Raw genomic sequence first — 57,671 nt, 5'->3', positions numbered from 1 at the left:
ATATACTCTGGATTATGTTGTCCGTCACCATCAACCTGAATAGCGATATCATAATTGTGCATCTGCGCAAATTTATAGCCTGTTTGCACAGCCCCACCAATTCCAAGATTGCATGGAAGGTTAATAACCTTCACATTGAACTGGTCACAAACTTTTGACGTATTATCAGTAGAGCAATCGTTAATAACTAGAACGTCAACGTTTTTATAATCCAAACATAAAACCTGAAGTAACCTTGCTATATTTTTCTCTTCATTATACGCAGGTATGATCAAAATTACCTTCAAAGTTTATGGCCTCCTACTATCGAATAAATATATATACCGCTCGACGGATCAAAGTATATCTCATTAAAGTTTTTATAATCGATTAGTTGCTTGGAGGACAGTATATATGGCACACCAATTTTTTTCCAAATCATTTGTATTGAGTTCTATGTTGAAAGAATCGGGACTCATTAATTGGAAAGAAATAGGCTCATTTGTAAAACTCACTTTTACATGTGCGTATCGATTATATACATCCGTATACTCGCCAATTACATCCATTTCCCTCCATTGGTTTAGGTCAGGTGAAAAATGAACGCTATTAAAAGTTTTTGCACCTAATGACATACTGACCATTTACAAGACTATCTAATGCGATCCATTTAGCTTGCTCATCCTTCCGGATGATCTCTGTTATCTTTCTAGCAATAGGTCTGTCAAAGATATCACCCGTACCAGAGGATATTGGATTAACCCCAACACCTGATATAAAAATCAGAGCAGCCATACAAACCACAAAAGTTTTTTTTTTCATCCCTATTAGTATTATGAAATTCATAAATATAAAAAAAGTTGGATAAATAAATCCCCCTAAGTAGGACTTAAAATATTAATAGTATCTACTGTATATCAGACCAATTGACATTAAATTTAATACAACCATTAACAATCCAGCTGAATAGTAAACGTAATTTTTAAATCTTTCAGGGAAAATGTATCTAAAACCAAATAAAAGTATTAAATTAAATGGGACTAGTGAGGTTAAAATGTATCTTCCTTGTAGCATGAAATTATGATATTCAGCGAAATAAACAATTTCCACTATATAAAGGAACGCTAAGTTCCCGATCACAAATATCAAGCTGAATAAAACATATTTGTAATTTTCTTTTTTACGAATAATCCCGTAAATCGAACCAATAATTCCAATAACCATTGCTAGTGCAATGATTGTATAGATCAATTTCGGATAAAACTCTGTATCTAGCCAACCGAATTTTGCCCAATACATTTTTACCCAAACATCAAAAAATCTCTCTCTGCCAGCTTCATTAAACATAGCATTTTGGAAATACCATGCTAATCCGTGTGTTGGATCTCCTTCAGGCTGAAAAGCAACCCCACCAGTAAATGATCCATACTGGATATAACTAAAGATCATCCATGGTAAGTACACAAAGAACATCGGAACAGCAACGAATGAAGCTGATTTCAGTGCATATGTCCATCCATATTTTATGATAAAAACTATGAGGGCAATCAATAATATTATACCGCAAACATATACCATATGAGCTTTTATGATTAAACCAAAGCCCGCTAGTATTCCTCCTATGATTAAACTCGTTTTTTTACTTTGCACAGTAACTATGTGCAACAACCAGTATAGAAGAGCAATAGTTGCAACGTCCATCATTATGTCGTTATTAACAGCTGCTCCAACCATAGAGAACATAGGCTGCATCCCCGTCATGATCGCCAGTATAATAGCCAGGAAATTAGACTTAGGTTCAATTCTTTTTCCTATAAAATAAGCTAATGTAACGGCTACCAAACCAAGAATGACTGATAGTATTCTCACAGCATATAACCGGAATAAAATTGATGCTCCATAACCTAACTTATATACTAGAGAAGCGAAAAAATAATATCCAGGTGGATAACCTGCAGCAAGGTTACTTCCTGATGCAGTTCGCATTTCTGGATTGCTATTTTCCGGAGTATATAGCAACTCATAGATATTTGGGTTAGTACTGAATTTAACATCTGAATTAAACGCAATATCGTTCATTTTAACTGCCATAGTAAATAAATTCAGTTCATGAGAGTAAGACTGATCACTTGCTTGAATCGGTACTTTATTTTCTTCTCCCATGTACTGTACGTAAGCAAAATGAACATGCTCATCAGGATTTTGCAGTGGCGGTATAATATATACCCAAACGATTCCTTTTACCAACATAACAAATAAGACGATCCACAGTGACAGATATTTCTTAAACAAGTAAAGTCCTCCTTTGCACCTCCTAAATGTTACACGATTTTTCTAAATGGGACAATGATAAGATGTTAGTATCACATTCAACATTTATTCAAATAAAAAGCTGTCATTTGGACGACTTTTATTTTATTCTTCTAGTGTTGCAATTACCTCATTAACTAACTGAAGCTTTTCTGTATATCCAGCAAGTTGAGATTCGTATTTAACCAAATTCTCTTTTGAAGCATCAACATCAGCCAAGAGAGTCGATTCTCAATTAAAAATGCAGCTTCTGTAATCCTTTTCTCTAAGCGCCCAATCTGCAAGTCCTCAAACATTTCTTTTACGCCCGCATTCATCTAAAGCGGTTCAGCCTTTTTTGAGAAAGAATCCAAGGTTGCAATTTGTTTATTTGCCCAAATACAGCCCGGAACTTAATCCTGTAGAAGGTCTGTGGAAGTGGCTCAAGCAGGATGTCGTGAACAATGTATTTTTCCAGATGTTCTACGTCATCCGCTCTCATGTAACGAAATTTATAAATCACATCAACCGTTATCCTCAAGTCATTATTGATCGGCTTCTACTTCAGGTATAATTTTTTTCAGTTCACACTATATAATAGAAAAGTCCTCTTTCACTCTGCTCAAATTTGGATTGTAATAAGGGTCATTGTCGAGAATATATGCCCATTTCTCTCTCATAAAGTCCATTTCACTCTTGAATCGCCTTTGCTTTTCAGGGGTATCCTCATATCCTCTACTTTTGGATTCATAATGATACAATTGCACTTGTGGTAGCCAAATATTACGATAGCCTTCCTTATAAACCTTCAAGCAAAAATCCACGTCATTAAACGCAACTTGGAGATTTTCCTCAAGTCCACCTACTTCCTGGTAAATCTCCTTTTTAATCATCAAGCAAGCCGCAGTGACGGCCGTATAATTGCTAATCATCTTCAACCGGCTAAAATATCCGTTCTCAGATGCCCTAAAATGTTTATGGCTGTGGCCTGCTACTCCACCAATACCGAGCACAACGCCAGCATGTTGTATCGTATTATCAGGATAGTAAAGACATGCACCTACTGCTCCAATTTCCGGTCTCAATGCCTGACTTGCCATTTCAGTCAGCCAGTTAGGAGTAATCACTTCGACATCATTATTCAGCAGAAGGATTAGTTCTCCACGTGTTTGTTTCACACCAAAATTATTAATTTTAGAATAATTAAAGGGAATGTCATATTCACAGTATCGAAAACGATTTGGTTGTGCCTCAACCCATTTTTTGTAGACTTCAAAGGTATCTAAAGTATCGCTACCGTTGTCCACTACCAGCACTTCATAGTTAGAATAGGTAGTCTTGTTAAAAATAGAATCCAGGCATTTATCTAATACATCAGCTAGATTTTTATTAGGAATTACAATTGATACAAACGGTTCTTTTTCTAATTTATAGTTCACTCGGTAAAGGTTAGGGATTCCTTCAACTCCTTCTACCCACCCGTTAACCTTTCTTCTACTCAATGCATCTTCTAAGGCTTTCATACCAGAGATATGAGTATAGCTTTTGGAAGAACCCTGAAATGCTGTGGACTCAGCAATTGTTCTCCAGTGGTACAAGATTTTGGGAATATGATAAATCTTTTCAGTCAGTTCGCTAACCCTCAATACAAGATCGTAATCCTGACTTCCTTCATACCCTTTTCTAAAGCCACCTACTTGGTCTATCAGACTTTTGCGGTATATACTGAAATGACAGGTGTACATTTGGGATAGCAAAAGATCTGGAGACCAATCCGGCTTGAAATACGGAGAGTGGCGGACACCTTCTTCACTGATTTTATCTTCGTCACTATAGACTATGTCAGCTTCGGGGTGTTGATTAAGAAGCTTAGCATTTTCATACAAGGCATTGATAGTAAGTTCATCATCATGATCTAGCAGACCTATGTATTCCCCTGTCGCTACATCTAGTGCTGAATTTGATGACTCTGATATATGCCCATTTTTATCACGAAAAACCACCTTGATTCGACTGTCTTTTTGCGCGTATTCGTTCAATACCTTTTTGATATGCGGTTTGTCGGAAGCATCATCGGCGATGCAAAGTTCCCAGTTAGGATAAAGTTGGTTTAAAACCGAATCAATACATAGACGGAGCCACTTTTCTTCAACATTATAGACAGGAACAATAATTGATATAAGAGGCTTGTATGCCATTCGCTCGATTTCATCTTTAATTCTTTTGATATCAATAGATGTCAGCGCTTGATTTGCAATCCAGCTTTCATAGCTCCCTGTAGATCCAATGGCATGATGGCCGGTATAGGCTTTAAACTTAGACCAAGTAGCCTTAAGGCCACTTGTCCGCAAAGTTTGAAAACCTTTCTTCAACAGCTGAAGAGTTACTTGATTTGTTAGTCCTTTTTGGTGAATGATTTTCCAGGCAAAACCAAGGACCATTTTAATTCGTGTCGTTTTTTTCAACTGTACATTCGTAAACATGAACTCTGCTTCATCTTCACCCGGATCAATTCTCAAATTTTGAGTTCCCGGAGGAATATAAACCGTAACTTCACGTTTCACAAACCCCTTCGGAATAGAAGAAAAAGTAAGGCTTTCTGACTCAGAAAATCCGTTCCCCTGATCCCAGTACATCTTAAGAGGGATAACGGACTTTGATTCAGATTCCCATTTAATCTTGTTCCAACCTGGAAAATACCTTCCAGTTACCAAGAAAGATGGATCGTTTCCAGTCGAGATCCATTTCTCGTTTTTCATTTCTAAATGTGAAATAGGCTTTAGCCTTGCTCTTGTTTTAATTCCGAGTAATCCTGCTAAAGCAGGTTCAATCCGATTCTTCATCATACTTCTGATGCTCAAAACCAGTCCCCCTAAACCATCATTTCCCAACTAATTTTTTAATCAGTTTAGCTATTCTCCAGAATTTGGAGTTCTCAACATCCTGAAGTTGTTGGTGAGCTTTACTTAATTCTGATTTCAAAGTTTCATATTCACGATTCCGGTCCTCTAATGCCTGCTTAACTTCCATAATCGATTGCTCGATCTGTTGAATTTCCTGCTGATGCAACTGCTCATTTTTTTGCTTGTTTAGTTCAGATTGATGAAGTTGATCGTTAAGATTGCGAATTTCATCCATCCTATTATTGGACTCAAACGATATTTGCTTGTTGTTTTCTTGCAGTCGGCAAACTCCAAGAAACGCCTTCTCAACTTCCAAAATCAGCTTTCGTTCATCTTTTGTTAACGATGTAACGTCAAAACTAATCGAATCAATTGAAACAGGTGTCGAAAAGTTTAATATGAGAAAAGGATCGTCGTTTGAAAATCCATATATACCGTCAAAAGAGTATATATAATTCCCATCCTCGAAGTACTCTTCAACCAGCTCTCCTTGTTGATTTCGAATTGTTATATTATCAAATTTAAATATACCCTTTCGATCAGAAGGGTCAATTCGTATAGACTTAATCGGTTCCACTCTACTATCGTTCCACAAAAACTTATTAATAGGCCTATTTTCGTCTATATCAATTTTAAAGCTTTCTTCCTCATTGAACCCTTTACCGCTATCTGTAAATACTTGAATTTTATCTTGTACACTTTTATCCTGTACTTCTGTCTCAACAGATTTTTTATTAACAAGCATCGTCGCCAAAGAAAAGAATGTTGCCTTAAATCTTTGCAATTCTTCAAGATGTCTTGGCGCCATGTTAATCCGACTTCTCTTTTCAATAAGCTCCGACATTCCACGATCTTTGCTGCAAATATAAATTTTCCGGTAAGACTCTTCAGCATAATCTTCAGCAAAAATATATGCATTGTAAAAGCGATCTAGCTCCATACGATAGTACTGCAACTCTGGAAAACAGGCTGCCACAAAATGAATCTCCATCATACTTTCCCAGATTGGTAGGCTGCCATGAGAAAGAACTCGATAATTCACCCCCAATTTATCCAAAAACATTTCGAGATCCTTTTGTACAGGAAGTCCATTTTCAAAATGTTCAGCCAACCAGCGATAATCTTCTTGAACCAAAGATTTATATACAGCATTCGTTCTGCGTTCTGCTTTACTCACTGATGGAGAAGCAAAAGGAGCCGTAATTACATAAAATTCGCTGCTAACTCGATGTATTTCACTAATAAAGTCATCCCGTTTATCACGTGGAATATGCTCGAATACATCCAAAGCTACAACTATATCAAAATAACCATTTGAAAATTCCATTTGAGTTGCGTCTCCAAGGATGTAATCCGAATGTTTTTGCAGATCGGCCGGCAGTTCGATATCCAAATACTTAATTGAATCTTGAGGAAGAAACTTTTCTAAATTACGGTGTTCGTTAGCGCCTACTTCAAGTATTGTAAATTGTTCGTTTGCTTTTCTCATACTCTCTATTGCATCCGCTACATTTTTATATCGCTGATACTGATCGAACGCTACATTGTCATAATGTTGATCGGATAAAGGACTATTCATTTAACCACGTCCCATTCATGATTGATATAGACCAAACCTTCAGAAAAATACTTATTGGCAATCTTAAATGAAAGTATATTTTCCCGATAATTGAGACAAACGATTCCTTCGTTATTAAAAATCCCTACATCTATGGAATAAGCCCCCCCAAGCAATGGAAGCTTTGGAATAACGTATTTCACTCGATGCTTTCCTCTCTTTGTAGGAATTGAAACCTTCTCAAGGAATGTGTTTGGACCAAAAATATAGTCACGATTTGGAGTATAAATAGCAACACCCAGGAGCAAATCGGGAATTTCAGGCTCGTATACATCATAGTCAATCTCGACTTCGAGCCTTTCATGTGTTCTAAAATTCTCCTTATTTATATGAGCCTCTGTTATATAAGCCAAAATATCCGGATTCTCTGGCAAAACAAGCTCCTCTATCGACTGATTCTCTTGAATATCTAAAGTCACATTTCGCTTTTCAACATGGTCTTCTGTATAGTTTTTCATAAAATCTTCATAGTGATCGACGACTTCACTTGCATCACCAATAGCTTCAACTACCCCATCCTTAATCCAAACCGCTTTATTACAAAACCTCTTTACTTGCTCCACTGCATGCGATACAAAAAGAATAGTTGTCCCTTTTGATTTTAGTTCCTTCATCTTATCGATACATTTTGTTTGAAACCTGATATCTCCTACGGCCAGCGCCTCATCTACAATCAGAATATCTGGATCCACATTAATGGAAACGGCAAAAGCAAGTCTCGCGAACATTCCACTTGAATATACCTTGACCGGTTGATCGATAAAAGTACCAATATCAGCGAACTCAATAATCGCTGCTATTCTCGGCTCCATTTCTCCCCTCGAATATCCCATCATAAGTCCATTCAGATAAATGTTTTCTCTGCCTGTATATTCGGGATTAAAACCGGCGCCAAGCTCAAGTATTGCTGCAATCTTCCCATTAACTTGAATGTTCCCGCTGGTTGGTGATAATACACCTGTAATCATCTTCAATAAGGTCGATTTACCCGATCCATTTTTCCCCAATATGCCAAGTGCATCACCTTTTTCAACCGAAAAGGTGACCCCATTCAGGGCAGAGAAATCATGATGATATTTTTTTTTAGTTATAGATAAAGCTTCTTTCAGTCGATCTGCCGGTTTATCATAAAGCTTATACATTTTAACTAATTGTTGAATTTCAATTATAGGCTCCATCATTTCACTCCTAGAGCACATCAGAAAAGTGTGATTTTAATTTTTTGAACGTGACAACTCCTAGTGTTAATACACTAAAACAGAATAACCAAAAATAAAGCATTTCATAGGGTCTCTCATAGAATATTACATGGTCAATTAATGAATCCCTGAACCCTTGAACAATATAAAACATTGGATTGAGTTTAAAAATAAACGCCCAGAAATCATTCAACATAGTAACAGGCCATCCAATAGGCGTGAACCAAAAACCCATTTGTAAGACAATGCCAATAATTTGATTTAAATCCTTAAAGAATAGAACAAGCGAAGCAGACAGTAATGACATGGAAAAGACTAAAAATATCGTACATATTAAATAGTAGAGTATTTGAACTGTATATACTGTTGGATAATATCCATAAACACCATAGACAATAAAAATAAACAGAATAAAAAATAAATGAACAAAAAGTGCAGAACCTATTTTTACAAAAGGTAACAACTCAATACGAAAAACTACCTTTTTAACTAGATAACTGTACTCGATAAATGCATTAGTCGCACCAGAAAAAGCTTCCGAAAAAAAGAACCATGGAATAATTCCAGCTATAAACCAAAGTATAAAAGGTACCTCTGCTACATCACCACTTCTTAAACCCACTTGAAAAACAAACCAGTAAGTTACGATTGTCAATAATGGAGTAATAAATCCCCATACTACACCAAGATAAGAAGATGCAAATTTTGTTTTAAAATCATTTTTCGCCAGATTGAGCGCTAAATTTCTACTTTGATATATGGGCTTAATCAATTCTAAACTCTTTTTCAAGTGTCGCACTATAAAAGCCGTCAACACGGCTATTAATACACTACCTAATAAATTCCCAACTATATGAAGTGTACTGAATCCCTCAAAAATAGTAGAAGCTATAGGAGTAAAATTAAATGCAATATACGGGTCGCCCCCTATAGATTCAATGTGCAAACTTTGATTTTGATTTTGTGCAATCTTGACTTCATTGGTTTTAATATTTAAATCTTCTGCCTTTACAGGTTGCGTAGATATGGCTTTAGCTTGCACATTACGAATAGATATGTCGGCTTTTTGCGTCCCGAGATCAATCCGAACTTTTAATGTGTTATTTGGAAGTTCATAACTCATTTTTTTCCATTGACCAGGTTTATCATAAATTAAATGTTTGGACTGTGCCTCGTTCCATTCACCACCCTCTGCAACTGTTAGAAAGAATACTTGATAGTCGTCTTCGTTGGGCGCATTTACTTCAAAACTTAAAGAAACCCTTGCCGAATCTTTTTGGTAATTATCAATCAAATGAAATGAACCAACAAAAGCGATAACTGCAACAAATAATAAAACTATTCGTTTAAACAAAGACATTAAAAAGCTCCTTAACATTAGAGTACTCTATCTTTTTTTCATAAATTTATTAATCTATAGCTATTCTACTTTGGCCTATCCCCTTATGTTATGCTAAAATATTGTCGTATCTACAAGAAAAGGAGAATCACACCTTGTCGAATCCAGTATACGGGAAATCTAATAAGACGTCGAGGAAAGCAAATAGCACCTCGACTACGCCACTGCTATGGACATTGACCATAGGACTCATCTTATTTTTACTCTGGTCCTCTTTCCAAGTTGCGTTATTTAATGGGCAATTGCTCCAATACGAGGGCCCCATTTATTGGGCAGTAGTAATTTCAACCCTCCTATTCGTTATTTGGGCAGCTGCCTCTTTCAAGCACATTAAACTAGAAACACAGCAAGATTGGCTTAAAATCGCGGTGATATTACTGCCACTCACCTACGTATTGTCACTCGTAAGTGCAGCATCAAAATATCTGGCAGTTAACATGATCCTTATCCAATGTATTTATGCCATGATCTTTGTAATGACTATGTACCTACTCAAAAACAACAAAACCAATCATATCATACAATCTTCCTTAATAGGAATTGCATATGTAATTGTCGGATTTGGATTGCTAAATTGGTTGGGTGCATTTAGTTTTGCGGGCAAGCTAGTCGGGTGGTTCTCATCTGGTGTCGTGAATGGCGTCTATAATCAAGCCATCTGGAACGATTCAAACGGCCCACGACTTGCATCGGTATTTCAGTATCCTAATACATACGCTGCATTCCTGATGGCATTTCTGTTCATTACCATTTTCAGTATGATCCGTTCCAAAAAAGTGTACACGCAATTACTGCATGGCTTCATGCTTGTGCCAATTATCTTGTCGCTACTGCTCACGCTTTCCCGTACGGGTCTTGTCATGCTCCCAATTGTCTTTATCATCCTGTTATTACTATTGAAACCTGCTAAGCAAATTCTGTGGTTTATCTATTGTGGAATAGCTGCAATTGGGACATTGATTGTGTTGAATCCAATAAATACAGCAGGACTTGAATTGCAACAACAATTCTCCAACTCTCTCGCAGCTAAAGGTTGGATGTATCTAATTGCAGCATCCATAATCGTAGCTATCGTGTGTTGGGTTATCCAGCGTTGGATCGCACCACGACTGGAGATCAGACTTCAATCCTGGTCAGCTCGAAAAGGCTCCAGTTTATGGATTCCACTAGGGTCTGTTATTCTAACAGTCATTGTTGCCGTGCTTCTACTAGGTACGAGTGTGCGGAACATTTTGCCAGACAGTATTAGTACGCGACTTGAAAATATCAATTTCCAACAGCACAGTGTGCTCGAGCGGATTACGTTTTATAAAGATGCTACAAAACTATTTGCAGACTACCCAATCATTGGTGCGGGTGGTGGAGCATGGACCACCTTGTATGAAAAGTATCAGAACAATCCTTATGTCAGTGCCCAAGCACACAACTTCTTCATGCAATACCTCGTTGAGGTTGGAATCGTTGGATTCGTTATCTTTATGGCATTTATACTCTTTGTTTTCTATCAATATGTACGTGCTTATTTAAGAAGGAGGGAGGAAGAACGGGAGTCTCATTTTGTGTACTTCATCCTGTCCATGTCCATTCTGGTACTGAGTATCCTTGATTTCAATATGAGTTATGTCTTTATTGGAATTCTTGTTTTCCTTGGTCTCGGCGGTATGGCAGCTGCGATGGACCCTAAGCCGATGCGTCAATTGAAGCTTAGTGACTCTACAGCACGTGGAATCTACAGTGCGATTGCCGGATTAGCTGTAATTATCCTGCTCATTATATCTGTTCGCTTCCTGCAAGCTAACCATTACGCTTACGAGGCAAAAGAGGTAGCTCAAACTAGTCAGGACTTCCAGGAGATCAAAGCGCCACTCGATAAAGATCTGTCGATTCGCAGCACACATACAGATTCGTTGCTAATGCTTTCCTCCCTTTATCAACAGGGCTATCAGCAAACCCAGGACGATCAGTTCTATACAGCTTCTGTACAATTGCTCCAAAGCGGTCTCAAAGCAGAGCCATTTAATAAGAGCATGGTTAAGCAACTCATGAATCTATACGAACTGAAGGGCGATAGTGACCAAGCTTACGCTCTTCAAAAAGAGTATGCTACCAACTACATCTGGGATATGGATTGGTACGAGACGCTGATCAGCCGTTCGTTCGATCTTGGGTATCAGGCACTTGGACAAGGCGATACAGCTAAGAAGGAATCCTACTTCACTTCGGGTTTGGATGCTTACCAACATGTTGTTGATGGAGTAGAACATCTGAAAACTCTACCTGAAGGCCAGCTTCAAGGGAACCCATTCGAGCTCACCCCGACAATGATCCTGAACGCTGGTAAAATGAAATATATGTCAAACGATTCCGCCGGAGCTGCTACTGTTCTTAAGGGTGGAATTGCAGAGGATCTGTCGGATGCTACCAACCGTGAAATTGCTCGTTGGTACCTTGCTGCTCTGACTAAGGATGGACAACAGGATCAAGCGGTATATGATAAGTTGATTGCTGTTGCACCTAACGAAGCAGACGAGATTAAACAGATTGCTGAACTGAACTTCTAATTGATAAAGTGCAACTAAAGGTCCTATTAATATTAATTTCACATCAAAAAAGGTTTGCCCTATCAAGGGCAACCTTTTTTTTGATCTATTCCATAGAAAATTCACTAGTTTGACGCCACGATCTTCTTTAAATAGTCTAGCAGATCAGCCCTAAGATCCTGGCGCTGAAGGGCATAATGAATCGTCGTTTCAATAAAGCCTAGCTTCTCCCCGACGTCATGACGCAGGCCGTCAAAATGATAGGCAAGAATCTGCCGCTGGTCGTTCAGACGGGATAAGGCATCCGTTAACTGAATCTCTCCTCCGACACCGGCAGACTGCTGACCAAGAATATCAAAAATATCTGGAGTAAGAATATAACGTCCCATGATGGCAAGATTCGAAGGCGCGTCTTCCGTCTTTGGTTTCTCGATTAAACGACTTGCACGAAATACACGATCATCCGTTTGAGAAACTAGCTCTCCGTCCACAATTCCGTAACGAGATACTTCGCTCCAATCGACCGGTTGTACCCCAACGATCGGGGATTGCAGCTCGTCATAGACTTCGATCATTTGCCCCAGACAAGGATCTTCCGATTCCACAATGTCATCCCCGAGAAGGACAGCAAACGGTTCGTTACCAATGAACTTACGGGCGCACCATATAGCGTGGCCAAGGCCCTTGGGTTCCTTTTGACGGATATAATGAATATCTGCCATCTCGGAGGGTTTGCGGACTTCATTGAGCAAATCCCACTTCTGTTTACCTGCCAGATTCTGCTCCAGTTCGAATGAATAGTCGAAGTGATCCTCGATGGCCCGCTTCCCTTTACCTGTAACGATAATGATATCTTCAATACCTGAAGCCACCGCTTCTTCGATAATGTACTGAATAGTCGGCTTGTCAACGATGGGCAGCATTTCCTTCGGCATGGCCTTGGTTGCAGGCAGAAACCGGGTACCCAGCCCGGCAGCCGGAATGATTGCTTTGCGGATACGCAGCTAAACCCACTCCTTTGCTAGATAGAATCATATTTTAATATATTTAATGATTAGAAGCTCCAATAGATTGGACTTCATTATACCATCAACAGCTCCCGAATATCCTGCTCAGATAAGGTCGTTGATCCCCCATCTCCCGGTTCGATCACTTCCGCAATCAGATCCTTCTTCCGCTGCTGCAGTTCCAGTATCTTCTCTTCGATCGTGCCTTCCGTAATCAAACGGATAACCTGGACCACTTGCTTCTGCCCCATCCGATGGGCGCGTCCAATCGCTTGTTCCTCAACCGCAGGGTTCCACCACAGATCATATAATATTACGGTATCTGCACCCGTTAAGTTCAGCCCGGTACCACCAGCTTTCATCGAGATCAGGAACAGCTCGCCTTCCCCCTCGTTGAATCTGCGGCACCTGTCGACACGGCTCTGAGACGGTGTCTGGCCATCCAGATAAAACAGATTCCTTCCCTTCGCGGCCAGCGTCTGCCGAATCAGGTTGAGCATACTTGCAAATTGGGAGAAGATCAGAATCCGTTTGCCTGCAGCGAGACAATCCTGGACCGTCTCCAGCAGCTGCTCCATCTTGCCGGAGTCTCCCTGATAGCCTTCCACAAAGAGGGCAGGGTGACAGCACAGCTGGCGTAAGCGGGTGATGCCGGCGAGTATTTTGATCCGATTCTTCTGGAAACCGTTCTCCTCCATATCCTTGGAGGTCTCATCCTGAAGCTGTGAGAGATAGGCGGCATACAGTTTCTTCTGTTCCACAGTTAGCTCGGAACGCTGCACCGTCTCAATACGATCCGGCAGCTCTTCCAGCACGTCCTTCTTCAGGCGGCGGAGAATGAACGGACGGACCATCCGGGCAATGCGTTCAGGAGGCAGATCGCGGAATCTGCGATAGCTTGGGAACAAGCCCGGAAATACCGCTTCGAAGATGGACCACAGCTCATCCAGCGAGTTCTCAACAGGCGTTCCTGTAAGCGCAAAACGGCGAGGCGCTTGGATCTGTTTAACCGCCTGGGCCGTCTGTGAGGAGGCATTCTTGATAGCCTGAGCCTCGTCCAGAATAAGCGTGTGAAACGTTCTGCCCAGATAGGTGTCCAGATCCCGACGCAGCAGCGGATAGGATGTTACAATTACATCCGCCTGATCCATGCCTGCCAACATGGTGGCTCGTTCTTCTTTTTGTCCTGCAGCGATAAGAACGCGTAAATGCGGGGCAAAACGCGCAAACTCATTGGCCCAGTTATAGGTCAACGATGCGGGCGCAACCACAAGCACGGGAGGATGGGCTGCCTGGCTTCGGATGGTTAATCCATCCTGTAATGTTCCCGATGCATCATAATTTCCACCTAACCCCACCACAGACGTCTCATTCCATGGCAATCCGGTTACAGGATCAATCCCTGGATGAGCAGCCTCTGAAGCGCCCTCTCCAAATATTCGGTTCTTCCCATGACGATCTGGTCCCCCAACATCTCCGTTTAAAACTGGCTTTTCTTTCAGCTCTGCCGTAATATAGGCGATACTTTGCAATGTTTTGCCGAGTCCCATATCATCGGCCAGAATACCGCCAAAACGATAAAAGGCGAGTGTACGCAGCCACTGATATCCACTGGTCTGATAATCCCGCAGCACGGGAGCGAGCGCATTCGGCAGTGCAAAATCCATCCGCTCGGGATCACGAAGATCATCCAAGAAGCGCTTGAGGGAACCGCCCCATTTCACATGTCCGGAAACCTCATCTCGGCCTGGAAGCTGCAGCGCTCGAACAGCCGGCAGCCGAATATGGCTGCCTTTGATATCGCCAGCTCCCAGTCCCAGCGAATCCGCCATGTGGGCAAAGCTGTCTGCTCCTTCATTTTCAAGCGAGAGAAAGACACCGCTGCGCAAGCGGAAATAAGGTTTCTTTTCCACAATGCTGCGCATGATTTCCTGAAGTTCCTGCTCGTTCACGCCTTCGATTTCAAATGAAATCTCCAGCCAGTCCAATCCTTTCCCCAGATCTGCCCGAACTTTGGGAGGTGTCGGATAGGATTGCATCATGGCCTTCACCGCATTTGGCACATAGATGTCCACCTGATGCTCCAATTCAGGCACCAAATGATACATCACATCATAGATCGCGTCTTCACGTTCACTCGCCCACACGCTGCCTTCACGTTCCAGGAAGGATCGATCAAGTCGGTCAATCAGATTCCGCTCGGCATGGCGGTCACGCACCAAAATAACCTTTTTCTCTTCCTCATCGATCAAATACTCAGCCAGCGGGTTAATGACCATCACACCATAATCAAACTCCAGACGCGCAGTGATTCGCTCCCGGTAAAAATCAATATAGAGCTTCGGCGCGAGCTCCGGCTCTGCAATTCGTTCTCTCACCTGGGCGTCGATCGATAGATGTCCAAGCGTACGCAGTTCCGGTACCACATGCTGTACAAACTCATCGACTTGCTGAGACGAAATATCGATGCTTTCCTTGATCCCATACGAGGTGAGCGCTCTGCTCAAATCCTCCAGACTTCGCATCTGCGTCGGCTCCAACATGTGCAGTTGCCCTTCCACCACGGCAGCATCATAGGCAGGTAGAAGAATCAGCTCACGTAAACCAGAGATCTCGAGCTGGTATCCTTCGTTCGCCCCCTGAGCAATCCGGTAAAACAGAGGCAGCGCACCCTCTCCCAACGTGAGCGGTCCGTTTGCGAGTCCCGTACCTTCCATCCGGCTATCGGCATGAAGCAGCAATTCCAGCAGCGGTTTCCACACTAGCGGAGCAATCAATATATCCCGGCCATCCGAAGCGCCCAAATAACCGGAGATCGATTCACGATACGCTTCCTCACTCTGTCTCATTCGAATCAGCATGGACAGAATCGCCTGATCCTGAGGGCTGAAATAATGCATCGAAGGGTCATAGAAAAATAATTTGGTAAACGACATCGGCTCGCCCTTCTCGACGCAGTTCAGGAATTGCTTCACCTTTTGCACCACGTACAGCCGCTTGCTTCCGACCTTGAGTTCCAGCGCGAGCTTGGCTCCCCCTTTATGAACCTGTACAAGCTTGCATATAAACTGAACCTGCAGCTCTTCCCGCAGCGAGGAGCGGGTTACGGGCGCTGTATATTTGCGTTCACTCGCATGCAGAGGGCTGCGTTCCTTGGCAAACATGGACAGAATCTGGTCAGCTGTACGATATGAAGGTTTGTCTGCCGAGCGTCCCCAGCCAGGGGCAGAACTTGGACGACCTGCCTGAGCAAAATGGGGAATCGGTTGCTGATCCGCATCAGCACGGGGATTAAACTCGGAAGCCAAGGATACATCCTTTTGTGCAAAAGCGTGCGAAGACGTACTCGTGTTAGACTCCGTATACGGTTTTGAATTTGATATTTCGTGCCTCTCCGGGCTGTCATTCCTAGCCGAGTCTATGATTGAAGAAGAGTTCGGACGCTCCCAATCTTTCTCTTCCACCAGCGTACCTACTCTGGAGTTGGAGCCTATACCAGAGCTAGGAGAATTTCCTGAGGAAGGTTTGGATGATGTCTGAGATCTACCCGCAGCGTTAAGCTCCTGCTGCTCACCCCATTCGTGAATCGCCAGCAGAACTGCAGCGACATGTTTGCAATAGTCATAATAACGGCCGTCACCTGGACAACTGCATTCCGCTGCAATCTCCCCTTTCTCGTCCAAATCCACCTTCACCTGATATCGCTCCGTACCACGCACCAGTGCTTCATAATGACGCTGATCATCACTGACAACCAGATTGGTCACCCTGCCGGATTGGTTATAGGCTTCCCCTCGTTTGAATGCCGTGACCCCGCACAGCAATTTGATATCCATCATGGTGAATGGCGCCACGTGTTTCGCCTCCTTATGCGTTCTGACGGTTAAGAGTAACTCTCAATCCACCTGTCCCTTTTACAGAAAAAACCCCAAGAGCTCCGTAACGCAGAGTTTGGGGTTGCTTCATGCCTTGTTGCTAGTTGCTTGCTTTTATGCTTGCCGTCCTAATCGTTGTAACCTACGATCCGTTTATTTCACCAATTGACCACGCGTAACGCCCAGTTGGTTGGTTGCTTTCAATGTTTTCCACACTTGTGTACCGCTGATCTCGCCGCGAAGTGCACGGTTGTACAGGTCAATAACTTCCATAACCTGCTCCGGTGTCTCTTCCAGGAACTCCACACGGTAACGGGATACACCCAGGTCCATAAAGTTGGTCAGATACTCGGCACCCGACTGTTCCACTGCGTTATAAACGGTATTGCGGCAGCCTTCATCCACACGTACCGGGTGGGACATGCCAATCCGGTCCTGCAGGGAAGCACGCTGTTCTTCACAAGGGCGTCCACAGTTCGTATAGTCCGTTCCTTCACTCATAAACGTACAGTATACGCAGTGCTCCGTATGGAACATCGGCAGATGCTGATGAATAACCACTTCAGTCTGGCTTGTACGGGAATTACCCAGCAGATCGACCATTTGTTGAATGTTCAGGTCATAGGATGGTGTGATCCAGTCACATCCTGCTTCCAGGAACAGTTCAACAGCCTTATGGTTGGCGATGTTCAATGAGAAGTCACCAATCAGTTCCGGATGAACCGCATCCGGGTTCTCCATCCGGTGGCGCAGGTAGAAGTACAGCGCACCTGTATTACGTACCAGCACAGCGTCCGGCTTCAGACGCAGGATGTTGTTGTGGTATCCGTTCTCGCCAGGCATATGAATGCGCGGCGTTGCCAAGGCAATCTTGCGGCCAGCAGCGTGTACGGCTTCCACGGCTGCCGGGAACTGCTTGATAAATTCGAAGTCGGCGTAGATCATGCCGACACCTGCTTCCAGCGCTGCCTCTACTTGAGGCAGGCTGCGGCAGAGCGCGGTCAGCTCCGCTTGACCGCGAGTCACTGGCGATGCCGGTTTAACCGCATCGCCGTAAACCTCTACCGCCCGTTTCACGTAGACGGGCGGTTTAGGGCGCTCGCCCGCGAGCTGTTCCACCGCCTGACGGCGAATGTTATTCAGCTCGCGCATCGGGATGATGACGTCACCGTGCAGGTTGACGTCCAGTTCCTCCAGCTGGAACACCGTTCCGCCCAGACGTCCGAATTGCTCCTCGAGCAATTCATAAGTCATCGGACGCTTCTGGGCAATATCCAGTTCCATCTCGGAATCGATCCGGACGGTCGTGCCTTTCTGCACGTCTGTCCACCAAGTGCTAAGCGGCTGCCCTGGGCTGCCGATCACTTTTACTTTTACCGGGAATACACGGTACGGTTTCTCGGTTTCAAAGCTTTGACGCAGACGTTTGTCCAGCGCAGGGTCATTCGTTTTCCATACTTTGTCGCCAACCTTCACGCGGCGCAGGTCCACGTCACTGCGGCCTGGCACGATGTCCACGATCCAGCCTTCACCAGCCTCGCCTTCGATTTTCACGCCTTTGCGACGCACATCATATACGCGTCCGCCTTCTTCCTTCTGCGTTGGGTCTCCGGCGTCGAATACAATGCCGTCTCCACGTTTAACAGGTGCATCCAGCTTGAGGACCACGCCATCACGCAGGACTTGATCCACGCGACCAAGGTAGACACCACGGCTTTTCGGGAACGTACCGTCAACCAGCTGTTTGTTGTTTGTACCGTCCAGGAAACCATGTGTGAATCCTCGGGAGAAGCTTTGCTGCAACTCACGAATTTCTTCCTTGCTTGGTGGCGTATTGTCGCCGTCGAAGTAACGGTCGATCGCTTTGCGATATTTGCTGACCACGTTCGCCACGTATTCAGGCGTTTTGAGACGTCCTTCGATTTTGAAAGAAGTTACGCCTGCCTCGATCAGTTCCGGCATCAGGTCAATTGCAGCCAGATCCTTCGGAGACAGCAGATATGCAACGTCACCCATCGGCTTATGCTCTCCGTCGATCATCAAGTCATATGGCAAACGGCAAGCCTGTGCACATTCCCCACGGTTCGCAGAACGTCCACCCCACATCTCGGAGGTCAGACATTGTCCCGAATACGACACACACAGCGCACCATGCACGAAAACTTCCATCGGAAGCTTCGCCTGTTCCCCAATCTTCTGAATCTGCTTCAGATTGTTCTCCCGTCCAAGAACGACACGCTCCATATTAAATGGCTTCGTAAATTCAACCGCTTCCGGTGATGTAATCGTCATTTGAGTGGAACCGTGAATCGGGAAATCCGGTGAGATCTCGCGAATCAGTTTGACCAAGCCCAAATCCTGTACAATCACGGCGTCCACGCCTGCATCGACACATGCGTCAATCAGTTCCTTCGCATCCGTCAATTCATTTTCAAAAATCAATATATTAAAGGTCAAAAACCCTTTTACGCCATAACTGTGCAAAAACGCCATAATCTCCGGCAGCTCTTCCATGCGGAAATTGTTCGCGCGTGCCCGTGCATTAAACTTTTCGACTCCGAAGAAAATCGCATCCGCGCCATTGGCTACCGCCGAACGCATACAATCCCAGTCACCTGCGGGTGCCAGAAGCTCGACGTCTTCTCTTCGTAATGTTGCTGTTTTCATGTAGATCCTCCCCATAACCGGCCGTAGCCGGATTTCATCCCTGTATCCTCATACGCTTAGCTTGTACCTTCATTCTGTACGTCTTCATTGTCACTGTATCGCTATATCTATACATTATGTCTGTATTGCCTGATTCCCAAGCCTACAGTCATCTTTATTTATCAGATCAGCAGTCATAACTCCTGAACTAATATATTGTACCACTTCTGCACTCACTCTTCTACGCTTTCCTGAAAAAACCGTTTACCATTTTCATTTCCACCTCTTGACTTATAATTTTACACTCTACCACTCCGATTGCAGTACCATCTTCCGATCGCTGTTATCCCCGGATTTTTTTGATTCCCTTTACGAAAGGGGAAAATCCCGTGATAAAGGCGAACGCTCCGCTTCTTCAGATTGGTTCTGCACTCTTCGTTCTGTGTAATATTGGATTCATTTTGAAATAGAAAAACCGGAAGGTCTTTGACCTTCCGGCATCAACTTCTTTATTTCGTAAAAGTAAATGAATTCACCGCTTTTTCCAGCGCTGCAGTCTGAACATCGGTTTTATTGGCATCATTCAGCCCCGTCGTAATCGTATACGTCGTTCCATTCTGTTCAAAAACAATTTGCTGCCCGGTATACGGCACACCATTGTCCAGTTCATGATACGTAAAGGAAAACGCTGGCACGCCTGCAATGGTCATCTCTCCACTGTTCAGCAGCTTGAAGTTTTTCCGCGTTTTCGCAGCTTCCTCATAGGCCTCTCTCAGTTGACTGACGGTCATTTCAACCGATTGCTCTTCAGTCACGTTGATGGAGAATTGTCCACCTGTGAACGTATAAACGACCGGAGAATACTCAAATCTGTCATTATACGCCGTCCAGTAGCGCGGAATATCCACACTGTACTGGTACCGTTTGGACGTGCGTGTTACCGTCTTCGTTTTATCCGTCAAATACGGATCTTCATCCAGCTGACCGAAGTTATCAGATACCGTATCAAAATCAATCACAACGCTCTTCATGATCCGCTCAAACCATTCCCGATCCTGAGTCTGCTCTTCAGGGAATGTGTACTCCGCGTAATAGCGATAACCGTTTTTCTGCAAAAGAACATCGAACTCCGTCTGCCATCCATCACCGAAGTTATACCGGAACTCATTCACCTCCGCCGTTTCGCCAGAAACATCTATGGTATACGAACGAATCGGTTCATAACTTTCGGGTGTGAACGTTTCCCGCATCCATTTGTCCAGTTGGCCGCTCCAGTCTTTTACGGTAGCCCCAGTTGGCGCTGAGGTCACGCGTAATTGCAGAAACGCTCCATCTTTGGACTCATAAGTCATCTGTGTATTATCCATGGACCAGCCAGCTGGGACATTCAGTTCGATGCCGTAGTCGTCATTCCATCCGGAACGCATGCCATTATCTACGGTGGATAGATCCTTAATGGTCCGATCCGACTGAACATAAGTAGGCTGGAATGAGTTGAGGAGCGCGGCACGTTTGTTCAGATCCTTGTAGTTCAGTGCATCATAATCCGCCAGGTAAACGTCATATTGACGCCCATCATTAATGTACTGCCGCATCTCCCATAACATGCCATCCACATCTTTTACTACAATCCGAGCATAAGGCGTCTTGCCTTTGGAAACCGATTCCCGGTCCAGCACCGTATCTCCCGACTGCTTCGCCTCCTGAACCAACTGCTGCAGCATGTCGTCCGAATCCAGCGCCACATCCTGATCACTGACGTACACTTCGAGATAATAGCTGCTGTCCGCGGAGCCAAAAGTCATCATGCGTTCCTGCTCACCCGTCTGTAAGACCATCAGATCTGCCGGGTAATTAATGGACCAGCCGTAATAACTGTTGCCGATTCTTGTTTTGCCTGCATCGAGGTTAATACCGTCCTCATCCTCATCCACGGAATCATCGGTCTGCAATAACCGGATGACTACTTCCCCCGAACTGCTTGGAGCGATTGTTGCTCCAATGCCCGCAGCTACCGCACGAAGTGGAACCATCAGCACCCCATTCACCATTTTGGGAGCAGTGCCCATCTCTTTTTTGACTCCGTCCACCCAGCCAATGGAACTGCCAATGGTTAAGGTAACGGTATGGGGACCTTCCTTGATTTTGACGACATCATTTTTCTCCAGCCGAATTTCGCTGCCAAACGCCTTTTTGAACACACCCACGGGTACCATCGTCACGCCCTTGACCTTATACGGTTTGGCGATAGCCTGCTTGCTGCCGTTAATGTAGGCACTTGAGCTTCCCGCTTGAATCCGCAGTTCACTCGTTGTATACTCGGCTGCCCATACAGGCATAACAGCACCGATGGTCAGCATCCCGGTCAACACCCCTGTGCTGAGCACACGTAAAAATGACTTCTTCATTCCGTTTATTCGTCCTCTCTGATTCCGGGTCGCTCACCGGGCTTTATTGTTCTTCCTCTACCGGAAACAGCTCATCTTCCACGTCCTGAATATCCGCGCGATCCGCAAGTACCAAAGTACGTGTGACGATATCTCCGTTGGTCTGCATCAACAGCTTCACCTTTTGCCCTGGGGTATACTTCTTGAGTAGTTCATTAATATCTACTACGGAAGAAACACGCGTGCCCGCTACGCTGTATAAGACGTCCCCATCCTTAATCTTGGCTTTCTTCGCTTCATTGGACAGTACGCCCGTGACCGTTAATGGATCGTCCGTAGGCAGACCCACAATCGCAGACCAGCTCTCTTCCAGCTGCAGACCGAGACTTGCGCGTTTGATTTTGCCGTATTCAAAAAACTGATTGATGATATATTGAACGGTATCCACAGGAATCGAGAATCCCATATTCTCCACACCCACCGCTGAAAATTTCATTGAATTAATGCCGACGACCTCCCCCTTGAGGTTAACCAGAGGTCCCCCGCTGTTCCCCGGATTAATGGCTGTGTCTGTCTGAATCAAGCGATAGGTTGCTTCAACCCCGCGGTTCAGACCACTAATGACACCTACCGTTGCCGAATTTCGCAGAGAAAAGGAAATGGGTGTTCCAATAGCGATAACCGTCTCACCGACCGAGGTCTGGGAAGCTTTGGCGAATGTCGCCGGTTTGAGCGATTTGGCATTAATTTTGATCAGAGCCAGATCACTCAGAGGATCACTATATGTTTTTGTAATTTTATATGTATTGCCATCGGTCGTCACGACAACGGCATTGCTTAATCCATCCACCACATGTGCGTTGGTCACGATCCAGCCATTGGAGCGTATAATGACGCCTGTGCCATGAGCCAAGTTATAACGGTCCGTTGTGATTCCTTCTTGTCCCTCGTCCGCTTTGCCGATGATGCCAACTACGGATGGCGACACCTTCTCAATCACTTTAGGAACAGCTTCATTGCCCTTGTACTGATAGGTTCCGGTTTTGGCATCATATTTTCCGTCTCCACCAATGGCCTTAACCAAGTCAGCAGCACTAACATACACTTGTCCATCGACTACTTTTGCTTTCATGCCAGCTGTCGACTCCGCCGCTCCAGCCGTAGCCACAGCACTCAACGAGAGTACAGCAGCCATGCACATCGCCATGCACTTTTTCCCCAACGATCTCATCTTTTCACCTAACCCTCTCCATATATCCTCCGTTATGCAACCATCCTACCATCCAAATCTATGGATTTCATTCTCTATCATCTGCTATATCGGTATCCTCCAATTTAACATACATATTCTTCCTGTACAAATGTTTTCAGTCCTACTTTTACTTGTACAATGTTTGCTTCGCACGTTGCCCACCAACACAAAAAACACCCTCCGCTATTTCTCTGGAAAGTGTTTTGTCTGTTCCCTTTGCTATTTTCAAACGCCTTAGAAGGATCTCCCTAACTGAACCAGTTCTTAATCATCGCATAATCCGTCATAAGAAAGACAAGCAAACTAACCACTGCAAATCCGATTGCAAACAGATTTTTCTTCGGTGCTCGAAGCAGGCGAACCACGCCAATAAAAATAATGATCGTAAATAAGAGGACAAAAATATCAAATGCATTAAAATTGGATGTACTCGCCGTGGCAGCTTCCGCAAACAGCATGGATAGACAGACCTCCTCACCATAGTTGAACAGCTAACGTATACCCTAATATCTTCCTCTATGTTATCTGTACCCCGCTAGTAATGCAAGCCCTATCATCCAGAAAAATGAAAAAAATCCAGTTCGGACTTTGATCCCTGTAAACACTTTCAATCACATCACCATAATGCTCACTACGGTGGCATAATTAAATGACCCCTCTTTTCGGAAGAGCAGGGCATTCATCGGAAAATCAATGCCTCGCCCTTCAACAAAAAGAAGGGTCATTGAATATAAATATGATCTACCCTGATCTGCCATGAGCAGGTTGTCAGGATATACATCATGGTTTCCATACATTCATACTGCCTACTCTGTCAATTGCAGCGTCTTGCTTCGTTCCGTGTCGCGTTCCAATACTGGTTTCAGGTACTTGCCTGTATAAGAGGCTTCCACCTTAATAATATCCTCCGGCGTACCCGTCGCAACGATGGTTCCGCCACCACTACCACCTTCAGGACCCAGATCCACGATATAATCGGCTGTTTTGATAACGTCCAGGTTATGCTCAATCACCAAAACCGATTCACCCGAATCCACCAGACGATGAAGTACATTCAGCAAACGGTCGATATCATCGACATGAAGACCCGTTGTAGGCTCGTCCAGAATATAAATGGTTTTGCCTGTACTGCGGCGATACAGCTCGGAAGCAAGCTTCACACGCTGCGCTTCACCACCGGACAATGTCGTTGCAGGTTGACCCAAGTTAATATAGCCTAGGCCTACATCAAGCAGTGTCTGCAATTTGCGATGAATTTTTGGAATGTTCTCGAAGAAATGCGTGGCATCCTCAACGGTCATTTCGAGTACATCGGCAATATTTTTGTTTTTATATTTCACTTCAAGCGTTTCCCGGTTGTACCGTTTGCCTTTGCAGACTTCACAAGGGACATAGACATCGGGCAGGAAGTGCATTTCAATCTTGATAATTCCATCCCCGCGGCAAGCCTCACAGCGTCCGCCTTTGATGTTGAAGCTGAACCGGCCTTTTTTATAACCACGCACTTTCGCTTCATTCGTCTGGGCAAACAGATCACGGATATCATCAAAGACACCTGTGTACGTAGCCGGGTTGGAACGCGGTGTGCGGCCGATTGGCGATTGGTCAATATCGATGACCTTATCGATATGTTCCAGACCCCGGATCTCTTTGTGCTGTCCAGGACGCACACGTGCACGGTTCAGATCACGCGCGAGTGTTTTGTACAGAATTTCATTAATCAGTGTTGATTTACCTGAGCCGGATACACCCGTGACTGCCGTAAATACACCTACCGGAATTTTCACATTCAGGTTCTTCAGGTTATTCTCCTTGGCACCCCGCACTTCCAGCCAGCGGTCTCCCACACTGCGGCGTTCAGTCCGTACAGGAATAAACTTGCGTCCACTCAGGTACTGGCCTGTCAACGAATTTTCGTCATTCATAATCTCTTCCGGCGTACCCTGTGACATGATGGTACCACCGTGAATTCCCGCACCTGGACCGATGTCGATAATATAGTCGGCTGCCAGCATCGTATCTTCATCATGCTCAACGACGATCAGGGTGTTACCGATATCCCGCATGTGAGCAAGTGTCGAGATCAAACGGTCATTATCCCGTTGATGCAGACCGATACTCGGCTCGTCGAGAATGTACAGCACGCCCATCAGGCTGGAACCGATCTGCGTAGCCAGACGAATACGCTGAGCTTCACCACCGGACAGCGTTCCGGCAGCCCGGCTCAGGGTCAGGTAATCGAGACCGACATTCACCAGGAAGCCGAGACGGCTATTGATTTCTTTCAGAATCAGTTTGGCAATAGCTTGTTCCTTCTCGCTAAGCTGCAGCGATTCGAAGAATCGACCTGCTTCCCCGATGGACAGGCTGGTCACATACGCCATGTTGTGATCGTTGATGGTAACGGCCAAGCTTTCCCGTTTCAATCGGTGTCCTTTGCAGGTACCACAAGGCTTCGCACTCATGTAACCTTCAATAAACTCCCGAATCCCTTCGGATGCCGTCTCCCGATAACGGCGTTCCAGGTTGTTAACGATCCCTTCAAAGGTAACCATGGCTTCCTTACGTTGTCCAAAATCATTCTCATACCGGAAACGGACTTTCTCCGAACCTGTACCCATCAACAACTTGTTCATCTGATCAGCTGGAAGATCCTCAACTGGTACATCCTGTGGAATGTTGAAATGTTCGCATACCGATTTCAGGAACTGCGGATAATAAGTGGACGTTCCGCCTGTCCAGGCATCAAATGCGCCTTCCTCAATCGTTTTGCTGCGATCGGGAACGAGCAAATCTGGGTCTACGATCATTTTTACACCCAGTCCATCACAATCCGGGCAGGCTCCGAACGGACTGTTGAAGGAAAACATCCGTGGCGCCAGCTCTTCAATACTGAATCCGCACACCGGGCAGGCAAAATTCGAACTGAAGCGCAGCTCTTCTTCCCCCATAATATCAACCAGCAGCTGTCCTCCGGACAGATTCAGTGCCGTTTCAATGGAATCGGCCAGACGGGCCTGTACATCTTCCTTGACTACGATCCTGTCGACCACCACTTCGATGGTATGCTTTTTATTTTTCTCTAACTGGATATCTTCAGATAAATCACGCAGTTCCCCGTTTACCCGCACACGGACGAAGCCCTGCTTGGATACATCGGCAAACACACTTTTGTGCTCGCCCTTACGGCCGGAGACAATCGGTGCCAGAATCTGCAACCGGGTACGTTCCGGGTACTGCATCACGCGGTCTACCATCTGTTCTACGGTCTGGGAAGTGATCTCCACCCCATGATCCGGGCAATGTGGATGCCCTACACGTGCAAATAACAGACGCAGATAGTCATAGATTTCCGTAACCGTTCCTACCGTGGAACGAGGGTTGCGGCTTGTTGTTTTTTGGTCTATGGAAATGGCCGGTGACAGACCCTCGATTGAATCGACATCCGGTTTCTCCATTTGCCCGAGAAACTGACGTGCGTAAGCAGATAATGATTCCACATAACGCCGCTGTCCTTCGGCATAAATCGTGTCAAAAGCCAGCGAGGACTTGCCTGAGCCACTCAGACCGGTCAGTACGACAAAACGGTCGCGCGGGATGGTGATATCAATGTTCTTTAGGTTGTGCGCTCGCGCACCTTTAATGACAATGTTCTCGCTCGCCAATGTGTATCCATCCTCTCAATGTTGTGATTCCAACCTAATCTAACCCTTTTTTAAGGCTTTTCGATCCCACCCAAACCCTCCCTTCCAAGGGAGGGCCCCAAAGGGCGCAGCCCTCTGGACACCCGAAACAGGCGGTGCTTGGTGAGGGGTCGGGTCTTGCTATGTGAAGGTTTGTCGTGTGCCCGCAGCTTCTTCTAAGATCCCGGCCTGCTGCCGGTCTCTTAGAAGGCTGCTCTACTGCGAGAGGACGCTCACGGCTCCGCCTCGTTCGCGGTAGGTCGCCATTGCCTTTGGCTCGGCTTCCCTTAACATCGGAACGCTCACGGCTTCACCTCGCTCGCGATAGGTCGCCATTGCCTTTGGCTCGGCTCCCCTTGAACACCGGGACGCTCACGGCTTCGCCTCGCTCGCGGTAAGTCGCCATTGCCCTCGGCTCGGCTCCGCTTAACACCGGGGCGCTCACAGCTTCGCCTCGTTCGTGGTAGGTCGCCATTGCCCTTGGCTCGGCTCCCGAGTACACGACTTCCAAATACTTTCCCTATAAACCTTTTAACCAATTTCAACTTTTCTACCAGTATAGACCTGATTCCAGTTTTTCAACATGTCTAATTATCGGTCAATGATTGCTGGTTCTTTACTCAACAAGAGAACGGCCGTCTGGCCGTTCTCTTGTTGCATATCTATTTATCAATTTACTCTGCGCGTAACTCCAACAAGGCATCGCGAAGTTCAGCAGCACGCTCAAACTGCAGGTTCTTGGCGGCATCTTTCATCTCCGCCTCAAGACGCTGAATAAGCGACTGGCGCTCCTTCTTCGACATCTTCTCGGCAGCGCCTGTAAGATACTCGTTTTTGGATTCGGCAACCTTGGTAGCCTCAATCACATCACGCACTTTTTTGCGAATCGTCTGTGGAGTAATTCCATGCTTCTCGTTATATGCAATTTGAATCTCACGACGGCGTTCCGTTTCCTTCATCGCTTTGTCCATCGAATCGGTCACTTTATCGCCGTACAAAATAACTCGGCCATCGCTGTTCCGCGCGGCCCGACCGATCGTTTGGATCAGTGAACGTTCAGAGCGAAGGAATCCTTCCTTGTCGGCATCCAAAATCGCAACAAGCGAAACTTCCGGCAAGTCCAAACCTTCTCTTAGCAAGTTGATCCCAATCAGCACATGGAATGTTCCCAGCCGTAGATCACGCAGGATCGCCATACGTTCCAATGTCTTGATCTCAGAGTGCAGATAGCGCACCTTGATTCCGATTTCCTTCAGGTAATCGGTCAGATCCTCGGACATTTTCTTCGTCAGCGTTGTAATGAGTACACGTTCGTCCTTGGCAATCCGGTCGTTAATCTCACCAATCAGATCATCAATCTGTCCCTTCGTTGGACGAAGCTCAATAATCGGATCAAGCAGACCGGTTGGACGGATGATCTGCTGCACCATCGTATCCGTATGCTCAATTTCGTAAGGTCCTGGTGTCGCCGATACATAGATAATCTGATTCATCTTTTCTTCGAACTCTTCGAACTTCAGCGGACGGTTATCCAGTGCAGATGGCAGACGGAAACCGTGATCTACCAGAACCGTCTTCCGCGCCTGGTCACCGTTATACATCGCTCGGATCTGTGGCAGGGTCACATGGGACTCATCGACCACGATCAACATATCATCCGGGAAGTAATCCAGCAGGGTATACGGTGTATCGCCACGTTCACGGAATGTCAGCGGTCCGGAATAGTTCTCAATCCCTGAACAAAATCCAACTTCCTTCATCATCTCGATATCATACCGCGTACGCTGCTCCAGTCGCTGTGCCTCCAGCAGTTTCCCCTGTTCGCGCAGCACTTCAAGCCGCTCTTCCAGTTCACGCTCAATATTGACGAGTGCAACCCGCATCGTTTCTTCCTGGGTTACGAAGTGAGATGCCGGGAAGATGGCAATATGATCGCGCTCACCGATCAGTTCTCCGGTTAACACATCAATTTCCGTAATCTTCTCAATCTCGTCTCCAAAAAGCTCCACCCGAATCGCATGCTCACCCTTGGATGCCGGGAAAATTTCAACAACGTCGCCACGTACACGGAACGTGCCCCGCACAAAGTTGATATCATTCCGCTGATATTGAATCTCTACCAGACGGGACAAAATCTGATTGCGCGGTTTCTCCATTCCAACGCGCAGTGACAATAACATGCTGGAGTAATCATGCGGCGATCCCAAACCGTAGATACAGGATACACTCGCTACAATAATGACATCACGGCGTTCAAACAATGAACTGGTTGCAGCGTGACGCAGCTTGTCAATTTCCTCATTGATGCTTGAATCCTTCTCAATGTACGTATCGGAAGACGGAATATATGCTTCTGGCTGATAGTAATCGTAGTAACTGACAAAATACTCAACCATGTTGTTTGGAAAGAATTCCTTGAACTCACTCGCAAGCTGTGCTGCCAGCGTTTTATTGTGGGCAATAATCAGCGTGGGACGTTGCAGCTTGGCAATCGTCTGCGCAATTGTGAACGTCTTACCTGTTCCTGTTGCACCCAGCAGCGTCTGATATCTTTTCCCTTCCTGAACACCCTGCACCAGTTCTTCTATGGCAGCAGGCTGGTCACCTTGGGGAGAAAACTCGGACTCGATCTCGAACGTTTTGTCGCTCATTATAATATCGCTCATTGCCGTATCTCACCCTATCGTCTAAAATAATAGTCACTATATATTGTCGAAGTTCCCCGAATTTTAATATGGGAAAACTTATAGTAATAGGAATATTTGTTCCCGTATAATTATACCTCGTTCGTACATGTGATGCAAACGTGAAGTAAAGACAGGAGTGGGTTAATTTATGGATATTGCGACACTTATCGGCATCATAGCCGGGATTGCCGCAGTGATCAGCGGTTTTTTGTGGGAAGGCGGCCAATTGTCCGGCCTGCTGCAAAAAACGGCTGCTCTGATTGTATTTGGTGGAACCATTGCTGCAGTGGTGGCGAGTTTCCCGGCTCATCGGCTGCGTACCATTCCGGATGCACTGCGCATGGCCTTTGGACGTAATGACAATGATCCAAACAAATGGATGAAAGAATTAGTGGATATGTCTTCGATTGCCCGCCGCTCAGGCGTGCTTGCACTGGAACGCCAGGTGATGGATCATCCACATCCTTTTCTGAAAGACGGAATCCAGATGGTTGTCGATGGCACCGATCAGGATGTGATTCGTCAGATCATGGAGCTGGAGATCGATTCGGTGGAACAAAAGCATGAAGGTTATGCCAAAATTTTTGAATCCGCTGGAGGTTACGCTCCAACGATGGGTATCATCGGTACGGTCATGGGACTTATTCAGGTTCTAGGCAGCCTGACAGATCCTACCGGACTCGGCCCAGCCATCGCTGTAGCTTTTACTGCAACCTTATACGGGGTAGCCAGTGCCAATCTTATCTTTTTGCCCATTGCATCCAAAATTAAATCACGGAGTGCCGAAGACATCCAGATGATGGAGATGCTGCTTGAAGGTGTGCTCGCCATCCAGAATGGAGAGAACCCTCATCTCGTACGCAAACGACTGGAGTCCTTCACGCTCACCCATCGTCAAATCTCACGTCCCGTAGCGAAGGAGGGATTGGATGAGTCGGCGCAGTAGAAGGCGCGGAAAACGTGAATCTGGCGATCATCGGGATCGCTGGATGATTACCTATGCCGATCTCATTACGTTGCTGCTGATCTTTTTTGTCATCATGTACGCCATGAGCAACCTGGATTCCGGGAAATACGATGTAGTTACCCAATCACTCCAAAATACATTTAATCAATCGGATTCCATTCTTGAACTCGGTAACGGCATGGATGAAACAGCAGGACAAACGATTACCGAGGTTCCTCCAAGCGAAACTCAGGGTGAAGATGCAGCAGCTCCTGAGAGCGAAGATCAGCCGCTGACGGAACGGGAAGAGCAGTTTCGATCCCAGGAGGAAGAGCTGCAGAATCTGTTCAATGTGATTACCCGGTATATCGAGGATAATAACCTGGAAAATCAGATTTTCGTGGCAGACAATCCACAGGGAATATCCATCACACTGAGTGATCGCTTTCTGTTTGATCAAGGACAGGCTGCCCTCAAAAGTGACGCTGCACCCACACTGAGCAAACTTGCGAGTCTGTTCCGTGATCTGAGCACTATTGTCAGTATCGAAGGTCATACCGATAACGTACCTGTCGGGGCCAACTCTTCATATAAAGACAACTGGGAGCTTTCCGGTGAACGTGCACTGTCTGTACTGCGCTTTTTTCTGGACAAAGAGAACCTGGACCCTGACGGCTTTCAGTATGCCGGGTATGCGGACACACGTCCTACCGGAGATAATACGACCGCAGCCGGAAGGCAAAAAAACCGTCGGGTGGAAATTACCGTCCTGCGTCAACTGCAACCCTAAACATCCTATTCTTCAAACGATGAGGTATCCTGTTTCCTCGCAAAAAAGCACGTTCCTGCTGAACCGAATTCAGTAGAACGTGCTTTTGTGTTTCTATTTTACTGCAGCGGCAGATACCAGTCTACCCTCTCATACATAATGTTTGAATAAACGATGTAATGCCTCTCTTCAATGAATCCACCCTGATTGGTCGCAGTATAACTCAACCATCTATGCATCCACACCAGGCTGGTTCGGACGAAGAATGACGGATCCGACAGTCAGCAAAATGGCAGCCATACCACACAGAATAAGCAGCGGCAGTCTGATGTCGGCAAACGTTCCTCCTGCAGAGATCGTTTCAACAGCTTGGATCGTCCATTTTTGCGGCACAAAGTTCGCCAGCTTTTGCATATAGTCCGGCATGATAGACAGCGGCCAGAAGCATCCACCAATCATGCAGGTAGGCGTGATAATGAGCGAGTTCAGCATGTTTGCGTTTTTGGATTCACGGATCAATCCGGCAACCGTACTCGCAATACCCATGGAAACCAGCATAAATGCAGCCAGGATGAGGAAGTGTACGCCAAACGGAATACCTGCATCATAATTCAGCAGCCAGCGGCTAATCCCCAGTACAAGCACTATCTGGATCATGCCGATTGCAAAACTGCCCAGGAAATTGCCAAGGGCAATTTCATATGCCCGGACTGGAGCCGTGTACACTCTGGCCATTGTGCGCTGCCTGCGGTCCTCCATAATGACGGCTACGGCGCTCGTCAGCAAACCCATCATGAACATGATCGTAAATCCGGTCACGTTGTTAAGTCCCGGTTTGGGATACATCTGCAGATCGGTAGCTTCACCCGAGATTTGATGCTCGCTCGTTTTTTGCAGCAGCTGTTCGAATTTATCTTGTTTCACCAACGGATCCGGCGCACCCCCTTCATCTGAAGCAGTGCTGGTTGCCCCAAGCACAACCCTTGCCGACTGATGCAGTCCGGCAGTCATTCCTTCAACTGCAGCCCGCAGGGTATAGGAAATCTCACTGACACGCAGTTCAACCAGCTCAACTTGAACCCGCTTGCCCTGCAGCAGCTCATCCGTATAGTGAGCAGGGATGATGATACCTGAATTCCCCTTTTGCCGGGTAATGGCTTCCCTCAGTTCCGCCTCACTGTTCATGGGCTTGAGCAGATATTCTTCCTTATTGGCGAGTTCATCCACGATCCATGCTCCCGCCGCTCCTTGATCCTCGTTTACATAAGGGATGACTGCCCGTGTGGCCTGCTCGCTCCCAAATAACGCAACCGCGCCCGTGACAACAAGACAGGGAAGCAGAAGGAACGCAATGAACCCCCGTTTACGTCCTATGGTGCGTCTGACCATTAACCAGGCAATATGCAGACTATTCATAGCGGTATCCCACCTTCCTGTAGATCACAGCTGCGATAGCAAGCAAGACGGCACTCACTACACCGAGCATGACGATGTTGTGCATAATTTCGCTCATCGATGCGTCCAGCATCATTCGCAGAAAACTTTGCAGCGCCCAGTGATTCACCGTAAATTCGCTAATCCGCTGTACAAAATCAATGGCAATCGGCGTGAACCCGCCGCTAATAAACGTCATGGCAATGATGATGCCTTGCATCAGCGCACTTGCGGAGCTCGAACTTTTGCTCACAAGAGCCACAATGACGCCGATTGTCATCGAGGCAATGGTGATCAGCACACAGATCAGAACGATCAGCCAGGGATGTGTCCCCCAATTCACACCGTATAACCAATAGGTCATCAGAACGATGATCATCGCCTGTATGAAGGCAAGCAGGCTGTTGCCTGCAATTTTCCCTGCAAAAATAACACCATTGCCCAGGGGAGCTGCCTGCAGGCGAATTAAGGTTTTTTTGTCCCGCTCACTAAACAGACTATTGCTTGTCGTCATGCCTGAATACAACATGAACATGGCCAACATGGATGCCGCATAATATTGAGAGGCACTGTAGGAGGTATCGGCTGTTCCAGGATTACTGACGTTAATATAAGACATATTCCCCGAGTCCACATCAGGGCTGGACGCCACTGCGGTACTCGCTTCGGGTCCCAATACCTCTGCTATGGCAATATGCCTATTCAGTTCATCCGTGAAGCGCGTAAATAGCGTCTCTCCTACAATATTCAACGTACTATCTTTCCCCAGAATCCACTGTAGTCTGGCCTCTTCCCCCTGTATCATCCGCTGCTCCAAATCAGATGGGACCAAGACTGCAAAATCGAGTTCACCTTGCCTTAGCGCACGTACGGCCTCTTCCTCGGTAGACATGTGCTGTACATTCATCATTTCGGCTACTGCAGGAGTCTTCACAAATGTATTCAAGGCTTCACTGATCGAATCTGAATCAGAATCTGAAACCGAGTCCGAACCCGTCTGGATAACGCCCACTCTCACCTGGTCGGGAACATTGTCCTTCCCCGTCCCCATCGCACTCGATAACGCAGTGCCCAATATAAAGATCAACAGTAACGGCAGAATAAACAGGTTCAGCAGAACGGATCGAATTTTCAATATCCGCCTTAGTTCAAAGATGCAAATATGCCAAATCTTCATCAAAGCCACCCCCTAGTCCCGCAGCGTGCGCCCGGTCAGATTGAGGAACAGGGTTTCCAGATCCGGCTCTTCGACCTTGAGCGACTGAATGGCCATTTCATGTTTGCTGCATATGAAAAGTATATCCTGCAGATCCTGCTGTGCCGAAGGCAGCGTAACGGTTAATATATCTCCTGTCACTTCTACCGCATGTACACGAGGATGGAGCTTCAATTCCTCCACGGCACCGGGTCCGATTCCCGAAGTGGTAAGCACGATTTTTTCCTCGGATGCGACCCGCTCTCTCAGCTCCGCTTCGGTACCACAGGCAATAATGTGGCCCTGATCCATAATCGCTACCCGGTTACTGATCGCTGCGACTTCCTCCATGTAATGGCTCGTATAGATGATGGTTGATCCCATTTTATTGAGTGTGCGTACCGATTCCAGGATGTGATTCCGCGACTGGGGGTCAATACCCACCGTTGGTTCGTCCATAATGATCAGATCCGGCCGATGCATAATGGCACACGCGATGTTCAGCCTGCGTTTCATTCCGCCGGAAAAGGTAGAAGGGGCATCTTTCGCTTTGTCCTGCAATCCTACAAATTCGAGCGACTCCTGCACCCTTTCCTTCAGCAGTTTACCGCGCAGTCCGTACAGCCGGGCAAAAAAAGTGACATTCTCCGCAGCGGTCATCGTTTCATAGAGAGCCAGATCCTGCGGTACCAATCCAATCCTGCGTTTGACTTCAAGGGGCCGATCCTTGACCGAGATGCCATGTAGCAAAATCTCACCCTGGTCGATGCTGAGAAGACCAGCAATCATGCTGATGGTTGTGCTTTTGCCTGCTCCATTCGGTCCCAGCAGTCCAAAAATTTCGCCTTTCTCCACACTCAGGTTCAAATGATCCACCGAAAGCTTGCTGCCGTACCGTTTTACGACATGATCCATTTCAAGAATAGCCATCGCTTATACGCTCCTCTTCCACTCCAGCGGTGTGACGCCGGATTTCATATCTGTATTGTAACGAATCAAACCATTTTACGAAGGTACGAAAGGTCATAAGATGAAGGTGACTTAAGTCATCTCCTGCTCGGAAAGCAGGCTGTGATATAATCAGGGATGCATTACCGGGAATTTTCCAATCCACTTCAAAATAAAAGGATGTTCTTACCCATGCCGATGCGTTTACTGCAATACGGTTTGATTCTCGTTCCAGCTGTTCTGTACCTGTTGATGGTACCTTTGGATCGCGATGATCTATATACTCTGTATGTCATTATTGCTCTCGGACTGGCCGTCTGCAAAGACTTCGCCCGTCCTGGTGCTGGGCATTTGATGCTCGTTTTGATCGAAATACTCTGGAGCTGTTGGCTGATTGCCTTATACGGTCCCTTTATGTTGTTTCTCTCCTCATCCTTGCTCTATGTGTATATGTATAGATTAGAAGGAAACTTGCGCTGGCTGATGCTTGGAGTTCAGCTTACTGCCAGCAATTTCGCGTTACATTGGCATTTTGCTCCACCCCAGGAGGTGGTTCCGTGGCTTACCGCAATTCAACCCATTGGAACACAGTCTGGAGCTCCATTCATTGAAGAGGCAGCCGGAAGGATCGTCGGTAACCTGATCCTGACCCTCACCGCCGCACTTTCCTGGCAAGGTTCCAGAACAGCAAGCAGCCGCGGACAGCTGGAACAGGTATATGACGAGCTTCGCAGTAAACATTACGAGCTTCAGGAAGCACGTGCACAGCTGCTGCTGTTTACCAAGCAGCTTGAAGGAGTCGCTCAGGCGGAAGAACGTACCCGAATTTCAAGGCAGCTTCACGACGAGATCGGACACCGCCTGATTCGCACCAAAATGATGTCCGAGGCTGCCCTGCTGACCCTTCCTATGGACAACGAACAGGGTACGGAACTGGTAAGACAGATCCGCGATCAATTGGCGGCAAGTATGGATGATATGCGCGCCACTCTTCACAAGTTGCGGCCTAATTCGTATGTATCCGATGCCTATGCACTGGATCATCTCCTGGAGGAAGTGGGCAGGGAAACCGGTGTGAAGACCAGTTATGAAATTCACGGTCCATCCCGTTTGCTGTATCCGAGCATGCAGATCGTATTATACAAAAATGCAAAGGAAGCGCTGACGAATGCCCTGAGACATGGAAACGCCAGTACGATTACAGTAGAAATGGCATTTGGGGAGCGCGAAGTTTGCATGACCGTCAGCAATGATGGGGAGATCCGGAGTCAACCGTCCACCAAGGGACAGCACGCAGGAAAACAGGTTAGCCGGAGCTCAGCAGCAGAGTCAAGCAAACTGGGTATGGGACACGAAGGGATGCGTTTGCGTACAGAGTCCATTGGAGGTCAGCTGGAGATCCGATCCGTTTATCCCTACACAGTCATCACACGTCTGCCGATTACGAATAAAGTGGATTTGATCTGAAAAAGGAAGTGATTGTGCTAATGTCAGAACAAAATGGACCAAGTAACAACAAGGATTCAGATCAGGCCCAGTCCATCGGGTTGATCCTCGCAGATGATGACTTCTTTATCCGCGAGAGTCTCAAGGTACTGATTGGGCTTGATCCCGGCATTAACGTTGTAGGTACAGCTTCAAATGGACGTGAGGCACTCGAACTGCTCGAGGCAGGAACCACAGCCGACGTTGTACTGATGGATATCCGGATGCCGGACTGTGATGGTGTCGAAGGCACTCGGCTCATTAAATCCCACTTCCCTAACGTGCAGGTGCTGATGCTGACGACGTTTGACGATGACGAGTATATTGTCCAGGCTCTGCAAAACGGGGCCAGCGGTTATTTGCTCAAAAATGTGCCCCCGGACCGGATCATTCAGGGGATCAAGACGGTACATAACGGTGATATGTTGATTCACCCTGATATTGCCCGCAAGCTGGCGGGTCTGCTTCGTCCTGCTGCAGCTCCCCAGGCGCATGAATCCCTTGAGTCCTATGGGCTAACCCGAATGGAACTTGCTGTTGCAGAGGCAATATCCGAGGGGCTGTCCAACAAGGAGATTGCCGCTAAACTATTCCTGAGCGAGGGTACAGTCAAAAACTATGTCACCGAAATTCTCGGTAAACTACACTTGCGTGATCGAACGCAAATTGCCATCTTTATGTTGAAAAAATAACAAAAAGGGTACGCCCTCGCTTGTTCAAGCGGTGGAGTACCCTTTACTTATTACATTTCTACCGATCCTTGTTCATTCACCGCAGGAGCTGGCAGAGCCAGTGGAGCCTCGTCATTGCGATTATTTTTTCGACGGGCAAACAACTTGAGCGTGAGGAGATGAACCAGGGATAACGGACGCAGCTGCACCGCCCAAACTTCATGATTATCCGGAGCCATAATGACACCGAGCTGATGATGCTCACCTTCATAGATGGCCCGCTGCATAAACTTGCTCTCACCCTGATGATTGCGTACCTCCAGTTTGCAAAAGGCCGGATTCATCCGCAGGGCACGATGCAGCTCTTCAGGTGAATGAACCAACACGCCATTCACCTTGTACAGCGTCTCTCCTGCTTCAATTCCCAGTTCTGCCGCAGGGCTGTCCGGAATGATTCCAAGCACTTTCAAGCCGTGTGCCGGATGAACAAACACCGGACTGCGATGCTGTTCCTCAAACCCGCTGTACCACACCAGGAATTCATGTCCGATAAATGCTGCCAGAGCAGCAACCACCATAAGCGGGGACCACCAAGCTGCCAGGAGACTGAGCACAAGGAGGCTAGTCCCGTAAAGCAGTAACCGTTTTGCCGAGATCTGTACTTTCTGTCCCGGAAGCATACTCTGTGTAACTTCACCAAATCCAAGCATGATTGGTAGTGCAAACAGCATGTAGCCATTGCCTGCGCTCAAAAGCGGACTCCAGGCGAGCTCTGCTCCGCTCCCCGTTACCGGGACCAGAATCAGCAGCGGGATGGGCCAGAAATGCTGCAGCTGGTATCCTCCGACCAGTTTGCCCCGCTTGCCTTCGAAGAGCAATGGCGAAGCCATGGTTACCCCTTGCAAGCGAACCAGCATAGCCTCACCGAGGTGCAGCAATGCAGCCAGTACCAGCAAGGCAGGTATGTCCAGCGCACGCAAAGCCTCCGTCAAGCTGCCAAGCCATCCGGTCGGCTGCCACCCTGAGGCCAGATTCAGCCCGAACTGCAATACACCAAGCAGCCCTGCCGCGTATGCAAAGCACAAATATCGAATACGGAACAATGACAGAAATAATGTCGCGGCCCATATGCAGATCACGCTGCCGAGTGTTAGATGTGCCCCAAGAAAAATGGATACCACCGAGGCGATCACACCAATGACTATTCCTCCCAGTAAAGCACGAATGGTCTGAGTAATTGAACTCTGCAGACGAACATGGAATAACCTGCGTTCCTGTAATAATTGACGATGATAGATAAGTGCAATCAGAATTACCGCAATATAATAAAACGGCTGAGTAAACAACTGCAGCAATGCTTCCCCTAATGTCGTTAACCACGGCCAAGCCCATTCCATTGTGGCGTCACTCCTCTCCTTCAGCCGGTTCAGAAAAAAAGAAGGCTGATATCAGCCTTCTTTATGGCTTCGACACGGCAGTCGATATATCCTTCGAGACATTTTCGATCGCGCGCTTCAGCTGTGCATCATATTGAGGATTGGCAATGCGTTCAATCAGAGCCGCTTCCAATGATTCAGCGGTTTTCTCGTCAATCTGGCCTGTTGCCTCAATGCCTTTCTGCTTCTGGAATGCCTTGACCGCCTCTTCCGTCTTCTGGTCATAGTATCCATCTACACGATCCGGCTCAAATTCGAGTCCTCTCAGCATCGTCTGCGCACTTTTCACATCCGTGCTATTACTGTCATATTTCAAAGGTAATTTCTCTTTATTGATCGGTGCCACCGAGAAGTAATCCGGCTGGTTTACCGCAATATCCGGTTTGATGCCTTTTTCATGAATCCAGTCTCCATTCGGAGTCAACCATTTGGCAATGGTGATTTTCAGCAGGCTGCCGTCACCCATTTGCTTGTCATAACTCGTCTGTACGGTACCTTTACCGAAGGAGTTTTCACCAACCAGCGTTGCGCCTGCAGACTGCTGCAATGCACCAGCCAAAATTTCCGACGCACTCGCGCTTCCTTTGTTCATCAGTACAGTGATAGGGTAAGACTTGCTGGAACCATTTGATTTGCTCTGCTCACGTTTGCCGTTTTTGTCCTCGACTTGCACGATCACTTTGCCTTTAGGAACAAACTGCTCGGCAATATCAATAACCACTTGCAGCACGCCGCCCGGGTCATTACGCACATCAATGACCAAACCCTTCATGTTCTGCTTCTCCAGATTCGCCAACTCTTCCTTGAAGCGATCTCCGGTGTTCAGTGAGAATTGGGTGATGGTAATGACACCTACACCGTTATCCTCCATATGGGCGTATACGGTCTCCAGATCAATATCATCGCGCACAATGGTAAATTCAATCAATTCAGTGGATCCGGCACGTTTCACCTGTACCTTGGCTTCACTGCCTTTTGGACCTCTGATTTTGTTGACAGCCTTGTTTAATTCCAGGCCTTGCAGGGATTCACCATTTACAGACATGATCATATCTTTGGCACGAATACCCGCTTTCTCGGCAGGTGATCCTTTGATCGGGGAAACGACAACGACGTTTCCATCCTGTGAGGATACCTCGGCCCCAATTCCGGTAAAGGAACCTTCAATGGACTCCTCGAACTGGGCAGCTGTTTCCTGTCCCATGTAGTTGGAGTACGGATCTCCAAGGGATTCCATCATACCATTGATCGCACCATCGATCAGTTTGGTCTGGTCCACATCTTTATAATAGTTGCTTGAGATCAAATCCATTGCGGTTTCAATCTTCTTCAAATCGTTCTTCTGCTGCGTATTGCCCGTTACACTGGCCAGCAGGCCTTCACCCGAAGTGGTCTGATTGGCCATGCCGGGATAACTCATCAGTACCAGCGTAAGCAGGCTCCCTCCAAGAAGGGCTACAATGGCAAGCAGCAGCGCCGATCTCTTCTTCATCATCCGTTTGCTCACCGCCTTTAGTTTTGAAGCGTGTCAGATTCCATTGCTTTCCTGAATCCATTCCCTGAACATGCCAGCTTAGTATATGTCTAGCTTGTACGGAATATGTTTATTCCATTCCCTTGCGGTTTATCTATTATAGATAATTCATCGGGTTCACTGCCGTACCATTCTCCCGAACTTCAAAGTGCAAGTGAGGTCCTGTTGAATTGCCTGTATTGCCAGATTCGGCAATTAAATCGCCTTTGCTGACCGTATCTCCCTTGCTTACCTTAAATCCGCCTTCACGGAGATGACCATACAATGTCCAAAGACCGCCGCCATGGTCTACGATAACGGTGTAGCCATATCCACTGTACCACTCAGCCATGATTACGATACCGCCTGATGCAGCATGAACCGAGGTTCCCACAGGAACAGCGAAGTCGGTACCATTATGCATTTTTCCTACTTCCCCCGTAATAGGGTGTGTACGGCGACCGAATGGAGAAGAAATACGTCCACCGGATACCGGTTTGGAGAAAATCCCGTTACCCGCTGTATACGCAGTCTCACTGCTGCCTGTGCTGACTTTGGTCGGCGCCTTCGCAGCTGCTGCTGCCTTAGCTGCAGCGGCTGCTTTGGCTTTGGCAGCGGCTGCCGCCTGCTGCTCACGCAGTTTGTTTTTCTCCTGCAGCAGATTTGAACGCTTGCTGGCGATCTGAATCAACACATCTTCCTGCTCCTGCGTCAGCTCTTCGGACTCTTCAATTTTAGCATCATAGGAAGCCAGAAGCACTTGCTTCTCCTGTTCCTTTTCATTTAACTGTGCCTTGCGTTGTTTCTTTTGTGCATACAGGCTCTTGGCTTCAGCATACTGCTTGTCCAGTTCAGCCTTTTTATCGACAACCAGCTGCTTGTCCTTTTTGTGCTCATCCAGCAGATGCTGGTCCTGATCCACAATGGTTTTCAGCGAATCCGCACGCGTCAGGAAATCCGAGAAGCTTGTTGATGACAATAACACATCCAGATAGGATACCGCGCCATCCGTATACATCAGGCGTACACGGGATTCAAGCAGTTTCTCCCTTGCAACGATACGCTCCTCTGCGGCCTGCAAATCTTTTTTCGTTGTGCGCAGATTCTCTTCCGTATTCTCGATTTCCAAGGAAACGTTCGCCAGCTCATCGCTGACAACATTGATCTGCTCCATGACAACCTTAAGGTAAGCATTGGTTTTGTTCTTGTAGTGCTGAGCTTGCTTCTTGTTGGCAGCGGCCTTTTTCTGTTCCTGTTTGGCCGCAGCCGCCTTGCTCTCCAGCTGTTGAATCTGTTGATCTATATCGCTAATGCTGCTCTTGGCATATCCGTCCGAAGGTTGAAGCGTCAAACCGGCCAATAATGTAAAGGCCAGCAGCGAAGCTGTTTTTTTCAAAATGGTGATCCCCCATCCTATGAATTCACAAGAAAGCAACCTGCACAGGTGGTGAACATCATGTTCTATGCTTTCTTCAATCGTATAAAGAGTGCGTCTTCCCTACATATCGTCAAACAGAGTCCCATTGTGAACCTGCTTTGCCATTCAATTTCGACAATTTCTGCAATTCCGTTGATCTAAAGCTAAACTTTAAGCGATTTGCGAATGGAGAGTGTACTTCCCAGAATACCAACCAGCACACCGAGTCCTATCAAAAGTATTCCAAACAGCAGCCAAATGTCACTGAGAGGAATCAGATTAAGCATTTGCATGAATACATCCTGACCAATGGTTGCCAGCAGGCGGCTATAACCGAAGAACAGTACCGCTACCGTAATCACTGAACCGATAAATCCAATGAGCGCACCTTCAATAAAGAAAGGCCAGCGAATGAATGTGTTGGTTGCACCGACCAGCTTCATAATGCCGATCTCCCGGCGACGGGCAAGAATCGTTACGCGAATCGTATTCGAGATCAGGAACATGGACATCAGTGCCAGTCCCCCCACAAAAATAAATCCGATATTCCGGACAAGTCGTGTAAATTTGAACAGTACATCCACCGTTTCCTTGCCGTAGTTCACTTTCATGATCGGCTTCTCCGGGTGTTTTTCGTTCAATGCTTCAATTTTTTGCGCCACAAAAGTGACGGTTTCCGGTTCAATGACCTCAACTTCAATGGTCTCCGGCAGCGGATTATTATCCACATCGAAACCGTCAAGCACGTTATTGGCACTGTCGCCAAGACGTTCACGGAACTCCTTGAGTCCCTCTTCCTTGGAAACAAAGCGAATCTCACTCACTTCCGGCATTGCGCTGATCTCCTGCTGCAGCGTATTGCGCAGGCTCTCATCCACATTCAGCTCCAGAAACGTACTGATCTCTACCTGACTGTCCACCTGATTGGCCATGGAATTCACATTCAGCACCAGCAGCATGAATACACCAAGGATCAGCAGTGACACGATGATCGACATGATGGATGCCACGGACATCCAGCCGTTGCGGAATACGTTTTTGAAGCCCTCCCGCATATGGCGCAAGAGAGTACTAAAATTCATAACCGTATTCCCCTCTCATCTGATCCCGTACAATCTGTCCACGTTCAATGGCGATAACCCGTTTACGCATCGTATTTACGATATCCTTGTTATGGGTCGCCATGACAATCGTCGTTCCCCGAAAATTAATCTCGTCCAGCAGCTGCATAATGCCCCATGATGTCTCCGGATCGAGGTTTCCCGTAGGCTCGTCCGCGATAATAACCGACGGATTGTTCACGATCGCCCGTGCGATGGCTATACGCTGCTGTTCCCCGCCTGACAACTGCGAAGGTTCACGATTCGCCTTGCTGCGCAGTCCTACCAGATCGAGCACTTCCATTACCCGTTTCTTGATGTGACGCTTCGGGGCCTCAATAACCTCCATGGCAAAAGCCACGTTCTCAAAAGCCGTCATTTTGGGCAAAAGGCGGAAATCCTGAAACACAACGCCGATGTTACGGCGCACATAAGGAATTTTACGTGGTTTCAATTTACCGATATTAAATCCATTGATGGATATTTGTCCTTTGGTCGGAACCTCTTCCCTGTACATCAACTTCATAAATGTTGATTTACCAGCGCCGGACGGACCGACGATATACACAAATTCATTGCGGTCGATCTTCACCGACACCCCTTGTAATGCGTGGGTCCCATTGGCGTAGGTCTTCCACACGTCCTGCATTTCTATCACATCATCACTTCCTGCTCACATAGTTAGCCATTATCATTTCGACACAATCCCGGCAATTCCTTTAAAAAGACCCGAATTTCATCAGGAGCAATCCATTTCACCCTTATTTCGATCCTCAGGAATGGACGCATAACAAATATATTGTAACAAATTTGTTACCTATTGAGTACCCGAAAGTTTTCCACCATTGGATCATATATATAGAAAGTGTTACGAAATGCGGAACATCAGAAGTATAAAGGAGCGTACGGATATGAAAAAAATACATTTGGCCATCATTATGGTGTTCTCGATCCTCTTCATCGGCTCCGCCTCCTATGGATTGCTGTATATGTATGTGAATCAACCCGCTTTGCCCGGCAAGGTACAGGTTGGCGGCTGGCAGGTTGGAGGAATGAATCGGAGCGAAGTGCTGATGGGACTGGATGAACGTTTGAAAAAGCTGGAGGACTGGCCTGTCACGCTGGAGGTGAAAGAACCTGTATCCCTGACGCTGAACATGACAGCCAGCGATGCCGGTGCAGGTTACAGTGCCAATGCCTTTCGGTCCGCGGTACATCAGTTGGAGGAAGGAAACGTGTGGGAACGCGCGTATGCCCGTTATCATTTTGGTGAGGAATGGTCTCTCGAGCAGCTGTATGACACCCAACCCCTAAGAACAAGACTGAGTCCTGCCTGGGAAAAAGAAACCTTCGGTACACCCGCGGACGCTGTCCGGCGAATCACCGCAAACGACAAGATCCAGTACATCCCCGAGAAGGGCGCCCGGCGGATCGCCTGGGATGAACTTGCAAACCAGATGCTGGCGAAGCTTCAGCATGACTTCACCATGCTTGATCTTGATGCCAAGCCTGCCTCGCTAATAATCCAGCTGCCGCTGTACACTGAGCAGCCTGAAGTAACGGTAGAGTCTCTGCGCAAGGAAGGCATCGAGCGGAAGATCATCCAATTCTCCACAGGGCTAGGCAGCAGCACGGAAGGGCGCATACATAATGTCAGTGCAGCAGCACAATCCGTGAACGGCATGATTTTGGAGCCTGGAGGCATGTTCGATTACGAAAAAGTCATTCGCCACGCCGAGAAGGAATATGGCTTCCGTGAAGCCCCGGTCATTGTCAACGGCCGACTCACCCCTGGGATTGGCGGAGGCATATGCCAGGTATCCAGTACCGTCTATAATGCAGCCTTGTTAACCGGACTCGATATTGTCGAGCGGCGCAATCATTCCATTCCCGTCAAATATTTGCCGAAAGGGCTGGATGCCACCTTTGCCTCCGGCGCGATCAATTTTCGGTTCAAGAACAATACAGGCAAATCATTGCTGATCCATGCCGAAGTGAAGAACAAGCAGTTGACCGTCAAATTTTTTGGCACCTTTCCCGAGAACGTCAGTTACGCGCTGGAATCCCATACGATCGAAACGTTAAGTGCCCCCGTGAAATATGTATCCAGCAATGTGCTGCCGGATGGTGCCCAGCAGGTTTTGCAGAACGGGCAGCCTGGTTATATTGTGGAAACCGTACGCATCAAAAAGGTGGACGGCAAAGTGGTAGAGTCCAAAACCATTACGCGAGATACGTACAAAGCTCAGAATCGACTTATTGCCCGCTCTGGACACAGCAGTCTGCCAGATCCGCAGGAGCCTTCTGTTGTAGAGGACGGCGTAAGTGATACCAAGCAGCCATAATGATCGATAGAAATAAAAAGACACACCTCTGTTATCCATAAAGGAAACAGAACGGTGTGTCTTTGGTTTTTCATTTAGTGCCCTGCCGTATACTCTCCCTGTTCCTCACTTATTACCATCTTGTCTTTTCCCATAAAGAAGGCAGCAATCAGGGCCAGCGCGGCCGGTATGGCAGCCCAGGCAAACAGCTGCACAATGGAGGAAGACAACGCCTGAGTGATCGCCTCCAGCACCTGGGGCGGAATCGCCTGTCTAAGCTCTGGTGAAAGCAAGGCATGCGGATCGCTCAGGTTCAAGCCCTCAGGCATACCGCCGGCTGGAACTCCAGCTCCCGCCCCGCCTGCTTCAGCAGCGGATCCGGCGAGGGCATCGTTCATTTTGCGCGTAAATACCTGGCTCTGTACAATCCCAAAGATCGTAATCCCCATGGTCATCCCGAGTGACCGCAAAAAGTTAAGTGTGGAGCTCGCAGCTCCCCGTCTTTGCGGTTCAAACGCATTCATGGCCGCATTGCTGAGCACGGAAAACGAAGCTCCTACACCCAGACCGACCAACACCATAAATACACGAATCGTCCAAAGAGATGAACCTTCATCCAGTGTGGTTAATAACCCAAGACCGAGAACCAGCAGCGCCAGCGTCGGGATCATAATGTTGCGATATTTAATCTTGGTCATCAGCACCCCACCCATCGAGGCGGTTACGACTGACCCCAGCATCATGGGCAGCAAAACGAGACCTGAATTGGTTGCCTTGCCGCCGAGCACGCCCTGAATGAAGATCGGAATGTATACCGATGCCGTAATAAATGCCGCACCACTGAACATGGCAATGACATTACTGGACCAGTACACCCGGTTACGGAACATGCTGAAAGAGATGATCGGTTCCTTCGCTCTCGATTCTGCCCACAGGAACAGCAGCGCCAGCACTACAAATCCGGAAAACAAACCGAGGATCTGCCACGAGCTCCAGGCATATGTTTTGCCGCCCAGTTCAAGTCCGAAGATGAGACAGACCACCGCACCAATCAGCGTCACTGCGCCCAGCCAGTCGATTTGTTGAGATTGATGCTGATGAGATTCCTTGTAGAAAAACGCAATAAATACAAACGCAATCAGACCAAGCGGCAGGTTGATATAAAAGACCCATTCCCACGTGGCGTACTGCGTAATGTAAGCACCCAGCAGCGGTCCAAATACGCTGGACAATCCAAACACGGCTCCAAACAATCCGCCCAATTTCCCCCGTGCCTCTGGTGCAACCACGTCAAACATGATGGTAAAGGCAATCGGTACCAATGCACCTGCACCAATCCCCTGGATCGCTCTGTACATGGTCAATTCCACAATGGATGTAGCCGTTCCACATAACGCCGATCCAAGCATAAACACGATAATACCGAATACAAAAAACTTCTTTCGTCCGTACATGTCGGATAATTTACCGAAGATCGGCATACCTGCCATCTCGGCTACCATGTACGCTGAGGTAACCCATACAAACTTGTCGAGGCCACCCAACTTGCCGACGATATCCCCCATCGCCGTTGCCACGATGGTGTTATCCATCGAAGCCATCAGTATGCTGAGCAGCAGCCCTGCCAGCACCAATCCAATATTGTTTTTACGTGCAACCATTGTACTCAATCTCTCCATTCACGCTCTATTCATATGACTGAAATAGTATATCCGAAAAGCTCCAGTCATTAATCAGTCCAAGGACCGATTGCGCTGGACCAAAACTTCCGATTGTGAATGGATTTGCAAGGAAGAGTTGTATTCTACTGTACCAATCCGGCAGCCTGGGCCAATTTTTATTTCATCCCCTCGGACAACCTCGGCTACCGTGTTCTCCAATTCTATTTCGTCACCTTCAATCAGGTTTGCCGTAAGAATGGATTGGTTACCAGTAAACAAACCTTCCAGCAGTTTTCCCCGGCCACTCTTCACCGAGATGATCGAACCACCTATTTCCCTGACCTCGGATGGACCCATGACTTTAATGGTCATTTGCTCTGCGCTGAGCATACCCGCAATCGTAAAACGACCATTCAGCTTGAAATTTTCTGCCTGACAATCACCTGATAGATGAATCTCACCTACTACTTTCATTTTTTCAGCTTTTGCATGCAGGCCAGATACCGGGTTTCCACCCTCACTTTCATAGCCGGCAGCTCGCTCTGTAAGGGTAAGGGTTCCTGTAATTTTAATATCTGTTGATTCAAGCGACCCGTAAATGACCGATGTCCCCGTACATTTGAATTGTTCACAAAACAGATTATCATTAAATGTGGAATCCCCCACGACCTTGACCTTGCCGTACGCGCCACCAGCGGAGCTACCTTCACCGATAATGCTGATGTCGTTTTTCTTATCCCATGGACTACCAAAATGGTTATTCACGTCCGTCACATCCCTTTCTCACCCTATCAAGTCTATATCCGCTGACTGCTGCCCACCTTCGCATCCTGATCCACTTCAAGTTCACCCGAATATTCGACCAGCCTGATATTACAACCACGACCGATATGCACCTTGCTGCCGCGAACAATATCCGCCTGGGTATCTTCCAGCACAATTTCATCTCCCTCGATCAGGGATGTCTTAAATGAGGGTGTTCCGCCCAGACCAATGCTTTTCCAAAAACCGCTTTGTTCCCTGCGACGAATATCAATGCGTTCCCCGCCAATCTCTTTGGCCGAAGAAGAGGTATGAAGCCTGATTTCTACCGTTCCTGCATTCAAAAAGCCACTCATTCTAATATTGCCCTGTACGTTCAGGGACTCACATTGAACATCGCCTTCAATATCGATCATGCCGCCGATATCGATTCGTTCCCCATCCACCCGTCCACGTACGGTACACTTCCCGTTAACTTCGAGTTCTGGGCTACTGAGGTTTCCGTTAATGGTTGACATGCCATCCACACGAACACGGGAGCTGCTCAAGGGGCCGTTCAGCGTACACATGCCGTTAATCGTTGCACTTTCTGCGCTTAAAGCTCCTTGCATCTTCAATGTGCCATTCACATTCAGGGAGGTACAATCCAGGTTACCGTTTACCTTGGCCATGCCATCAATGGATACCCGGTGAAAATTCCCGCCTGCCGTTTGGCTCATACCTGCTACGTTCAGATCATTGCGCAAATTTCGTTCCTCCATCTATGATCCTCTCCCTATCCCAATTTGAGTTTTAACTCTTCCATATACGTCCCCATCGACTGCCTGAGAACCACCTTCACACCGTTGTCAAAATAAAGCTCCGTTCCTGCCGTTACCAGCATGAATGTCGGCACACCCATCTTGCGAATAAGCAATAGTTCACTTGCTCTGCTCGCGAAACGGTAATAATGCTCAGACATGACATCAATCAGCAAGGAGCCCTCCTGGCGGGTGATATCCCCACTCAATAGCAGCTTTTCAAGTACATAGAGCATCATGATCTGCTCCAATGCGTACATCGGCTGTTCCCGTCCTGCCTCTCTAACCAGTTCAAGCGAAGACAATGAAACAATGTTTCGGTCTATTAATTGCTGCGCAGACATTTCCACTTCACCCAATGTGGGCGAAAACACGTCTGCCAGCTCATCCAGGGATAATCCATCCTTCATGTTGAGGATCTTGTCAATTCGCGGCAGGATCTGCTGTTTTGGAAAAAAGGTTTCCTGCCCTGTGTACGAAGACTTCCGAATAAACCATTCTTCCGGAATGAGGTTTTTCCGCTTCCAGCGGTATAACTGGCCGTAGGAAATACCAGTAAGGTCCAGCAACTCTTTTTTGGAGATCAAGTCTTCCGTCATATATGGTCCCCCTTCACGTTGAAAACAGTGTAACATAACATTGTTACGTTGTGAAGTGTGAGGTGAATTTCGGGATTTTATTCAGATGCATTCCAAAACGAATCCCTTTATAGCAGCTGCCTGAATTGTTGATCCTTTAGTTTTCCTCCAATGGATGTTGTTATTGCAATGAACGGGTTTTGGGTATAACCTGTGTGATAGACACTAAGGAACCATTGCAGCTTCATGACCTTTCATTTCAGAACGGTTATGAACGTTTTTGCGAATGGAATTATGAAAGGGGTTACTTTTGAGATATGGCACTGATTAAATGTGATTTTTATTCCGACGCGCTTGGACTCAGCACGAGCATGCATGTTATTTTGCCACAACAGACCCATACTCAGATTGGAATGGACAACGTCTCGGGTAAGGGACTACATCCTACGCTGTATTTGCTGCATGGTTTATCCGATGATGATTCTATCTGGCTGCGACGGACCTCCATTGAACGGTATGTAGCCAACCTCGGAATTGCTGTGGTCATGCCACAGGTGCACCGCAGCTTCTATACGGATATGGCTGAAGGCGGACGTTACTGGACATTTATCAGTGAAGAGCTGCCTGCGCTGGCGCGTTCCTTCTTCCCGCTGTCTGCCAAACGCGAAGACAACTATGTTGCCGGCTTGTCCATGGGTGGTTATGGGGCTTTCAAATTGGCTCTGCGCAAACCGGAACAATATGCCGCAGCAGCAAGTTTGTCGGGGGCGCTCGATATAGCTGCACATATGGACAGAAACGCATCATCAGCGCTGCAGCAGGCCGAGCTGCAACGAATTTTCGGACCACAGGTAGCTGGCACTGAGAACGATCTGATCCATTTGTTAAAAGAAAGTCAAGGTCAACGGCCTCTGCTCTACCAATGTTGCGGGACGGAAGATTTCCTGTATGAGGATAATCAGTCCTTCCGCCAGGCTTGTACACAGACCGATTTCCAGCTGACGTATGAAGAGGGACCGGGTGGCCATGACTGGGCCTATTGGGATGCGAAGATTCAGAATGTATTGAACTGGCTGCCTCTGCATGAACGGAAATAAAGAATAATGCCTTATAAATGGAGCCATGATTCATTTCGAATTGAGTAATGGATAAGTTCAGTTTCAATTTGATGAAGAAACGGCAAAAAAAGCAGACCACAGAGGAAGTCCTCTCTGGTCTGCTTTTGCATTGTATCGCCTTGTATTCATATAGCAGCCATGGCGTTAGCCGCGGTTTGTTATCCACTGCTCCGTAATCTCCAGCACCTTTTCACTGCGTCCGATGGCTTCAGCTACTTGACCGGAAGCTGTGCCGCCATATACATTACGCGCGTTCACAACCGCTTCCGGCTGCAGCACGTCATAGATGCGCTCATCGAACAGCGGAGAGAACTGACGGAACTCATCGATCGTCAGATCCAGCAAATACTTGCCGTTCTGGATACAGTACAGCACCGTTTTACCGATGACTTCATGGGCCTGACGGAAAGGCAACCCTTCGCCTACGAGGAAGTCGGCAATATCCGTTGCATTGGAGAAGTCCTGGTTTACCGCTTGACGCATCCGATCCTTGTTCACTTTCATCGTTGCGATCATCGGTGCAAACAATTGCAGCGCGCCTTCCAGCGTAGCGACCGTATCAAACATGCCTTCCTTATCTTCCTGCATGTCTTTGTTGTAGGCCAGAGGAAGAGACTTCAAGACGGTTAGCAGACCGATCAGGTTGCCATATACACGTCCGGTTTTACCACGAACCAGCTCGGGAACGTCCGGATTTTTCTTCTGCGGCATAATGCTGCTGCCTGTGCAGAACGCATCGTCCAATTCAACGAAACCAAACTCCGTACTGCTCCACAGCACCAGCTCTTCACTCAGACGGGACAAGTGAGTCATGATCAGGGAAGCTGCTGCCAGAAATTCAACGATGAAGTCACGGTCACTAACCGCATCCAGACTGTTTTCGTATACGCCGTCGAAGCCGAGCTGCTCTGCCACGAAATGACGGTCAATCGGGAACGTGGTGCCCGCAAGTGCACCTGCACCCAACGGAAGAACGTTAATGCGTTTGTAGCTGTCCATCAGACGCTCAGCATCCCGTTGGAACATGGAGACGTACGCCATCAGGTGATGTGCGAACAGGATCGGTTGCGCACGTTGAAGATGGGTATAGCCTGGTACAATCGTATCGAGGTTGTCTTTTGCCTGTCCGATCAAAGCTTCCTGCAGCGCATGCAGCATGCCGACAAACCCAACCACGCGCTCACGCAGGTACAAGTGCATATCCGTTGCCACCTGGTCATTCCGGCTGCGGCCTGTATGTAATTTGCCGCCGACAGGGCCGATCGTTTCAATCAGGTTTTTCTCAATGTTCATGTGGATGTCTTCATCCGAAACGGAGAATTCCACTTCGCCTGCGCGAATTTTGTGGAGTACCGTAATCAAGCCTTCCTTGATGGTTTCCACATCTTCTGCAGGCAAAATGCCGCACTTGCCCAGCATCGTTACATGGGCGAGACTGCCCTGAATGTCCTCCTCTGCCAAAGCTTTGTCAAAGTTGATTGATGCCGTGTATTCCTCAACCAGATGATTGGTTTGTTTGGTAAAACGTCCTCCCCACAGCTTGCTCACGGTGAGTTCTCCCCTTTCGCTCATGGACAAAGCCGCCCCTGCCCGATGTGCAAGAACGGCCTGCCTTGTAAAGTTGTATGGTATTGATAATAGCTCTATTTAATGAATTAGTTTTTGTTTTGTTCCACGCCGGAATTGACTTTCAGACGCAGTGCGTTCAGGCGAATAAAGCCAGTTGCATCCCCTTGATCATACGCTTGTGTTGGGTCAGCTTCCATGGTAGCAATGTCCGGGTTGTACAGGCTGACAGGACTTTTCACGCCTGCGCCAATGATGTTGCCTTTGTACAGTTTCACACGTACGGTACCTGTTACGTTTTTCTGGCTTTCGCTCACCAGCGCTTGCAGTGCCAGACGTTCCGGTGCGAACCAGAAGCCGTTGTAAACGAGTGTGCTGTAACGCGTAATAAGGCTATCACGCAGGTTCATGACTTCACGGTCCATCGTGATGGATTCCATTTTACGGTGTGCTGTGAACAGGATCGTTCCACCCGGTGTCTCGTACACGCCACGGCTCTTCATGCCGACAAAACGGTTCTCGACCATGTCGACACGGCCAATCCCGTGTTTGCCACCCAGCTCGTTCAGCTGCTCCATCACTTGCAGCGGGCTCAAACGCTCGCCATTCAGTGCTACGCAGTTACCTTGTTCGAATTCCAGTTCAACATATTCCGCTTGATCCGGTGCATCTTCCGGTGCATTGCTCAGCAGGAACATGTCTTTGTTCTCGTCCGTGCTTGGATCGAACCAAGGATCTTCGAGCACGCCGCTCTCATAGCTGATATGCAGCAGGTTACGGTCAGTCGAGTACGGTTTAGCTGCCGATGCAGTCACCGGAATACCATGTTTCTCCGCGTATGCAATCATCTCTGCACGTCCCGGGAACTGGTTACGGAATTCTTCCAAACGCCAAGGTGCAATCACTTGAATGTCCGGTGTCAGTGCAGCTGCGTTCAATTCGAAACGAACTTGGTCGTTTCCTTTACCCGTAGCGCCGTGAGCAATCGCAGTAGCGCCTTCTGCACGAGCGATATCAACCATGCGTTTAGCGATCAATGGACGAGCGATACTTGTACCGAGCAGGTATTGTCCTTCATACAGAGCTCCCGCTTGGAACATCGGGTAGATGAAATCTTTCGCGAACTCATCGCGCAGATCGTCGATGTACACTTTGGAAGCGCCCGTAGCGAGTGCTTTTTCTTCTAAGCCGTCCAGCTCATCCTTTTGTCCGATATCCGCAGTAAATGCGATAATCTCTGCATCATAGGTTTCTTTCAGCCATTTCAAAATTACAGATGTGTCCAACCCGCCGGAATAGGCGAGTACGATTTTTTCCTTAGCCATGTTCGTTGGTCCTCCCCAGTTTCAATTGCCAATAAGTTAAACAAGCTATCCATCCACTTAAAACTACGAGCCAGAAAACCTTCCGATCGCTGTTATTCCCGTATCCATCGTTCCCCTTTTATATAAGTAACCTTTTAGAATGTTACACTTCAACACTCCGATTGCAGTACCATCTTCCGATCGCTCTTATCCCCAGATTTTCTTGATTCCCCTCTAAAGGGGAAAAATCCGGGGATAAAGGCGAGATTATGCTTACGAAGTAGCTTTCTTTCAGAAAGCTTTTAGCTCCGCTTCTTCAGATTGGTTCTGCACTCTCCGTTATCGTGTTTTATTCAGGTTCAACTTATATAAACTCGAAAGACGTCCAAGGATAGATACGCACGGTTCACTTCTTCAGGTCTTTTCTGTCTCTCCGTTTTTGCGAATGCTCAAATTTAACTTATTTCAGAGTATAAATAGATGAATCTATCATCGCTAACCCTGCGCCTAAAATCAACTCATTTAGGCAAACAGCGGCTATTCGCTCATTAACGCAGCCATCAAGGCCTTTTGTGCATGCAGCCGGTTCTCCGCCTGATCAAAGATCAGGGAGTTTGGTCCATCGATCACACCCGCGCTTACTTCTTCTCCACGGTGTGCCGGGAGGCAATGCAGGAACATGTAATCCGGCTTAGCGCCCTTCATCAGTTCCTCATCTACCTGATAAGCAGCAAATGCCTGCTCACGAATCTTCTGTTCCTCTTCAAAGCCCATGCTTGCCCATACATCGGTATAGACAATATCTGCATCCTTCACAGCTTCCTGCGCACTGTACGTTACAGTCACCTGAGAACCGCTTTCCTGTGCGATGCTGCGTGCTTGCTCTACCACGGCGCTGTCCGGCTCATAGCCTTCCGGTGTCGCTACAGCAACATGCATTCCCATCTTCGCTGCACCCAGCATAAGAGAGTGTGCCATGTTATTACCATCTCCGACATAAGCCATTTTCAGGCCAGCCAGTTTGCCTTTGTGCTCCAACACCGTTTGGAAGTCTGCCAGCACCTGACACGGATGAGCAGCATCGCTAAGACCGTTAATCACCGGGATATCGGCATGCTCCGCCAATTCAGTCACATTATGGTGCCCAAAGGTACGGATCATGATGCCATCCAGGTAGCGGGACAATACTTTTGCCGTATCGTGGGTTGTTTCGCCGCGACCGAGTTGGATATCGTTCTTGCTCAGGAAGAGCGCGTGCCCACCCAGCTGGAACATGCCCACTTCAAAGGATACACGTGTACGCGTGGATGATTTTTCGAAAATCAGTCCGATCGTTTTGCCTTTCAGCGGCTGGTAAGGTACGCCACTTTTTTGTTTTCCTTTGATCTCAATAGCCAAGTCCAGCAAGTAGCGGATCTCTTCGGCTGTGTAGTCCGTAAACTCGATAAAATCGCGGCCTCTAAGATCGACCTTCTGGATTTTCTCCGTTTGTTGTGCTGTCATGTGAATGTAGTCCCCCTTATTTCCGGTTCCCTGCACCCGCTCGGGCAGAAGAGAGCAGCGGGAGCGCTGCTCACCAGGCTATTGCTCAACCCCATCTTCCGTTGGTTCTCCGCGCGGCTGCAGGGATTCATTATCTTGTTCTGCCCCGGGGCCATAAAAGGCCCCAAGAGCAGCATGTTTTTCATTTGTCAGAACGTATTAGGCCTTCTTAGCTGCCACGTGCTCTTCAATCAGCGCCGCCACCAGGGATACAGCCTCGTCGATCTCTTCCTTGCTCACATACAGATTCGGAAGCAGACGAATAACATTCGGCCCTGCGTTAACGAACAAGATGCCACGTTTCTGTCCAGCCAGTACGATGTCACCCACCGGTTCTGCACATTCGATTCCGACCAGCAGTCCCAATCCGCGAACTTCCTTCACAAACGAATTGCCTGTCAAACGGTTCCGCAGGGAGCTCATCAGATAATCACCCATCTCAGCAGCGCGCTCAGGCAGGCGATCTTCCAGCATCGTTTCAATCGTGGCAATCACCACGGAAGAAGCTAGCGGCGTACCCCCGAATGTCGTTGCATGGCTGCCTGGCGTAAATGCATCCCGCAGGAAACCTTTACCCAGCATCGCCCCTACCGGGAAGCCGCTGCCAATCCCTTTGGCTACCGTGAAAACGTCTGGCTCGATGCCATAGTGTTCATGGGCAAACAGTTTGCCTGTACGTCCCATTCCGGTCTGTACTTCGTCCACGATCAACAAGAGGCCATGCTCGTCACACAGTTTCCGTACATGCTTGACGAATTCCGGTTCGACCGGATATACACCACCCTCGGCCTGAACCATTTCCAGCATGATTGCCGCTGTCTTGGGACCGATTGCCGCTTCCAGCGCTGCTGTATCATGCAAGGGAACCGTCACGAATCCGGCTGGCAGTGGCAAAAATCCTTCTTTTACCTTATCCTGCCCTGTCGCTGTTAGCGTAGCAAGTGTCCGTCCATGGAAGGACTGGGCAAATGTAATCACTTCATAACGGTCTGTCCCCTTCACCTTCTGGTGATAACGACGGGCTACCTTAATGGCTGCCTCATTGGCTTCCGCACCACTGTTGCAGAAGAACACGGCATCAGCGCACGTATTGGCTGTCAGCAAAGCGGCCGCTTTCTCCTGACCCGGAATCTGGAACAGGTTGGAGACATGCCATAGCTCATCAATCTGAGCTTTCAGCTTGGCTCCGACTTTCTCCGGTGCATGGCCAAGGCTCGTTACAGCGAGTCCGCACATGAAGTCGAGATAACGGTTGCCCTGATCATCCCACAACCAGCTGCCTTTACCCTTGACCAGACTGATTGGATACCGCGCATACGTTTGGAAAAGAGAGCTCTCCGTCTGTGCCGCTGCACCCGTTACTGCTGCTCCCGCTACTGCTGTGCCAGAACCTGGCTGTTCAATGCCTTTTGCCATCACCTTTCACGCTCCTGTTCCTTTTTGTAAGTACACTGGTACTCCTATATAAGCAATCCTACTTAACACGAGGCCACTCCGATTGCAGTACCATCTTCCGATCGCTGTTATCCCCAGATTTTTTGACTCCCTTTTTCAAAGGTTAAAATCCGGGGATAAACGCGAACGCTTGCGCTTCTACAGATTGGTTCTGCACTCTCGTTTCCGTGTAACGCTCAAATCTACTTATATATAAATCCGTACATAATATTAATCTGTCTGTTATTAGAATCCACTTTTTATTGCATGCGGATAATTCGGGTTCCGATTGTTTCGCCATTCAGGACGCGGCTCAGGATCTGTGGTTCGCTGCCGTCTACGATGATCACTTCGCGTACTTTACCATGAATACACGCAATGGCTGCGCGTACTTTCGGGATCATGCCGCCGTAGATCTCGCCGGTCTGGATCATGTCCTCGATCTCCTGAACGGAGACGGATGGCAACACTTTTTTCTGGCCGTTCACGGTTTTCATGATTCCAGGCACATCGGTCACGACAATCATCCGACTCACGCCGAGATGGGAAGCTACCGCTCCTGCGGCTGTATCTGCGTTGATGTTATACCGTTGTCCGGAAGCATCCACGCCTACCGGAGCGATTACAGGCATATACCCCATATTCACAATGCCTTGAATAATTTCCGCTTGGACACCCGTTACATCGCCAACCCAGCCGATCTCTGCATGATTTGCTGCAGGCTTGGCCTTGATCAGGCCACCGTCCACACCGGACAAGCCCAGCGCACGTCCACCAACACTTTGGATCAAACGGACGATCTGTTTGTTGATGCTTCCGGCCAGTACCATCTCCACAACATCCAGCACGGGTTCCGTTGTTTTGCGCAATCCATTTACGAACTCGGTTTCAATGCCCAGCTTCGCCAGATTATCCGATATTGCCGGACCTCCGCCATGCACGATGACTGGCTGAGTTCCCTGGGACTGCAGGTCACGCAAATCCGCAAAAAAGGATTCAGGCAATGCCGCAAGCGTGCTGCCTCCGCATTTCATTACAAACGTCTGCTTCTCCGCACCTTTTTCCACTCCGGCACTCTCATTCTGTAATGTTGAATTCATGAGGAGCACTCCTTTCATGTTTTCGTTCGGATCAGTGTGGCCGTTCCAAATCCGGATCGTTCTTCCGATCGCTGTTGTCTCCAGGTTTTTAGGAATCCCTTTAATGAGGGGAAAACCCGGAGACAAAGGCGAACGCTTCGCTTCTACAGAATCAATTCCGTCTTCTTCACTACCACTGATGAATTTAATTTAAGTGCGGTATGCCGCATTGATTCGTACATAGTCATACGTCAGGTCACAGCCCCAGGCTGTAGCCGTTCCTTCGCCGTGGTGCAGATCCACCACAATGCGAACGGTATCCGTCTGCAGATATGCCAGAGCTGCTTCTTCGTCAAACGCCACCGGACGGGACTGCGCAAGTACGGAGATGTCTCCCAGTCGAATATCAACGGTGTCCGGATTCACTGGCTGTCCTGCACGCCCTACGGCTGCAATAATCCGTCCCCAGTTCGCGTCAGCACCAAACATCGCTGATTTCACCAAGCTGGAGCCGATAACCGTTTTGGCAATCGCCTGCGCCGATTCATCACTCACCCCACCCGTAACGTGCACCTCGACCAGCTTCGTTGCCCCTTCACCATCACGTGCAATTGCTTTGGCCAGCACTTCGCACACATAGGTGAATCCTGCCGCAAAAGCTTCCCAGTCCGGATGCTCCACGGTTAGTTCCTCGTTCCCCGCTAATCCACTGGACATCGCTACGAGCATGTCGTTCGTGCTGGTATCTCCATCCACGGTAATCATGTTAAATGTATGGTTGGTCGCCTGACGCAGCAGGCGCTGCAGCGCTTCTGCCCCAATGACCGCATCACTCGTCATAAAAGCGAGCATGGTTGCCATATTGGGATGAATCATGCCTGATCCCTTGGCCGCACCAGCAATGGTAACCGTCTTGCCGTTTACAACGACAGATACGCAGGCTTCCTTTTTCACCAAATCGGTCGTCAGGATCGCCTGGGAAAATTGCTCCGCTTCGTTTGCATCCTGGCCCAAACTTGCCGGCAGTGCGCTGATGCCCGAGTGTACCGCATCCATTTTCAATAACTCACCGATCACACCTGTCGATGCTACAGCAACGTCCTCTTCAGCCACGCCAAGTTCACG

At 47.5% G+C, this 57,671-nt stretch carries 40 protein-coding genes and 1 pseudogene (2 of these 41 cut by a window edge); 8 read left to right on the top strand and 33 right to left on the bottom strand.

Features of this window, described 5'->3' with window-relative positions; genetic code table 11:
- The 3 genes from HP552_RS06425 to HP552_RS06420 all read right to left on the bottom strand — a co-directional run.
- A protein-coding gene (locus HP552_RS06425) for a glycosyltransferase family 2 protein (RefSeq protein WP_175394738.1) crosses the window boundary here: on the bottom strand, positions 1-287 show its start. It extends 412 nt beyond the left edge of the window; 287 of the gene's 699 nt are visible here — the first part of the coding sequence; the start codon lies at positions 285-287; the stop codon falls past the left edge of the window.
- A 72-nt stretch (positions 288-359) separates the two neighbouring features.
- Positions 360-614, bottom strand: coding sequence for a DUF7654 domain-containing protein (locus HP552_RS35915; RefSeq protein WP_446686453.1), 255 nt, complete (start codon positions 612-614; stop codon positions 360-362).
- A 262-nt stretch (positions 615-876) separates the two neighbouring features.
- Positions 877-2,271: a DUF2142 domain-containing protein gene (locus HP552_RS06420; RefSeq protein ID WP_246310779.1), complete on the bottom strand. Its 1,395-nt coding sequence runs from the start codon at positions 2,269-2,271 to the stop codon at positions 877-879.
- Between the two features lie 340 nt (positions 2,272-2,611).
- Between HP552_RS06420 and HP552_RS06415 the strand changes: the two are divergent.
- A pseudogene (locus HP552_RS06415) lies at positions 2,612-2,842 on the top strand (transposase); the annotation flags it as partial.
- A 16-nt stretch (positions 2,843-2,858) separates the two neighbouring features.
- On the opposite strand, the gene HP552_RS06410 reads toward HP552_RS06415, so the two are convergent.
- The 4 genes from HP552_RS06410 to HP552_RS06395 are packed head-to-tail and all read right to left on the bottom strand — an operon-like array spanning position 2,859 to position 9,348.
- A complete protein-coding gene (locus HP552_RS06410) occupies positions 2,859-5,129 on the bottom strand; it encodes a glycosyltransferase family 2 protein (protein ID WP_246310777.1) in 2,271 nt (756 codons plus the stop codon).
- A 19-nt stretch (positions 5,130-5,148) separates the two neighbouring features.
- Entirely contained in the window at positions 5,149-6,750 is a 1,602-nt protein-coding gene (locus HP552_RS06405; RefSeq protein ID WP_175394737.1) for a class I SAM-dependent methyltransferase, read from the bottom strand.
- Positions 6,747-7,970 (bottom strand): ABC transporter ATP-binding protein, encoded by a 1,224-nt coding sequence (locus HP552_RS06400; protein WP_175394736.1) that lies wholly within the window; start codon positions 7,968-7,970, stop codon positions 6,747-6,749. The genes HP552_RS06405 and HP552_RS06400 overlap by 4 nt, the downstream gene beginning before the upstream one ends.
- A gap of 7 nt (positions 7,971-7,977) precedes the next feature.
- Positions 7,978-9,348, bottom strand: a complete 1,371-nt coding sequence (locus HP552_RS06395) for an ABC transporter permease (RefSeq protein ID WP_175394735.1) — start codon at positions 9,346-9,348, stop codon at positions 7,978-7,980.
- Between the two features lie 134 nt (positions 9,349-9,482).
- On the opposite strand from HP552_RS06395, the gene HP552_RS06390 reads away from it, so the two are divergent.
- A complete protein-coding gene (locus HP552_RS06390; RefSeq protein WP_175394734.1) occupies positions 9,483-11,948 on the top strand; it encodes an O-antigen ligase family protein in 2,466 nt (821 codons plus the stop codon).
- A 104-nt stretch (positions 11,949-12,052) separates the two neighbouring features.
- On the opposite strand, the gene galU is transcribed toward HP552_RS06390, so the two are convergent.
- From galU to uvrB, 8 genes are all read right to left on the bottom strand, one after another.
- The gene (gene galU, locus HP552_RS06385; protein WP_175394753.1) at positions 12,053-12,931 is read right to left on the bottom strand and encodes a UTP--glucose-1-phosphate uridylyltransferase GalU; all 879 of its coding nucleotides are present in this window, start codon (positions 12,929-12,931) and stop codon (positions 12,053-12,055) included.
- 77 nt (positions 12,932-13,008) lie between these two features.
- Positions 13,009-16,788 (bottom strand): DEAD/DEAH box helicase, encoded by a 3,780-nt coding sequence (locus HP552_RS06380; RefSeq protein WP_175394733.1) that lies wholly within the window; start codon positions 16,786-16,788, stop codon positions 13,009-13,011.
- 174 nt (positions 16,789-16,962) lie between these two features.
- Positions 16,963-19,476, bottom strand: a complete 2,514-nt coding sequence (locus HP552_RS06375; protein WP_175394732.1) for a U32 family peptidase — start codon at positions 19,474-19,476, stop codon at positions 16,963-16,965.
- A gap of 488 nt (positions 19,477-19,964) precedes the next feature.
- Positions 19,965-21,863: a stalk domain-containing protein gene (locus HP552_RS06370; protein WP_175394731.1), complete on the bottom strand. Its 1,899-nt coding sequence runs from the start codon at positions 21,861-21,863 to the stop codon at positions 19,965-19,967.
- 43 nt (positions 21,864-21,906) lie between these two features.
- Complete coding sequence (locus tag HP552_RS06365; protein WP_175394730.1) at positions 21,907-23,073, bottom strand: S1C family serine protease; 1,167 nt, start codon at positions 23,071-23,073, stop codon at positions 21,907-21,909.
- 269 nt (positions 23,074-23,342) lie between these two features.
- Positions 23,343-23,552: a DUF2759 family protein gene (locus HP552_RS06360; protein WP_175394729.1), complete on the bottom strand. Its 210-nt coding sequence runs from the start codon at positions 23,550-23,552 to the stop codon at positions 23,343-23,345.
- 348 nt (positions 23,553-23,900) lie between these two features.
- The gene (gene uvrA, locus HP552_RS06355; RefSeq protein ID WP_175394728.1) at positions 23,901-26,759 is read right to left on the bottom strand and encodes an excinuclease ABC subunit UvrA; all 2,859 of its coding nucleotides are present in this window, start codon (positions 26,757-26,759) and stop codon (positions 23,901-23,903) included.
- A 692-nt stretch (positions 26,760-27,451) separates the two neighbouring features.
- The gene (uvrB, locus tag HP552_RS06350; RefSeq protein ID WP_153980105.1) at positions 27,452-29,443 is read right to left on the bottom strand and encodes an excinuclease ABC subunit UvrB; all 1,992 of its coding nucleotides are present in this window, start codon (positions 29,441-29,443) and stop codon (positions 27,452-27,454) included.
- Positions 29,444-29,612: 169 nt separating this feature from the next.
- Here uvrB and HP552_RS06345 point away from each other — a divergent pair, with 169 nt between their 5' ends.
- Together HP552_RS06345 and HP552_RS06340 are read left to right on the top strand one after the other, a co-directional pair.
- The gene (locus HP552_RS06345; protein WP_175394727.1) at positions 29,613-30,410 is read left to right on the top strand and encodes a flagellar motor protein; all 798 of its coding nucleotides are present in this window, start codon (positions 29,613-29,615) and stop codon (positions 30,408-30,410) included.
- A complete protein-coding gene (locus HP552_RS06340) occupies positions 30,394-31,200 on the top strand; it encodes a flagellar motor protein MotB (protein WP_175394726.1) in 807 nt (268 codons plus the stop codon). The genes HP552_RS06345 and HP552_RS06340 overlap by 17 nt, the downstream gene beginning before the upstream one ends.
- A gap of 210 nt (positions 31,201-31,410) precedes the next feature.
- Here the strand turns inward: HP552_RS06340 and HP552_RS06335 are convergent, their stop codons facing one another.
- The 3 genes from HP552_RS06335 to HP552_RS06325 are packed head-to-tail and all read right to left on the bottom strand — an operon-like array spanning position 31,411 to position 34,738.
- A complete protein-coding gene (locus tag HP552_RS06335; RefSeq protein ID WP_175394725.1) occupies positions 31,411-32,595 on the bottom strand; it encodes an ABC transporter permease in 1,185 nt (394 codons plus the stop codon).
- Positions 32,588-33,790 (bottom strand): ABC transporter permease, encoded by a 1,203-nt coding sequence (locus tag HP552_RS06330; protein ID WP_175394724.1) that lies wholly within the window; start codon positions 33,788-33,790, stop codon positions 32,588-32,590. Before HP552_RS06330 ends, HP552_RS06335 begins: the two co-directional genes overlap by 8 nt.
- Before the next feature lie 12 nt (positions 33,791-33,802).
- Entirely contained in the window at positions 33,803-34,738 is a 936-nt protein-coding gene (locus HP552_RS06325; RefSeq protein ID WP_217506333.1) for an ABC transporter ATP-binding protein, read from the bottom strand.
- A 210-nt stretch (positions 34,739-34,948) separates the two neighbouring features.
- On the opposite strand from HP552_RS06325, the gene HP552_RS06320 reads away from it, so the two are divergent.
- Positions 34,949-36,223 (top strand): sensor histidine kinase, encoded by a 1,275-nt coding sequence (locus HP552_RS06320; RefSeq protein WP_175394723.1) that lies wholly within the window; start codon positions 34,949-34,951, stop codon positions 36,221-36,223.
- Between the two features lie 20 nt (positions 36,224-36,243).
- The gene (locus HP552_RS06315) at positions 36,244-36,933 is read left to right on the top strand and encodes a response regulator transcription factor (protein ID WP_175394722.1); all 690 of its coding nucleotides are present in this window, start codon (positions 36,244-36,246) and stop codon (positions 36,931-36,933) included.
- Between the two features lie 50 nt (positions 36,934-36,983).
- Here the strand turns inward: HP552_RS06315 and HP552_RS06310 are convergent, their stop codons facing one another.
- From HP552_RS06310 to ftsE, 5 genes are all read right to left on the bottom strand, one after another.
- Positions 36,984-38,309 carry a PDZ domain-containing protein gene (locus tag HP552_RS06310; RefSeq protein ID WP_175394721.1) on the bottom strand — a complete coding sequence of 442 codons (1,326 nt, stop codon included), beginning with the start codon at positions 38,307-38,309 and terminating at the stop codon, positions 36,984-36,986.
- A gap of 61 nt (positions 38,310-38,370) precedes the next feature.
- Complete coding sequence (locus HP552_RS06305; protein ID WP_175394720.1) at positions 38,371-39,843, bottom strand: S41 family peptidase; 1,473 nt, start codon at positions 39,841-39,843, stop codon at positions 38,371-38,373.
- A gap of 136 nt (positions 39,844-39,979) precedes the next feature.
- Complete coding sequence (locus tag HP552_RS06300; protein ID WP_175394719.1) at positions 39,980-41,257, bottom strand: murein hydrolase activator EnvC family protein; 1,278 nt, start codon at positions 41,255-41,257, stop codon at positions 39,980-39,982.
- Positions 41,258-41,442: 185 nt separating this feature from the next.
- Entirely contained in the window at positions 41,443-42,360 is a 918-nt protein-coding gene (ftsX, locus tag HP552_RS06295) for a permease-like cell division protein FtsX (RefSeq protein WP_175394718.1), read from the bottom strand.
- A complete protein-coding gene (gene ftsE, locus HP552_RS06290; RefSeq protein WP_056693908.1) occupies positions 42,350-43,036 on the bottom strand; it encodes a cell division ATP-binding protein FtsE in 687 nt (228 codons plus the stop codon). Before ftsE ends, ftsX begins: the two co-directional genes overlap by 11 nt.
- Positions 43,037-43,289: 253 nt before the next feature.
- Here ftsE and HP552_RS06285 point away from each other — a divergent pair, with 253 nt between their 5' ends.
- Positions 43,290-44,723, top strand: coding sequence for a VanW family protein (locus tag HP552_RS06285; protein ID WP_175394717.1), 1,434 nt, complete (start codon positions 43,290-43,292; stop codon positions 44,721-44,723).
- A 74-nt stretch (positions 44,724-44,797) separates the two neighbouring features.
- On the opposite strand, the gene HP552_RS06280 is transcribed toward HP552_RS06285, so the two are convergent.
- From HP552_RS06280 to HP552_RS06265, 4 genes are all read right to left on the bottom strand, one after another.
- Entirely contained in the window at positions 44,798-46,363 is a 1,566-nt protein-coding gene (locus HP552_RS06280; RefSeq protein ID WP_175394716.1) for an MDR family MFS transporter, read from the bottom strand.
- Positions 46,364-46,435: 72 nt separating this feature from the next.
- Positions 46,436-47,128 (bottom strand): hypothetical protein, encoded by a 693-nt coding sequence (locus tag HP552_RS06275; RefSeq protein ID WP_175394715.1) that lies wholly within the window; start codon positions 47,126-47,128, stop codon positions 46,436-46,438.
- Positions 47,129-47,160: 32 nt separating this feature from the next.
- On the bottom strand, positions 47,161-47,886 hold the full coding sequence (locus HP552_RS06270) for a polymer-forming cytoskeletal protein (protein WP_175394714.1): 726 nt from the start codon (positions 47,884-47,886) through the stop codon (positions 47,161-47,163).
- Between the two features lie 14 nt (positions 47,887-47,900).
- Positions 47,901-48,524 (bottom strand): YhbD family protein, encoded by a 624-nt coding sequence (locus HP552_RS06265; protein ID WP_175394713.1) that lies wholly within the window; start codon positions 48,522-48,524, stop codon positions 47,901-47,903.
- A 296-nt stretch (positions 48,525-48,820) separates the two neighbouring features.
- Between HP552_RS06265 and HP552_RS06260 the strand changes: the two genes are divergently transcribed.
- Positions 48,821-49,600, top strand: coding sequence for an alpha/beta hydrolase (locus HP552_RS06260; RefSeq protein ID WP_175394712.1), 780 nt, complete (start codon positions 48,821-48,823; stop codon positions 49,598-49,600).
- Between the two features lie 165 nt (positions 49,601-49,765).
- On the opposite strand, the gene argH is transcribed toward HP552_RS06260, so the two are convergent.
- The 6 genes from argH to argJ form a co-directional block, all read right to left on the bottom strand.
- Entirely contained in the window at positions 49,766-51,169 is a 1,404-nt protein-coding gene (gene argH, locus HP552_RS06255; protein ID WP_175394751.1) for an argininosuccinate lyase, read from the bottom strand.
- Positions 51,170-51,276: 107 nt separating this feature from the next.
- Positions 51,277-52,512: an argininosuccinate synthase gene (locus HP552_RS06250; RefSeq protein WP_175394711.1), complete on the bottom strand. Its 1,236-nt coding sequence runs from the start codon at positions 52,510-52,512 to the stop codon at positions 51,277-51,279.
- 516 nt (positions 52,513-53,028) lie between these two features.
- Entirely contained in the window at positions 53,029-53,994 is a 966-nt protein-coding gene (gene argF, locus HP552_RS06245; protein WP_175394710.1) for an ornithine carbamoyltransferase, read from the bottom strand.
- 198 nt (positions 53,995-54,192) lie between these two features.
- A complete protein-coding gene (locus HP552_RS06240; RefSeq protein ID WP_175394709.1) occupies positions 54,193-55,449 on the bottom strand; it encodes an aspartate aminotransferase family protein in 1,257 nt (418 codons plus the stop codon).
- 278 nt (positions 55,450-55,727) lie between these two features.
- A complete protein-coding gene (gene argB, locus HP552_RS06235) occupies positions 55,728-56,567 on the bottom strand; it encodes an acetylglutamate kinase (RefSeq protein ID WP_175394708.1) in 840 nt (279 codons plus the stop codon).
- A 189-nt stretch (positions 56,568-56,756) separates the two neighbouring features.
- Positions 56,757-57,671, bottom strand: partial view of a bifunctional glutamate N-acetyltransferase/amino-acid acetyltransferase ArgJ gene (gene argJ, locus HP552_RS06230; RefSeq protein ID WP_175394707.1) — the 3' portion only. Its footprint extends 324 nt past the window's final position; 915 of the gene's 1,239 nt are visible here — the last part of the coding sequence; the start codon falls outside the window, past its right edge; its stop codon occupies positions 56,757-56,759.

Source organism: Paenibacillus xylanilyticus, assembly GCF_013359935.1.
In the GTDB taxonomy this organism is placed as follows: domain Bacteria; phylum Bacillota; class Bacilli; order Paenibacillales; family Paenibacillaceae; genus Paenibacillus; species Paenibacillus xylanilyticus.
Note: the sequence above shows the minus strand (reverse complement) of the source record. Positions and strands in the feature narration are given on the sequence as shown.

What these genes read in the sequence shown, in the direction of transcription:
- HP552_RS35915 (WP_446686453.1), bottom strand. Translation starts at nt 614, where the DNA reads ATGTCATTAGGTGCAAAAACTTTTAATAGCGTTCATTTTTCACCTGAC.
- HP552_RS06405 (WP_175394737.1), bottom strand. Translation starts at nt 6,750, where the DNA reads ATGAATAGTCCTTTATCCGATCAACATTATGACAATGTAGCGTTCGAT.
- HP552_RS06400 (WP_175394736.1), bottom strand. Translation starts at nt 7,970, where the DNA reads ATGATGGAGCCTATAATTGAAATTCAACAATTAGTTAAAATGTATAAG.
- HP552_RS06395 (WP_175394735.1), bottom strand. Translation starts at nt 9,348, where the DNA reads ATGTCTTTGTTTAAACGAATAGTTTTATTATTTGTTGCAGTTATCGCT.
- HP552_RS06375 (WP_175394732.1), bottom strand. Translation starts at nt 19,476, where the DNA reads ATGAAAACAGCAACATTACGAAGAGAAGACGTCGAGCTTCTGGCACCC.
- HP552_RS06370 (WP_175394731.1), bottom strand. Translation starts at nt 21,863, where the DNA reads ATGAAGAAGTCATTTTTACGTGTGCTCAGCACAGGGGTGTTGACCGGG.
- HP552_RS06365 (WP_175394730.1), bottom strand. Translation starts at nt 23,073, where the DNA reads ATGAGATCGTTGGGGAAAAAGTGCATGGCGATGTGCATGGCTGCTGTA.
- HP552_RS06360 (WP_175394729.1), bottom strand. Translation starts at nt 23,552, where the DNA reads ATGCTGTTTGCGGAAGCTGCCACGGCGAGTACATCCAATTTTAATGCA.
- uvrB (WP_153980105.1), bottom strand. Translation starts at nt 29,443, where the DNA reads ATGAGCGATATTATAATGAGCGACAAAACGTTCGAGATCGAGTCCGAG.
- HP552_RS06345 (WP_175394727.1), top strand. Translation starts at nt 29,613, where the DNA reads ATGGATATTGCGACACTTATCGGCATCATAGCCGGGATTGCCGCAGTG.
- HP552_RS06340 (WP_175394726.1), top strand. Translation starts at nt 30,394, where the DNA reads ATGAGTCGGCGCAGTAGAAGGCGCGGAAAACGTGAATCTGGCGATCAT.
- HP552_RS06335 (WP_175394725.1), bottom strand. Translation starts at nt 32,595, where the DNA reads ATGAATAGTCTGCATATTGCCTGGTTAATGGTCAGACGCACCATAGGA.
- HP552_RS06330 (WP_175394724.1), bottom strand. Translation starts at nt 33,790, where the DNA reads ATGAAGATTTGGCATATTTGCATCTTTGAACTAAGGCGGATATTGAAA.
- HP552_RS06325 (WP_217506333.1), bottom strand. Translation starts at nt 34,738, where the DNA reads ATGGCTATTCTTGAAATGGATCATGTCGTAAAACGGTACGGCAGCAAG.
- HP552_RS06320 (WP_175394723.1), top strand. Translation starts at nt 34,949, where the DNA reads ATGCCGATGCGTTTACTGCAATACGGTTTGATTCTCGTTCCAGCTGTT.
- HP552_RS06315 (WP_175394722.1), top strand. Translation starts at nt 36,244, where the DNA reads ATGTCAGAACAAAATGGACCAAGTAACAACAAGGATTCAGATCAGGCC.
- HP552_RS06310 (WP_175394721.1), bottom strand. Translation starts at nt 38,309, where the DNA reads ATGGAATGGGCTTGGCCGTGGTTAACGACATTAGGGGAAGCATTGCTG.
- HP552_RS06305 (WP_175394720.1), bottom strand. Translation starts at nt 39,843, where the DNA reads ATGATGAAGAAGAGATCGGCGCTGCTGCTTGCCATTGTAGCCCTTCTT.
- ftsX (WP_175394718.1), bottom strand. Translation starts at nt 42,360, where the DNA reads ATGAATTTTAGTACTCTCTTGCGCCATATGCGGGAGGGCTTCAAAAAC.
- HP552_RS06285 (WP_175394717.1), top strand. Translation starts at nt 43,290, where the DNA reads ATGAAAAAAATACATTTGGCCATCATTATGGTGTTCTCGATCCTCTTC.
- HP552_RS06280 (WP_175394716.1), bottom strand. Translation starts at nt 46,363, where the DNA reads ATGGTTGCACGTAAAAACAATATTGGATTGGTGCTGGCAGGGCTGCTG.
- HP552_RS06270 (WP_175394714.1), bottom strand. Translation starts at nt 47,886, where the DNA reads ATGGAGGAACGAAATTTGCGCAATGATCTGAACGTAGCAGGTATGAGC.
- HP552_RS06265 (WP_175394713.1), bottom strand. Translation starts at nt 48,524, where the DNA reads ATGACGGAAGACTTGATCTCCAAAAAAGAGTTGCTGGACCTTACTGGT.
- HP552_RS06260 (WP_175394712.1), top strand. Translation starts at nt 48,821, where the DNA reads ATGGCACTGATTAAATGTGATTTTTATTCCGACGCGCTTGGACTCAGC.
- HP552_RS06250 (WP_175394711.1), bottom strand. Translation starts at nt 52,512, where the DNA reads ATGGCTAAGGAAAAAATCGTACTCGCCTATTCCGGCGGGTTGGACACA.
- argF (WP_175394710.1), bottom strand. Translation starts at nt 53,994, where the DNA reads ATGACAGCACAACAAACGGAGAAAATCCAGAAGGTCGATCTTAGAGGC.
- HP552_RS06240 (WP_175394709.1), bottom strand. Translation starts at nt 55,449, where the DNA reads ATGGCAAAAGGCATTGAACAGCCAGGTTCTGGCACAGCAGTAGCGGGA.
- argB (WP_175394708.1), bottom strand. Translation starts at nt 56,567, where the DNA reads ATGAATTCAACATTACAGAATGAGAGTGCCGGAGTGGAAAAAGGTGCG.